This window comes from Mesorhizobium sp. 2RAF45 (genome assembly GCF_052115225.1).
Taxonomy (GTDB): Bacteria; Pseudomonadota; Alphaproteobacteria; order Rhizobiales; family Rhizobiaceae; genus Mesorhizobium; species Mesorhizobium jarvisii.
Genome location: NZ_JBFRGG010000010.1, coordinates 1 through 57,261 on the forward strand (window position 1 = coordinate 1; position 57,261 = coordinate 57,261).

The following is a 57,261-nucleotide window of genomic DNA, read 5'->3' on the forward strand; positions in this document are numbered from 1 at the left end:
ATCATCACCTGTGCCGTCACCGGCGGCATCCACACGCCGACCATGTCGGATGCGCTGCCTTTCACGCCGGACGACATTGCCCGCCAGTCGATCGAAGCGGCCGAGGCAGGTGCCTCGATCCTGCATCTGCACGCACGCGATCCGAAGGACGGCCGTCCAACGCCGGACCCGGCGGCGTTTCATGCAGTTCCTGCCGCGCATCAAGCAGGCGACCGACGCGGTCATCAACGTCACCACCGGCGGCGGCCTCAACATGAGCGTCGAGCAGCGGCTGGCCGCTCCTCTCTTGGCCAAGCCGGCGGTTGGCCGGCGCCACCACCCGTTTGGTCGTCGTGGGTCGAACTGCATCTCCAAGCACGAAAAGTCTTTCCAGGCAGCGCACGGCGCTGCCACTAGGTGACTCTCGGCTTCGGGCATACTACACAGGCTGATTGATCTGAAACGCAGTCGTGCGCGGATGTAAAGCGCGATAAACATGACATCGGGCCGCGGTCTAGAATGACGTGGAATTAGGCGCGTCCACTGCCCAACGACGCTTGATGACGGGGAGAATTCTATGCGAAACACCATGCTGGGTTTCGTGGCAGTTGCCCTGGCTGCGTGCCAATCGCCTCCTCCAGTGCCCCACCACACCGCTCTCGAGCCTGCGTCAGAGCCTGCTACCGTCCCTCCTCAACCCGTCTTGGATCCCGGCGTGGTTCCTCCTCGCTCGGCAATCATGGATCAATCCGTGACAATCACTCCCCCTGCAAAGGGCATTCCGACAAAGTACGCCGCATTTTCGGGTATGTGGGCTGGACGATTGGAGGGGACGTATGAAGCCAAAGTCGCGGTGCAGACGATTTCTCCAAATGGCGAAGTGACGGTCACCTTTGCATGGGGGAATCTGGGCGACAACAATCCAGGAGAGGCCGCCGGCGTCGGAAAAATCATAGGCAGGACATTGAAACTTGGGCGCCTACCGAACGGCGCGGACGTCAGTCTTGTGATGCTGTCGGATGACACCCTGGCCGGAACCTATACGCTTGCCGGCCAGACCTACACGGGGATGTTCATCAGGCAATGATAAAGCAATCATCTAACTGATCGCATTGATGGTGCATCGCCTTCAGGGTTCTGACTGGTGCTGCAATTCACTGTGTGGACATTGCAGTCGTGGCGACAGGACTGGCGCAAAGCGGCCGAGCGGCCAAAGGTAGGTCAGTCGGAGATCGGCGGCGGCAAGCGGGGCAGTGGATGGATACTCCAGGAAAGACACGTAACGGTACTTTTCAGTTTCTGGCGGCGAGGACATATCGGCACCTGAAGTCGACCGAAAAGCGCGATTGACTGCGACTGATGCTGAAATCTCAGAATATCGTTCATGGCGATTTGCCCTTTAAAATCAAAAAGCGTAACTTTTTGGCGGACCATGCATTCCTCGGCCGCTCTCGTGAAACTTAACGTGCTGGACAGGGGCAGAAAGTAGCGGACCTGCTGCATCTCCATGAACTTTCGCCCACTTTGGCGACGATTTTTGTCCCTTCAAAAAGCAGACATTGACATCAACAGCCATTGCGCCCCGGTCCAAGCCCCTCACTTTGAACCAACGACGATAGTGGGCCGACCGCCGCAGCCCTGGTCTGGGCTTCATCTTCTCTACTGCTTCACGGGAAGGCGTGGATTTTCCGGCGCGGCGCCGAGCTCCGACCGTGCCAGGCGCCTTGGCCTGATCCATTCGCCGCGCGCCTTTTCCGATAGGACCAATCCATGGCCTGGCCGATCGGGCGCGTAGGCGTAGCCGTCCCGGATTTCGATAGGCTGTTCCACCAGATGATCGAAGTTCTGAAATGAATATTCCAGCCATTCGACCTCGGGAAGCGCGGCCGCCATATGCACGCCGACCTCCAGGAACGTGTTGCCGATGCTGATCGGTATCCCGAGTTCGGCCGCCAGCCAGCCGATGCGCATGACATCCGTCACCTGGCCGTGGACATTCAGGATATCGGCCGCATGGGCTTCCAGGAGCAGCCGTTTGCCCTGGAGATCCAGATACTCGCCGCTGTTGATCTGGGTCCATGTGACGGCATGCCTGAGTGTTCTCAACCCTTCATGGTCGTGACGCAGGATTGGATCCTCGACCCACAGAAGTTCGTGGCCGGCCTCGCGGATCGCCACCAACTTCGTGAGCGCCTCCTTAGAGGTCCAGGCCTCGTTCGGATCGATCATGATTTTGGACCCGGCCGGGACACAAGCCTTCAACAGTTCCAAGCGCCTCAGGTCGCGATCGAAATCCTGGTGGCCGACCTTGATCTTGAAAGCCGAGTAGCCAATCGAAGCCGCGTGGGAGAACAGCGAGACGAAGGCCTCATCGTCGAGGTGAAAATCGAGACCGCTGGCATAGGCTTTCACCCGGTTGCGGCGACTTCCAAGCAAGACATGAAGGGGCAGGCCAGCTTCTTTGGCCGCAAGATCCCAAAGCGCTACCTGAATCGCTTCGTGAAAGGGCAGGGAGTAAGCCCGCTGATTGCCGCCGCGCGGGCGGTGCACACGGTGGACCAGGGCGATCGCCCTGTTTCCCTTCAGGCTCGGCCAAACCTCATGTTCGAAAACGCTCTCGATCTCTTGCTGATCAGGCAGTGGATTGAAGAGCGTCTGGATGAATCCCAGCCCCACCTCGCCACTCTCGGAAACGAGCTCCAGTGCGGCGACGTTGACATCGTCGGCCCGAACCTGGCTGTCCCCGATTACCCGGTCGCGGGCGAACTGAAATCGGGTTATACGAAAATGCGAAAGGCTCATCACAAGGGCTTTCTGATCGGTTACGATATCCAACTGATCTATCAGATGGTATCTTAGTACCGGACCAATGGAGGGGCCGCAAGTGGCGGGCAAGGCAAAAACGGACTCTTCTCCCCTCGTGGCGGCCGCCCGCATGAGCGATGTCGCCTATGAACGAATCCTTGAGGGCTTGTTCGACCGGCGCGTGCCGGCCGGGGCATTCATCTCGCAAAACGAATTGTCCGCGATCGTCGACGTGCCTGTTGCCCCGCTTCGCGACGCCCTGCGTGTTCTTGAGGCGGAAGGGATCCTGACCATCCACCCGCGCTCCGGCATCCAGTTCGTCAGGCCCGGCCTGGAGCTTACGCGTGCCACCTACCAGTTCCGCTCCATCGTCGAGCGCGCCGCGATCCGTGTCTTTGCGGAACAAGGCGATGAAGCCGTCATGAATGCCTTGGAAATCCGGCATTCCAGGCTGCTTCGACGCGTCGAGCGCGATGGTCTCGGAAAAGAACAACTGGAGGAGATGGACGCGCTGGAGGGAGAGTTGCACGGCGCGGTCATCGCCGCGCTGCGCAATCCGCTGATCGACAGCACCTACCGGCGCATGCACAATTATCTGCGTCTGCTGCGGCTCGACAGGAAGATCACGACACCCATCATGGTCCGGACGCTCAAGGAGCACCTCGATATCCTAGAGGCTTGCGGCACAAGGAATGCCGACGCCGCCGAGGCAAAACTGCAGGCGCATTTCCAGGCGGCGATGCAGCGAAGCCTGGGTCTCGTCTGACAGGTCAATCGTGATCCGTCGCTTAGTCCAGTTGCGCGCCGGGCGGTTGCATGGCGTGGGAAAGGATGCTACCCAAACTTCAACTGATCGATCAGATTGATGATCTGATATCTTGGAGGAGATAGGATGCAGTTGAACAAGAGGCAGTTTCTCATGGGTACGGCGGCCCTGGCGATGGCAGGGCATATCGGCGGCGCCCGTGCCGCGAGTGCCATCAGTTACTGGCACCATTTCACCAGCCAGTCGGAAATGGCCAGCCTGCTGAAGATCATCGCATTGTTTCAGGCGGCCAATGCCGATGTGGCGGTGACGCAGGAGAACATCCCGAACTCTGAATATATGGCAAAGGTCTCGTCGGCCGTGCTGGCCGGTGGCCGTCCGGATACCGCCATGGTGATCGCCGAGCGTTTCGCCGATCTCACCGCGATGGAGGGGTTGATTGATCTTACCGAGCGCGTGAACGGCTGGAAGGGCAAGGCCAATTTCCCCGAAAATCGCTGGACCGGGCTTTCCAGCAACGGCGCCATCTATGCGGTTCCCGCCTTCGCCTTCGTCGATTGGATGTACTACCGTGCCGACTATTTCGAGGAAGCCGGGTTGGCCGGGCCGCCCCGGAATTTCGACGAATTCCTGAGCGCTTGCCGCAAGCTGACCGACCCGTCGAAGGGTAGATATGCCTTTGGCATGCGCGCCGGCGCCGGCGGTTTCAAATATGTTATCGATGTCATGGAGGCGTTCGGCTCGCCGATCGTCAAGGATGGGCAGCCAGCCATCGACAGGGCAGCGGCGATCGAGGCGATAACGTTCTATTCCGATCTCTTCCTGAAGGAAAAGGTCGTGCCGCCGAGCGCGCCCAACGACAGCTACCGCCAGATCATGGAGGGCTTCCGCACCGGGCAGACGGCAATGGTGTGGCACCACACCGGTTCGCTGAATGAAATCTCGGCCGCGATGAAGCAGGGCAAACAATTCTCGACCGCACCCATGCCGGCGGGTCCGAAGGCGCATGTCGCTCGCGTTGCCTACGCCGGCAACGGCATCATGAAGGAAGACAATATAGAGGCTGCCTGGCGCTGGGTGAGTTTCTGGGGCGAGACCGATGCTGCCCTGGCCTTGCTCGAAGGCACGGGCTATTTCCCGGCCTCTGCCGCTGCCCTGCAAGATCCGCGGATCACCGGCAATCCAATCTATCACGCGGCGGTCGAAACGCTCGAGTTCGGACGTCTGCCGAACAATTTCGTGGGCGCGGCGGGCTGGTCCGAAAATGTCGTCAATCCCGCTTTCCAATCGGTGCTCACGGGCCAGTCGACACCGGAGCAGGCCGTGGACCGTATGATCCAGGGCCTCGAGGCCGCCCTTCGCTGATACATCCCTGCACGGCCGGCTCCGGCGTGCGGCCATACGTTGAACGCAACGGGACGATGCATTCGCATCGCGGATCCATGACATCAAGCTCAAGCGGATATCGGCCATTGCGGGCTCTCGGCGAATTGTCCGAGACCCGCTACTGGATGTATTTGTTGCTCCTTCCCAGCCTCGTCATGATCCTGCTGGTGATCGCCTATCCGACGCTTTACGGCATGGCCATCAGTTTTCGCGAGATGCGTCTGACGCGTCCCGGTCTGGGTGGCTGGGTCGGCTTCAAACATTATGCGGCAATGTGGTCCGATCCTGTCTTCTGGATCGCCCTGAAGAACACGGTCGTCTGGGTCACCGCGGCGGTCGTGCTGGAATTGGCGCTCGGCCTTCTCGCCGCGACCGCCCTCAACAGGGATTTGCCGGGCACGAAGATCTTCGCCGTGCTGATCCTGCTTCCCTATTTCCTGCCCAACGTCGTGGCGGGTCATATGTGGGCCTTGCTGCTCGATCCGAGGCTTGGGGTCATCAACGATCTTCTCGTCCGCGCGGGCGTCCTGCACACCTACAAGGCATGGTTCGCGGATCCCAATACCGCGCTTGCGGCGACCGTCCTTGTCGAGGCGTGGCACGGATTTCCATTCTTCGCGCTGCTGTTGCTCGCGGGCCTGAAGAGCATTCCCGAAGATCTCTACAAGGCAGCCGCGGTGGACGGCGCGGGCGTCCCGGCGCAGCTCAGGCTGATCACCTTGCCGATGCTCAAGACCGTGATTGCGGCGGCGGTGATCCTGCGCGTCATCGGGCTGGTCAATTCGCCCGATCTGCTCCTCATTCTCACCGGTGGCGGACCGGGAGATGCCACGCAGGTCCTGTCGCTATACGCCTTCCAGACCGCGTACAAGGAATTCAATTTCGGCTACGCATCCGCCCTGTCGGTGGTGATGTTCGTGATCCTGATGATCTTCGCGGCGGCATATATCCGCCTGTCCAGGATCACCAAGGGAGACGGCGATGATTGAAAGCAAGCGCCGCCGGCGGGTGATCGCCAACATCGCCACCTACTTGGTCCTCGCGACCCTGTCGATGTTCTGCATCGGTCCGATGATCTGGATGTTTCTGACATCGCTAAAATACGAGGCCGACATCGTCACCCAGACCATGCAGTACATACCGAGGCGCGTCACCTTCGACAATTATGTGGCGATCTGGACGCAGTCCGGCTTCCCGCGGCTGATAGCCAACAGCCTGGTCGTCACCTTCCTGACGGTGACGATCTGCGTCGCCACGGGCACGCTTGCCGCCTATGCATTTTCACGCTTCGCATTTCGCGGCCGAACGCAGCTCATGCTCGGCTATCTCGTCGTGCGCATGTTCCCCGCCGTGATGATGATCATTCCCCTTTATGTCGTCATGCGTGGCGTCGGCCTCGTCGACAGCCGTTTCGGACTTGCGCTTGCCTATACGAGTTTCCTTTTGCCGCTGTTCGTGTGGATGCTCAAAGGTTTCTTTGATTCCGCACCCAAGGAACTCGAGAGCGCGGCGCGCATCGACGGCTCGACAAGGCTTGGCGCCATGGTCCGCATCGTCATGCCGCTTGCGCGCAACGGTCTGGTGGCAAGTTCGGTGTTCATTGCCATCGCTGCCTGGAACGAGTTCTTGTTCGCCCTGATGCTGACGACAGGGCAGGGATCACGCACCTGGCCCGTGGGCCTGCAGTTGATGGTCGGCGAATTCCAGCTTCCATGGGGTGTGCTGGCGGCAGGCGGCATTCTCAGCATCCTGCCTGTCATCGTCCTCTTCGCCATCGTCCAGCGAACCATGGTTCAGGGGCTGACCGCGGGCGCCATCAAAGGTTAGGAGTATTCGCATGGCGACACTTTCCATCAAGGACGTGCGCAAGTCCTATGGCTCCGTAGAGGTCCTTCACGGGGTCGATATCGAGCTCGAGGACGGAGGCTTTCTGGTTCTGCTCGGGCCGTCGGGATGCGGCAAGTCGACCCTGCTCAACATGATTGCGGGCCTCGACGACACGTCCGGCGGCGACATCCTGATCGGCGGACGCTCGGTCGTGGATCTCGCGCCCAAGGACCGCAATATCGCGATGGTGTTCCAGTCCTATGCACTTTACCCGACCATGTCGGTGGAGCGAAATATCGGCTTCGGATTGGAAATGCGTGGCGTGGACGCCGATCAGCGCAAGCGCGCCGTCGACGACGCCGCGCGGCTGCTGCAGATTTCGCATCTGCTCGACCGACGCCCTGCCAATCTTTCGGGAGGACAGCGGCAGCGCGTTGCAATGGGGCGGGCGATCGTGCGCGACCCGGAGCTGTTCCTTTTTGACGAGCCGCTTTCCAATCTCGATGCAAAGCTTCGTGTGGAAATGCGCACGGAGATCAAGCGCCTGCACGAGCGTCTCGGCACGAGCATCGTCTATGTGACACATGATCAGATCGAGGCGATGACGCTGGCCACCAAGGTGGCGGTGATGAAGGGCGGCCATATCCAGCAGTTTGCCGATCCTCGCACCATCTATGAACGGCCCGCCAACGTGTTCGTCGCAAGTTTCATCGGATCGCCGGCGATGAACTTCCTGCCCGGGCGTCTGGTCTCGGACGCGAATGGCGTGCGTTTCGCGGCGAGCGGCGTGTCGGTCGCATTGCAGACCGGCAAGCGGCCGGTTGATTCAGAGCGCCCTGTGATCCTGGGCATAAGGCCTGAAGAACTGAAGGTGGCCGGGCGCGATGAAGCTTCGGTCACCGGGGTGATCGATGTCGTGGAGCCTACAGGGCCTGAAACCATGGTGACGGTGCAGGTTGGCGACCAGTCGATCATCGCCCGCCTGCCGCCGAGGTTTGCAGGCCGGCGAAACGAGCCGATATTCCTTGCCGTCGATCCGGCCAGCGCCAACCTGTTCGACCCCGGCAGCGAGCAGCGCATCGATATCTAGACTAGGGGACCGACACCACGGCGCTTCTGGCGCAACGCGGTTTCGGTCATCGGCCAAAGCATAGCCGAAGCCGGCATCGGTGCCGGCGAGATCGTTGCCATCGGCTGCAGCGGCCATGGGTGGCGGTTGCCGAGGCCTACGCGGGAGGGTATCGCCTTTATGGCGAGATCAACCAGGCGATGATTCCGATGTGGGAGCGCATCGCCGCACGGCAGGCACGCACGTGAGCGAAACTTCACCATCCCCTTTCGGCGATTACGACTACGTCATCGTCGGCGCCGGCTCCGCCGGCTGCGTGCTCGCCAACCGGCTCTCGGCCGATCCGCGCAACCGGGTGCTGCTGCTCGAAGCCGGCGGCAGCGACCGCTATCACTGGGTCGATATCCCGATCGGCTACCTCTTCTGCATGGGCAATCCGCGCACCGACTGGATGATGAAGACCGAACCGGAAGCCGGTCTCAACGGACGAAGCCTCAACTATCCGCGCGGCAAGGTGCTTGGTGGCTGTTCGTCGATCAACGGCATGATCTACATGCGTGGCCAGGCAGCCGACTATGACGGCTGGCGACAGGCCGGCAATGTCGGCTGGGGTTGGGACGATGTGCTGCCGTATTTCCGCAAGTCGGAAGACTATCACGGCGGCAAGAGCGCCATGCACGGCAGCGGCGGCGAGTGGCGGGTCGAACGGCAGCGTCTGTCCTGGCCGATCCTCGACGCGTTCCGGGAAGCCGCCGAGGAACTCGGCATTCCCCGCACCGAAGATTTCAACACCGGCACCAATGAAGGCTCGGGCTATTTCGAGGTCAACCAGCGGCAAGGGGTGCGCTGGAACACATCGAAGGCATTTTTGCGCGGCATTGCGGCGCGTCAGAATCTGCGCGTGGTGACGGGGGCTGAGACGGAACGGCTCGAATTCGACGGCCGACGCGTCACCGGACTGCTCTTCCGCCAAGGCGACCGCCTGCACAAGGTCAGCGCCGGACAGACGATCCTTGCTGCCGGTGCCATCAACTCGCCGAAGATCCTCGAACTGTCGGGGGTGGGGCGCCCTGACCTGCTTTCGAGCATTGGCGTGGATGTTCGACACGCCTTGCCGGGTGTTGGCGAAAATCTGCAGGACCATCTGCAGATACGCACGGTTTTCAAGGTCGCCAATGCCGCGACGCTCAACCAGCGCTATCACAATCTGATCAGCCGCGCGGCGATGGGTGTGGAATATGCGCTCAAACGCAGCGGGCCGTTGTCGATGGCGCCGAGCCAGCTCGGCATTTTTGCCAGGAGCGATCCGCGCCTCGCAACACCTGATCTGGAATATCATGTGCAACCGCTCAGCACAGACCGTCTGGGCGAGCCGCTGCATCGCTTTCCCGCGGTCACCGTGTCGGTCTGCAATCTGCGCCCGGAAAGCCGGGGTGCCGTGCATATGGCATCGTCCGATCCGCGCGAAGCGACGAAGATCCGGCCGAACTATCTCTCCACCACGGGAGACCGCAGCGTCGCGGTCGCATCGCTGCGCCATGTGCGCAGCCTGATGAAGGCACGGGCCGTGGCACGCTTCGCGCCCGAAGAGATGCTGCCCGGTACGCAATATGACAGCGACGAAGACCTTATCCGCAAGGCCGGGGATATCGGCACGACGATTTTCCACCCGGTCGGTACCTGCAAGATGGGTTCGGACTCGATGGCGGTGGTCGACGACCGGCTACGCGTTCACGGGCTTGCCGGACTGCGCGTGGTCGATGCCTCGATCATGCCGACAATCGTCTCGGGCAACACCAACTCTCCGGTCGTCATGATCGCCGAGAAGGCAGCGGAGATGATCCTGCTGGATCCGCGCTAATAATGTCGTGGCGATGTGCGTTGTCCTCGGATGCCGAAGCCGCCGCGACCCATGGCGGCCACCGCTTGGCGCGGGAGCTGGACGAACATGATATCGGCGATGCGCTGCCGTTCCGGCGGGAAATGACGGCTCTGGCGGCGGAATAGGCCGGAGCTGCTCTCGCGACCATGGTCCAAATCCATCAGGGTTGCCGCGGTCCCGGCCCATGCCGTAGACAGGCGGCCGTGAAGGACGTTGGCGGAGAAGAAACAAGATGTCGGACCGGATGAAGACCCTCTCCTCGGCCAAGTCGCATGGCGGCGTGCAGGGCGTCTATTCCCATGCTTCGGACGCCTGCTCTTGCGACATGATTTTCGCCGTCTTCGTGCCGCCGCAGGCGCGTGAGAAACCTTGCCCCGTCGTCTGGTACCTCTCCGGCCTCACCTGCACCCATGCCAATGTGATGGACAAGGGGGAATACCGGCGCATGGCCGCGGAGCTTGGCCTGATCGTCGTCTGTCCCGATACCAGCCCGCGCGGCGCCGATATTCCCGACGAGAAGGACAATTGGCAGTTCGGCAGCGGCGCCAGCTTCTACCTCGACGCCAAGCAGGCGCCCTACGCCACGAACTACCGCATGTATTCCTATGTCACCGAGGAATTGCCGGCGTTGATCGCGCAGGAGTTTCCAGCCGATATGACGCGCCAGGCGATCTTCGGCCATTCGATGGGCGGGCATGGCGCGCTGACGATCGCGCTCAAAAATCCCGAGCGCTTCAAAAGCTGCTCGGCCTTCGCGCCGATCGTGCAGCCAAGCACCGCCGGCTGGTCGCGGCCCGCCCTCGAAAAATACCTCGGCGCCGACGAGGCTTCATGGCGGGGCTACGATGCCACCTTGCTCATCGAGGATGGCCACCGTTTCCCCGAGCTTTTCGTCGATCAGGGGACGTCGGACGGCTTTCTCAAGGACGGGCTGAGGCCGTGGCTGCTGGAAGCGGCCTGCGCCAAGGCCGGCATTGCGCTGACCTTGCGCATGCAGGACGGCTACGACCATTCGTATTTCTTCATTTCGACATTCATGGACGACCATCTGAGATGGCACGCCGAAAGACTGGCTGACCCGGTTCGTGGCACCGGGTCACGCTGAAGCAACGGCATATCCCCGCGCGGGCTAATCCCGCAACAGGTCGAACATCAGCTTGAAGAAGCGGTCGGCATCGACTTCGTGAGCGATGCGCGCATTGTCCTTCTCGCCGCGCTCGCCCCAGAAATCGGCAACCGTCGCGCCGAAAGCATAGGTGCCGGACAGATCGACGCCGATGGCGATTTCAAGAGCAGCGTCCAGCATTTCGCCGACCGCATCCCGCTGCGCCGCATTGGCCAGCCGGACGATGTCGCGGCCGCCGTGGCCTTCCTCGCCTCGGACGAGGCAAGGCACGTCACCGGCGTCGACTGGCTGATCGACGGCGGCCAGACATTGCAGAGCTGGGCCAACGCGCCGGCCGGCGACGCGTTTCCGAAGTATCGCTAGTTAGGAGCAGCTTTTCCAACCTCACGAGCCGTCAGGTCGGTCGAACGCTTCGCGTCAGAGGCCGAACCGGTCCTTCAGCCGCCCCGACAGGATCGCGGCCTTCACCCCGAGCGGCCAGAGGCGGTGGAACCGGATTGGCTCGAGCGCCGATATCGGCATGGGAAACGGCGACGTCTCGCGGCCTTGCAGCCGTTGCGCCAGGGCAGCGCCCATCGCCGAGGCCATGGCGACGCCGCGACCGTTGTAGCCAAGGCATATCAGCACGCCGTCCTCCGGCTCGTGAATGTGCAGCAGATGGTCCTTGGTGATCGCGACCCGGCCGTTCCAGCCATGCGTCCAGCGTGCTCCGGAGAGCGCCGGCCACAGCCGCAGCGCATAGTCGGTGAGGTAGCGGATGGCGGCAGCATCGCCGATCGGCTTCATCGGTCCCCGGCCGCCCATGAGAAGACGGTTCTGCGCGTCGATGCGGTAGTACACGGTGATATTGCCGGCTTCGTAGACGACCGGCCTTTCAGGGAGAATTGCGGCCGCGGCTGCCGGCGCAAGCGGTTCGGTCGCCGCGATCGCGCTGAACACCGGAACAACCGACTGCTCCAGGCCCGGCCACAGGGCTCCGGTATAGCCGTTGGTTGCCACAAGCACCTTCTCGGCGCTGACCGAGCCGTTGGCGGTTTTGAAGACCCATCGTCCAGCCTCTCGCTTCAGCGAAAGCACTTCGCTGCCACCGAAAATCCGCGCGCCAGCGTTCCGCGCGGCGGCTGCCAGGCCGATCGTGTATTTCAGGGGATGGAGGTCGCCGCCGCGGGCGTCGAACATGCCGGCTATGTATCTGCCGGTACCGGTTCGTGTCGCCATCGCCTGTGCATCCAGCATGCTGACCGGCATGCCCCGCCGCTCGCATTGCGCGGCCGTGGTTCGCACCGCGGCTTCCGGCTTCGGCCGGATGGCCGCGCGGATCGTGCCATTCTGCCGGGCCTCGCAGGCGATCGACAGGCGCCGGATGAGGCCGAAGGTGAAATCCGGCGCGCCGTAGGAGAAATCGATCATCCGCGGCCCAAGGTCGGGGCCGAACATCGCCTCGATCGTGTCGGGATCGTATTTGAGGCCGGGATTGACCTGGCCGCCATTCCTGCCCGAAGCGCCCCAGCCCGGCTGGGCCGCTTCCAGCACGGCAACGTCGTCGCCCGCTTCCGCCAAATGCAAGGCGGTGGAAAGGCCGGTGAAGCCGCCGCCGACAATGGCGACCCTTGCCCGCTGCGCCCCGGCAAGGGCAGGGTAATTGCCGGTCCCTCCGGCCGTTTCGCGGTAGAGGCTTTTCGGTGGGTTGCTCTCAAGCATGCTGGGTATCGTCAAGGTGGCTGGAGAGGAACACGGGCCCGAGAGGCTGGATGGAAGCCGTTGGCCGAAAGCGATGCGCCACTTGCGAAAACTCCATATTGGGAACGGCAGACCGTCCAATATCGTGCCCGGTGCGCGCCAGGCAATTCAGCATGGCTTTCGGGAAATCACAACAACAGCGGCGACAGCGCCGCCATGAAGTGGTCGTTCTCCGCTGGCGAGCCGATGCTGACACGCACATAGCTGTCGAAATCTTGTTGCTTCCAGGGTTTGACGATGACGCCTTCGCGCAGCAGGCCCTCGGCGAAGGCGGAGGCATTTTGCCGGCAGTTGAAGAACAGGAAATTGCCGCGGGAAGGGGCGACGTCGAGGCCCATGTTCCGGAGGAAACTCTCGACCCGCGTTCTTTCCGCCTTGGCAAGCGCGACGACCCTTGCAAGGTGTTCCTCGTCCGCCAACGCCGCCAGCGCGGCGGCTTGTGCCATGCCATTGGCGTTGAATGGTGTGCGTACCCTGTCGAGCAGGGCGCGCAATTCCGGGTCGCCGGCGATGCCGAAGCCGATCCGCAATCCGGCGAGCCCGAACGCCTTGGAAAATGTCCGCAGCACGATCCAGGGTCGGTCGCGTTTGCGGAGGTAAGGCAGCGACGAGGCATAGTCGTCGCCTTCCGCATATTCGGCATAGGCTTCGTCGACGACGATCAGCGTCTCGTCGCCGGCCGCATCCAGAACCTTCGACAGGTCGCCGGCGGACAGCCAGCTGCCGACCGGGTTCATCGGGTTGGAGAACAGTAGCATGCGGGGCCGCTCGCGCACCGCCTCGATCAGGGCATCGACATTGATGGTGAGGTCGTTGTTGACGGTCACTCGTTTGACGCTCGCGCCCATCAGCGTCGCGTAGTCCTCGTGCAGCGGGAACGATGGATAGAGCGTGACGACGGTATCGCCGGGCCTCAGCACGGCACGGCTGATGACGGACAGAAGGTCCTCCGAGCCATTGCCGAGGATGATCTGGTCCTCGCCGAATCCATATCTGGCGGCGATCGCCTGGCGCAGTTCGCGCCCGGCCGGATCCGGATAGAGCCGGAACATCTCGGCGCCGGCCTGCACCATCGTGGCCAGCGTCGGGCTCGGGCCGAGGGGGTTTTCATTCGACCCCAGCTTGGCGATCCTGGCCGGAGCATATCGTTGCATGACTTCGGCGATGGTCAGTCCGGAATTGTAAGGCGACAAGCGCGTGACTTCGGTTCGGACCATGTCTGATGCTCTCGACACGAGCGGGCTCCTCTGCGGTCGGCCGACGGACCCCATCATCGACCGGGTTCTCAAACACTGGGTTTCGCCGCATCGTTCCCGGGGTGAGTCAGGTCATTGACAGGCGCACTGGTGCAGCGAATTTTTGCTAGAAGTAGCGCAGCCGAAATTGTTTGTATATGCTTGTATATGTAACTTGATCTGGTAGTCTCGCTATCGGAACGGAAGCGCGACACCGGCAAGGAGGATCACATGCGCAATGCTTCTCTGTTCGATCTCGCCGGCAGGAAAGCGCTTGTCACCGGCGCCAGCCGCGGAATCGGCCGCAGCATCGCCGAAGCGTTGAGCGCTGCCGGCGCCGACGTCGCGGTCACCGCGCGCAGCCTGGCGTCCCTCGATGAGGTCACGGCGGCGCTCCGCGCGGCCGGCGGGGTTGCGCATGCCGTCGCTCTCGACGTCACCGATGTCAACCGCTGCCGGACGGCCACCGCCGAGGCTGCGGGCCTGCTTGGCGGTCTCGACATCCTCGTCAACAATGCCGGAATGGAAGAGGTCAGGCCCTCTCTCGACGTCGACGAAGCGCTGTGGGACCGGATCATCGACACCAATCTCAAGGGGGCGTTCTTCTGCGCCCAGGCGGCCGCGCTGCAGATGCGGGATGCCGGGCATGGCGGCGCCATCATCAATCTCTGCTCACTGACATCAGAAGTCGGCATTCCCACCGCGGTGCCCTATGGTTCGTCGAAGTCGGGCCTGCTCGGCATGACCAGGGCGCTGGCGGCGGAGTGGGCGGGTCTCGGCATCAGGGTCAACGCCATCGCCCCGGGTTACTTCCGGACGGCGATGACCGATGTGTTCTACAGCAACGAGGCATGGCAGCAGTCCATGCTCGCCAAGATCCCGCAGCACCGTTTCGGCGATCTCGGCGACCTGCACGGCGTTGCCGTCTTCCTTGCCTCGGATGCGGCGGCCTACATAACCGGCCAGTCCATTCCGGTGGATGGCGGCTTCCTGGCATCGATTTGAGGCAGCGCTAAAGGTTCGAAATCAACGTCTTGCGCAACGTAACCGGCCGGCGCGTTGCGTTCCAACAAAGAGGAATATCCATGTCCGACGTCAGCTTCCACGATCTGTCATCGCTCGACGCCACCCAGCGGTCCAGCCTGCTGAAGCGCGCCGAGGCCGATCTGTCGGTCTTCGTCGAAAAGGTCCGCCCGATCATCCAGGCCGTCAAGGACGAGGGTGACGCCGCGCTGATCCGCTTCGCCAGGGAGCTCGACAAGGCCAATGTCGCCGAAGGCGGACTGCAGGTGTCGGAAGCCGAGTTCGATGCGGCCTTCGACAAGGTCGAGAAGGATGTCGTGGAAAGCATCGGCTTCGGCATAGACAACATCAGGCGTTTCCATGAGGAGCAGAAGCCGGAAACGATGTGGCTCAAGGAAGTTCGGCCGGGCGCCTATGCCGGCGACCGCTATACGCCGATCGCCTCAGTCGCGCTCTATGTGCCGCGCGGCAAGGGCGCCTTCCCGTCGGTGACGATGATGACATCAGTTCCGGCGGTCATTGCCGGTGTGCCGCAGATCGCCATCGTGACGCCAGCGACATCGGATGGTTCGGTGGATGCGGCGACCCTGGTCGCGGCTCATCTCGCCGGCGTGCAAACCGTCTACAAATGCGGCGGCGCCCATGCCGTCGCCGCCGTCGCCTACGGCACCGAGACGGTGAAGCCGGCGCTCAAGATCGTCGGCCCCGGCAGCCCATGGGTGGTGGCGGCGAAGAGCGTACTGTCCTCGGTCATTAACACAGGGCTTCCGGCCGGACCGTCGGAAGCCATCATCTTTGCCGATGACAGTATCGACGGCGGCCTTGCCGCGCTCGATCTGCTGATCGAGGCCGAGCACGGACCGGATTCCTCGGCCTATCTGGTGACGCACAGCCGCAAGGTCGCCGAGGTAGCGCTCGCTGCGCTCCCGCAACACTGGTCGCGGATGACCGAACAGCGTGTGGAATTCTCGCGCGCGGTGCTGACCGGCAAGCGCGGTGGCATCGTACTGACAGCGTCGCTGGAAGACAGTTACCGCTTCATCAACGACTATGCGCCCGAACATCTGGAAATCCTGTCGAAGGAGCCGTTCGCGCATCTCGGGCACATCACCGAGGCGGCCGAGATCCTCATGGGTCCGCACACGCCGGTGACGCTTGCCAACTTCGTCCTTGGGCCGAATGCCGTGCTGCCGACCAGCCGCTGGGCGCGGACCTATGGGCCGCTTTCGGTGACGGATTTCGTCAAGCGCTCGTCGGTCGGCTATGTCACCTCGGCCGCCTATCCGGAATTGGCGAAGCACGCCCGCAGGCTCGCCCGCTACGAGGGCTTCAGCTCGCACGAAAACGCCGTCTCGGAAATCCGCGACCGCTACCTCGCCGGCTGAACGGAGACGATCGCGATGAAGGCAGCACGGCTTTATGGACCCGGCGATCTGCGCGTGGAGCACATTGCCCCGCCAGGCATTCCGGATGCCGGCTGGGTGAAGCTCAGGGTCGATGCCGCCGGCATCTGCGGTTCGGACCTGCACAATTTCCGCACCGGCCAATGGATAAGCCGCTCGCCTTCGACGGCCGGCCACGAGCTGACCGGCACGGTGACAGCGCTCGGCGAGGGCGTCGACACCGTCGCCGTCGGCGACAGGGTGGTTGCCGATTCCCGCTTCTGGTGCGGGGAATGCGCGCAATGCCGCGCCGGCAGGCGCCATCTCTGCGCTTCGCTGGGCTTCGTCGGCGAAGTCTGCGACGGCGGCTTCGCCGAACAGGCGGTGTTGCCCGCACGCTTGCTGCATGTTGTCGATGCAGCACTTGACGAACGGGTTGCCGCGATGGCCGAGCCGCTCGCGGTGGCGCTGCACGCAGTACGGCGTCTGCCCAAGACGGCAGGTTCGGTGCTTGTCGTCGGCTGCGGGCCGATCGGCGGTCTCGCCGCGCTGCTGCTGTCTCGAAGCTTCGCCGGCACGGTGCTTGTTGCCGACCGCAACCAGGCCCGCTGCGCCCGCGTGGCGCGGGTGACCGGCGCAACAATCGTCGACCTCGACCGCGATGCCATTGCCGCCGCCACCGCCAATGCTCCGCTCCTGGCGGCCGTGGAGGCGACCGGCAGCATCGCCGCATTCACTCAGTTGCTCGGCGTTCTCGATTCCGGCAGCGCGGTGGCGATGGTCGGCATCTTCCACGGCCGTCTCGACATCGACCCCAACGTTCTGGTCGAACGCGAGATCGCGCTGCTGGGGTGCCATGCCTTCGCCGACGAACTGCCCGACGCCGTGCGGATGCTGGGTGAATTGAGCGAACCGTTGCTCGCCCTGATCGATCGCGAGATCGGTCTCGACGATATTCCGGCCACTTATGAGCGGCTGTTGGCGGGGCAAAGCGACGGCTTGAAAACAATCATCCGCATGCGGCAACCTGTTGAGCCGGCGTGATTTCCGATAAATTGCCGGAAAGGATTTTGAAATGATCGATTTGCCCGATACGGCGAGCCCCCTTTACGAGAAGGTGAAGGACTACATCCTGACCAACATCGGAACGGGCCGGTGGGGCAAGGATCGCAAGCTGCCGTCCGAGAATGAGCTGGTGGTTTCGCTTGGTGTCTCGCGCATGACGGTCCACCGGGCCTTGCGGGAACTGACCGCGGCGGGGTTCCTGATCCGGCTGCAAGGCGTCGGCACCTTCATCGCGCCGCCCCGGCCGCAATCGACGCTGATCGAGATCAACAACATCGCGGCCGAGATCGTCGAGCGTGGCAACAGGCATCGCTCCGAAGTCCTCGTGCTGGAAACCATCATGCCGACCAAGGAGCTCGCTTTGTCCTTCGAGTTCCCAAAGCGCGTCGCGATCTATCACTCGGTCGTCGTCAATTTCGAGAACGACTTGCCGGTGCAGTTGGAAGAGCGCTTCGTCAATCCGAGCCTGATCCCCGACTACGACAAGCAGGATTTTTCGAAGACGGCGACCTACGACTACCTCATGCAGAAAACCCCGGTGACCGAGGTCGAGCATATCATCTCGGCGATCCCGGCCGACGCCGAGACGGCGCGGCATCTCAATATCGATGTCGGCAGCTGCTGTCTGTTTTTGCACCGTCGCACATGGACGGGCGCGATCGTCGCCACCATCAGCAAGCTGACCTATGCCGGCAGCCGCTATTCGCTCGGCAGCCGCTATTCCCCTTCCAAGACCAACTGACGGCAGCAGGGCTACCGCAGTTCGCAGAGGTTTTCCATAGATGTATGTACATGTATTGATGAGCACGATTTCACTCTCGGCTGACGGCCTGACCCGAGGCGACGATCGATGACACAGACACCGAGCCGTACGGCGCGGATCCGCACGCTCGCGCAGCATGATGTCGGCGAGGCGCAACGCGCGCTGGCGGCGCTGCTGGGCGACCTGTTCGGGATGACCCCAAGCAATGTCCGCATCAATGTCGACAAATACAGCCTCAATTCGTTGAACGGCTTCTTCGACAGCGAGGGCCAGGCCTATTTCTTCAAGTTTCACCAGGAGGAACGCGAAGAGGGCATGACCGGCGAATACTACCGGGCCGAGATCCTGTCGCGTGCCGGCCTGCCGGTCGACCAGCCTGTCCATATGTCCGCTCAGCCCGGCGAGCAGATCCTTGTCTATCGGCGCCGCACGGATCCGAGATTCTCGGATGTCCTGTTCGCGCTGGATGTTGAGGACGATGCCGGCAAGCGGCGCGAGGCGGTTCTCGCCGAGCGCGACCTGTCCGCCAGGCTGCTCGAGGTCTATCTCGAGAAGCTGCATCCGGTGACTGTCGCCGAGGTCTCGGCGGAGCCGATCCACCGGCTGTTTTATGAGCGGCTGATCGACGCCGATACGCGGTCGTCGCCGGGCGGCCGGCTGGCGGATTTCTATGTCGGCAAGCCGTTTGTCTTTCCCGGCATGGAACTTGGCTGGGATCGGTTGTCCCGGCTGAAATTCGTCATCAACGGCCAGCTTTACACCAGCAGCATCGGCGAACTTTTCGACGTTGCTGCGGCGCGCTTGCGGCCGGACCGGCTAGCCGATGCCGGCGGCGTGGTCGCGCATGGCGACGCCCACAATGCCAATGTCTGGTACACGGAAGAAGCGGGGAGGGCGGAGCTGTCCTTCTTCGATCCTGCTTTTGCCGGCTCGCATATCCCGACGCTGCTGGCCGAGGTGAAGGCCACCTTCCACAACATCTTCGCCCATCCGTTCTGGCTCTACGATCCGGCCATCGCGACGGAGACTTTTCGCGCACGGGCGCGGCTGGAAGGAAATCTGCTCCATGTCGACACCGACTGGGATTTGAGCCCGGTTCGCCGCGACCTGCTGGAGGTCAAGGCCACCGCTTTGTGGCGACCCTTGCTGCTCGAGCTCAAGCGGCGCGGCATGCTGCCGGCGGATTGGCGGGCGGTCCTGCGCTCAGGGCTTTTCCTGTCGCCGACCCTGGTCATGAACCTGCGCGCCGGCGCGCGCAGCCACACGCCGGTGTCTTCTCTCATCGCCTTTTCAGTCGCGGCCATGGTCGGCAGCGAGCCCGATGCCGGGGCCGATCGGGTGACCGATTTCCTCGACTTGATCGATCCTGAAAGCGCGAGCGGATGCGCCTGATCCACGAGGGAAATTGAGCGGTGCCAACTTGTATATGCATGTATGTATTTTAGCCTTGACATCCGCTCCCGCTGACGCTGAAATATCCCTGCACTTCACCACGAAGTGGTGGGCAAGACGCCGAGGCACAGTGCCGCAAGAGCAGAAACCCGCAGTCTCACCAGACCGGATGCCTGGGAAAAAAGCGGTCTGATCATCAAGGGGAACTTGAGATGATGCGTAACCTAGCAGGACAATTTCGCGCGCTCATGATGGCCGCCGCCATCGGGCTCGCCGCCGCGCCAGTGGCCCACGCCGCCGATGCGGCCATTCCCACGACGCCAGAGGCAGGACCGTTCAAGATAGGCATCGAGCCCTGGCTCGGCTATGGCCAGTGGCACGTCGCCGACGCCAAGGGCCTGTTCAAGACGAATGGCTTGTCGGACGTCCAGATCGTCAACTTCGCCGAGGACAAGGATATCAACGCCGCTTTGGCCAGCGGCCAGCTCGACGCCGCCAATATCGCGACCCACACGGCGATGGGTATGGTGGCCGCCGGCCTGCCGGTGAAGATCGTGCTGCTGCTCGATGTCTCGATGACGGCCGACGCTATCATCGCCGGCAAGGACGTCACCTCCATCGCCGACCTCAAGGGCAAGCAGGTTGCTTTTGAAGAAGGCACGACCAGCGACATCCTGCTCAAATACGCGCTCGCCAAGAATGGCATGTCGATCGCCGACGTTCAGCCGGTTCCGATGCCTGCCTCCGACGCCGGCGGCGCCTTGATCGCCGGCCGCGTGCCGGTCGCTGTCACCTACGAGCCCTACCTCACCGTCGCCATGGCGCAGAACAAGGACGTCAAGCTGCTGTTTTCCGCCGGCGAGGACCCCGGCCTGATCAGCGACGTGCTGGTGGTGCGCGACGAGGTCATCAAGTCGCGGCCCGGCCAGGTGCTGGCCATGATCAAGAGCTGGGACGCCGCACTCAAGGATTACAATGCAGACACACCCGGCGGCCGCGCCATCATCGCCAAGGCGGTCGGTTCCGACGTCAAGGACCTCAACACCGCTTTCGACGGCGTGCGCTACTATTCGCTTGCCGAAAACAAGACGGCGCTGACCGGCGATTTCACCACCAAGACATTCGCCGACGTCGAAGCTGCCGCCAAGAACGCCAAGCTGCTCCAGGCCGACGTGACGCCCGAGCAGATGATCGACCCGTCCTTCGTCAAGGCGGCGCAATGATAGAGGCCGGATCGCGGTGGTAGCGCAGATGTCAGCGGATCCCCCCGCGAAAACCGGCCCGGCGCGCTCCGCGCCAAAGGCGGCCACGAAACAGGCGAGGCGCCGCCGGTCCTCCGGGATCGGCGCGCCCATCGCCAGGTCGCGTTTCCTGATGATCGCGGTGGCCGTCTTTGTCGGGCTTGGCCTCGCCTGGTGGGCGGCGACCGGGCTGGAATGGGTAAAGCCCATCTTCCTGCCGTCGCCCGGCAGTGTTGCGACCCAGATCGCCAAGCTCGCCGCTGACGGCACGCTGTGGCTGGACCTCACCGCCTCGGCGTATCGCATTTCCATCGGTTTCCTCATCGCCTCGGCACTGTCGATCCCGATCGGCGTGCTGATCGGCAGCTTCCGCTCCTGGGAGGCTGGTATCGAGCCGCTGGTGGATTTCATCCGCTACATGCCGGTTGTCGCTTTCGTGCCGCTCTCCATATTGTGGGCAGGTACCGGCGATACGCAGAAATTCCTGATCATCTTCATCGGCACTTTCTTCCAGCAGGTGCTGATGGTCATGGACAATGTGAAACGGGTTCCCGCCGATTTCATCGGCCTTGGCCGCACGCTCGGCCTGCCGGACCGCAAGATCCTGACGCGCATCGTCGTGCCCAGCGCCCTGCCGGGTATCTGGGATACGCTGCGCATCAGCCTCGGCTGGGCATGGACCTGGCTGGTGCTGGCCGAACTTGTCGCGGCGACATCAGGCCTCGGCTATCGCATTACCGTGTCGCAGCGCTATTTCCAGACCAACACCATCATTGGTTACATCCTGCTCCTCGGCGTGCTTGGTCTCATCACCGACCAGGTCATGAAGGCGCTGGAAAAGGTTCTGTTTCGCCAGGATGGCCATTCGCAATGAGGAACCGCCGATGACTGTTCCCAAATTGCGCATCGCCGGCCTCGACAAGAGCTTCGGCACGGGCGAGCGGCGCACTGAAGTGCTGCGCGACATCAATCTCGATCTCGCCGACAATGAGTTCGTCTCGCTCGTCGGCACGTCGGGGTGCGGCAAGAGCACGCTGCTGTCGATCGTTGCCGGACTGCAGGACTTCGACGCCGGCGATCTCAGCATCGATGGCGCGCCGATCCTGCAGCCGGGTCTCGACCGCGGCGTCGTCTTCCAGTCCTACACGCTGCTGCCCTGGCTGACGGCGCGGCAGAACATCGAGTTCGCCCTCAAGGCCGCCGGCTACGATCGCACGGCCTGCCGCGAGATTGCGCTTGAGCATCTCGACCTCGTCAAGCTGTCGCAAAGCGCCGACCGCTTTCCGTCCGAACTGTCGGGCGGCATGAAGCAGCGCGTCGCCATTGCGCGCGCGCTGTCCTATCGGCCGAAGATGCTGCTGATGGATGAACCGTTCGGCGCGCTCGATGCCTTGACCCGGCACCAGATGCAGGAACTGCTGACCCAGATTTGGGAGGAACACAAGCTGACCGTTCTCTTCGTCACGCATGATGTGGAGGAGGCGGTCTATCTGTCGGACCGCATCGTCGTCATGGGGATCGGGCCGGGACGCATCATGCAGACCTTCAACGTCGACATCGAGCGGCCGCGCCGGGAAGAGGTGATGGAGACCCCGGCCTTCATGGATCTGCAGCGCGGCGTGCACAAGGCGATCCGCGAGGCGTCAAGACGTCCTGAAATGGCGTAGCCCTCGAGCCCTCGCGGCTACCATGGCCCGACAAAGGTCAGAGCATTCCGAAGGGGCCATAATAGTAGGGGCGGTATGGGACACATAGGCCGAGCGCCAGCTGGACCGGTCCGCAATAATCGTAGTAGCCGCCATAATAGCCGCCTCGCCAGCCGCCGCCAGCCCAATGGCGGCCGTGTCCGCGGTGAAAGGCGTATCTATGCCCGCCACCGAAATGGCGGCCGCGGAAAGGCCCCATGGCATGACCGCCGCCATGGTGCCTGACGACCGCGGCGTCGGCCATGGTTGCAAATGAAGTCGTACCTGCCGCCAATGCCAGCGCAACGGAGCTTGCAAACACCAATTGCCTTTTCATGAGCGTTACTCCTGTTTTGTTGCGATATTGCGCATGGGAGAAAAACGGCCGCCTCACTGCACACGTTCCTTCACGAAATCGGGACGGAGAGTCGCTCTGCATGGTCAGCAATCAGGGGCCGTGGGGACCGCATAGGTCGAGTGTCCACGCGATGGTCCCGCAGAAGTCACCGGCGTAGCCATGGTAACTGCCGTAGCCATTGTAGTCGCTGTCCATCCGGCCATAGTTGCTGCCCCAATTGTCGCCAGTCCAATCGCGGCCAACCCAGCCGCCGTGGCTAGCGTGTCGGCCATGTGCGGCGTGCGCATGGCCGCCGTGCGCAACGGTGAGGTGGACAAAGTGGTGCCTGACGACGGCGGCGTCGGCGACGGTGGCAAACGCTATCGTGCTCGTGGCCAAGGTCAGCAGCATGGAACTGATGAATACGAGTCGCCTTTTCATGGAAATGTCTCCTTTCCGTTCCAAGGATATGGGGAAGAAAGCCGTCTCTCGCCGGACACGTTCCTTCACGAAATCGGGACGGATGCTTGCGGGACCGTGCAGTGTCTTCAGGCAATCTCGCGACACCATCGCCTCCTTGCCGACGTCCGGCCCACTCACGGCGCCGGTCAAGATTTGTTGACTTCCGGCAAGGTGGAAATCGCTACCCCTGACCTATTTGTCGGACCATAAGACGGCCGTGCGACCAGACTCCGGCTGGCTGGCACGTAGGGCAATCTTGCCTTTGAACTGGGATGCGCTGCTTTGGCTACAGAATATAAGCCGCTCGCATGACGGAATTTGCCGCAGCATTGGAACAGCCTCAATTCGCCACCGAGCGTGATCCGAGGCTGAGGCTGATCATTCCGATCATTGTCGCCATCGCCTTCCTGATGGAGCAGCTCGATTCCACCATCATCACCACCGCGATTCCGGCCATCGCGCACAGCCTCGACACGACGCCGGTCCGGCTGAACCTTGCGATCACCACCTACATTCTGACGCTCGCTGTGTTCATTCCCGTCAGCGGCTGGTTCGCCGACAGGTTCGGCGCGCGAATAGTGTTCGCGCTGGCGCTGTTCACCTTCACCCTTGGCTCGGCACTGTGCGGTGTGGCCAACAGTTTCGGCATGCTGCTGGCCATGCGTGCGCTGCAGGGGTTGGGCGGGGCCATGATGACGCCGGTCGGCCGGTTGATCCTGCTGCGCAGCTTTCCGCGCAGCGGGCTGATCACCGCCATGACCTACATGACCTTGCCCGCCATCATGGGGCCGGTCATCGGGCCGCTGCTCGGCGGCCTGCTGACCACCTACGCCTCGTGGCGCTGGATATTCTATGTCAACGTGCCGTTCGGCTGCCTCGGCATTCTGGCCGCGCTGCGCTTTGTCGACGATTTTCACGAGGAGGCGGTGCAGCGCTTCGACTTCGCAGGGTTCCTGATGGTGGGATGCGGGGTGGCACTGCTGCAATTCGGGCTGGAAAACATCGGCCGGCCGATCATTCCCGTTTCAGCCACAGTGCTGGTGCTGGCCGCTTCCGTCCTGCTGCTGCTCGCCTTCGGGCGCTATGCGCGCCGCGTCGCGGCGCCGGCCGTTGACCTGACGCTGTTTCGGTTTCGCTCCTTCTGGGTCGGCACGCTGGCCGGCGGCCTGTGCCGCGTCGGCCTCAACGGCGTGCCGTTCCTCCTGCCGCTGATGCTGCAGCTCGGCTTCGGCATGAGCCCGGTCACTTCGGGCTCGCTGACATTCGTGGGCAGCTTCGGCGCCTTGCTCATGCGGCCGCTGCTGTCGCCGCTGCTGCGGCGGTTCGGCTTCAGCTCCGTGCTGATCGGCAGCGCGGTCGTCGGCTCCGCCACCGTGGCGGGGTTCGCCCTGATGGGGCCTGATACGCCGCATTGGACGATCGGCGTCTACGTCTTCCTGTTCGGCATCGTCCGCTCGGCGCAGTTCATGACCTCCAACACCTTGTCCTACGCCGATCTGCCGGCGGACAAGCTCAGCCGCGCCACCAGCCTTGGTGGCGTGCTGCAGCAGCTCAGCGTTTCGCTTGGTGTCTCGATCGCCGCCATGCTGCTGGGCCTGATCGCGGGGGAGACCCATGTGCTTACGCCGGAGCGCTTTCACCAGGTGTTCCTGCTGACCGCGATCATCCCGTTGATCTCCATTCCCGGCTTTCTGTATCTGCGCGCCGAGGATGGCGTGCAGGTCAGCGGTCACATCAGGGGATCTCGCAGATAGGTTCTTTCAGGAGGGCAGCGGAGGTTCGAACCCGCCCGCACCACTCACGTCGCTTTGCCGAGCGCCGCGTCCATTCCCATTTCTTCTTCGGAAATGTCGTCGAACGAAGCGTAGTTCATGTTGTAGAGCCGGGCGTAGAGGCCCTTCCTCAGCATCAGCTGTTCGTGGTTGCCGCTTTCGACGATCTCGCCATTCTGCAGCACGATGATGCGGTCGGCGCCGCGGATGGTGGCGAGTCGATGGGCGATGACCAGCCCGGTGCGGCCCTCCAGCAGGGTGATCAGCGCCCTCTGGATCAGCATCTCGGTGTAGGAATCGATGCTGGCCGTGGCCTCGTCGAGCACCAGGATCTTGGCGTCAGCGACCAGCGCGCGCGCGAAACTGATGAGCTGGCGCTGGCCGAGCGAGAGGTTGCCGCCGCGCTGTTCGAGCTCGGTACCGTAGCCGCCGGGTAGTTGCTCGATGAAGTCGTGCGCGCCGACGGCCTGTGCCGCGCGAACCACTTCTTCGCGGCTGGCTGATGTCTTGTGGTAGCGGATGTTCTCCAGCACCGTGCCGGAGAACAGGAACGGCTCCTGCAGCACCATGGCCACTTGGTCGCCGAGTGAATCCTGCGTCAGGTCACGCACATCGTGACCGCCGACAAGGACTTGCCCCGACCAGACATCGTAGAAGCGGTGCACCAGCGCCATCGAACTCGACTTGCCCGATCCCGTCGGGCCGACAAGCGCGACGGTCTCGCCAGGATTGACGCGGAAGGAGATGTTCTTCAGCACCGGCTGGTTCGGCCGATAGCCGAAGGTGACGTTCCTGAACTCGACCGAGCCGTCCGTATCGCGCGACAAGGCCACCGCATTGTCCTTGTCGCTGACATCCACCGGCACGTCGAGCACTTCGGAGATGCGCTGGCCCGAAGCCATGGCGCGCTGCATGACGCTGTACTGCATGGTGAGCGAGCGGATCGGGTCGAAGAAGCGCTGGATGTAGAACAGGAACGCCACCATGACGCCGACATCGAGGCTGTGCGACAGCACCATAGAACCGCCGACGACAATGACCGTCGCCATGGCGATGCCAGTCAGCGTGTCGACGATCGGCACCATCACCTGCGCGTATCGAGCCGACCGCAGATGGGCGTTGAGGTTGGCCAGCACCTTTTCGTCATAGAGGTCGAAATTGACGTGCTGGCGTTCCAGGCTCTGCACGGTGCGCACGCCATGGATGCCTTCGGCGAGTGCCCCGTTGGCGATGGAATTGGTTTCGTGCGCCGCCATGAAGGCGACCTTGGCGCGCGGCAGCCAGAACAGCCGCACGATGAACAGCATCGGCATGGTCGACAGCGTCAGCAGTCCGAGCCGGAAATCGAGCCACAGCAGAACGGTGACGATACCGAACAGCAGCACGATGTCGCCCACCGACATCACCGATGTCTCGAGGAATTCCTGCATCGAATTGACGTCGCCCTGCAGGCGCGACATCAGCCGGCCGACCTCGGTCTTGTCCATGAAGCTGAGCGACACAAGCTGCAGATGGCTGAACATGGCGCGGCGCAGGTCGGAAAGCACGTTCTCCGCCACCTTGCCGACGACGCTTTCCTGCACATAACTGGCGGCATAGTTGATCAGGATGATCACGGTGAAGGTGACGATCGCGGAGATCATCACCGAGCGGTCGAGCCGGCCCGGAGCCATGCCGTGGTCGATGGCGTAACGGATGACCAGCGGGATCGCCAGCTGCGTCAGCGTGAACACCAGCACCGCCGCCACCGAGATGAAGATCCGGCCCTGATAGGGTCTCACGAAGCTCCAGATGCGTCTGACGATGCGCGGATCATAGGCCTTGCCGAAAACCTCTTCCTCGTCGCGATGCGAGCCGACGACGGCCTTGGTCGGCCGCCCGCTTTTGTCGTCCTTCTCGTCGTCGTCCTGCGTCGACATCATGCGGCTCCCTCGAGCCGGTCGTCGTCCGGCCGCAGCTGCAGGTCGTAAAGCGCGCGGTAGCGTCCGCCCAGCGCCAGCAGTTCCTCATGCGTGCCGCGCTCGACGATGCGGCCGCCCTCGACGAACAGGATCTGGTCGGCATGCATCAGCGAACTCAACCGGTGCGAGATGATCAGCGTCACGCGATCCTTGGCGAAGCGCTTCATCGCCGCGCGGATACGCTGCTCGGTGCCGGCATCGATTGCCGCGGTGGAATCGTCGAAGACCAGAACCGATGGCCGCAGCATCAGGCTGCGCGCAATGGTCAGGCGCTGCCGTTGGCCGCCGGAAAGCGAGGCGCCGCGCTCGCCGACGACCGTGGTGTAGCCGGCCGGAAGCCCGATAATATAGTTGTGCAACTGCGCATATTCGGCGGCCTGTCCGATGCGGGTCTCGCGCGCCCAGGGGTTGCCATAGGCGATGTTGTTCTCGATCGAGGTGGTGAACAGGAACGCATCCTGCTGCACCACGCCGACTACCTTGCGCAGCGATTGCAGCGTGACCTTGCTTATATCCTGGCCGTCGATGGTGATCGCGCCGGAGGTGACGTCGTAGAAGCGCGGGATCAAATGCGCGATGGTCGACTTGCCGCTGCCCGGCGGGCCGACAATGCCGACCGTCTCGCCAGGCTTCGCCTCGAAGGATATGCCGGACAGGGTCGGACGGCCGCCCGCGCCCTCATAGCGGAAGCCGACATCATCGAAGCGCAGCACGCCATCGGTGATGACGAGCTCCCTGGCGTCGGGCGCATCCTCGATGTCGAGTTCGGTGTCGAGCAGTTCGAACAGCCGCGTGCCGCAGGTCGAGGCGCGCGCGAAGGAATTGACCATCAGGCCAAGCTGGCGCACCGGCATTTGCAGGATGGTCATGAAGGTGAGGAACTGCGCCAGCGTACCGACGCTGATCTGGCCCGCGATCACCTTCTGGCCGCCAAACCACAGCACCAGCCCCATGGCGGCCAGGAAGGAAAAGTTCATGGCGCTGGTGTTGGCGACGCGGATGTCGACGCGCTGATTGGCCAGCTCCAGCGCGTCCTGCTTGGCGCGGTCGAATTTCTTGAGCTCATGGCGCTGCGCCGCGAAGGCACGCACGACACGGATGCCGCCAAGATTCTCGTCCATCACCCGGCTCAGCACCGACAGCCGCTCCTGCAGCGTCAGCCAGGTGCTGCGCAATCTGAGCTGTGTCACCGAGGAACGCCAGGCGACGAAAGGCACGAAGCTGAGGCTGAGCAGGCCGAGCACGAGATCGGTGCTGATCAGGAGATAGGCGCCGACGCCGATCAGCACGCCGAGCAGCACCACGCGCAGGATGCCTGTGGAAAAGAACATGCGCACGCCGTCGAGATCGAGCAGCCCGAGCGTGATCAGGTCGCCGGTATGGACCTTGTCGTGGAAGGAGAAGCTCAGCCGCTGGATCTTCTCGTAGAAGGCGAGCCGCAATTCATAGCCGGTCTGATGGCCGACGGCCTCGCCAAAATAGTTCTGCGCCATGGTGAAGAGGCCGCGCAGGATGCTGACGACCAGCAGGGTCAGCGCCGTGTGCCACAGTGCCTGTTCTGCCGCGGTGCCGGCGCCCGCGGCGATCACGCCTTGCGCCTGGTCGATGGCGCGTCCCAGCAGGCGTGGGATGAAAAGCTGCAGCGTCGCGGCGATGAAGGTCGAGACCAGCGTGATGGCGACCTGCCAGGGATGGCGCAGCGTCATGCGCACGATGCGCAGCAAGGTGCTGAGGCCCTTGCCCCAGGAGGCTTCCGCCACATGGGCAAACGATTTGCCGCGCTTCGCCGCGCCGCTGGTTGCATCCGTAGGCAAGGAAATATCCAGTCCAATCCGGACATTAGCCCGGACGCATGAAGCAGACTCAGTTCTGATGACGCAATGTTACGCGTGTCGGACTTGACCCTTCAAGGGGCCAATGGCGGCATCGCACTGTGCCTGACAGGCGGTGCCGCCATCGGTCGTCGCCGGGCGCTTGCGCCTTTGCCGCCAAAGTTCCTGTGAGGGTGTCGAGCCGACATTCGCTGGCATAAACAATTCATTGCATTGACGCGCAGATTCTCCAGCTCGACCCAGCCTTGACGGACTATCAGTTCTGTCACGCGTCGCCGACACGGAAGCAGCCAGGGCCGACGCCGCCGTGAAAAGCAAGAGGGCAGTCTTCCTTGACAAGTTTTCCCTTCACCGAAGCCATGCCGATCCAGTTTCAAGCACCGTTGCCGAAGGCTTCGGAGGTTGTGGTCATCGGTGGTGGCGTCATCGGCGTGACCACGGCCCTGTTCCTGGCGCGACGCAACATTTCGGTGACATTGCTGGAAAAGGGCCGCATCGCCGGCGAGCAATCGTCGCGGAACTGGGGCTGGATCCGGCAGCAGGGTCGCGATGCCGATGAACTGCCTGTTGTCATCGAAGCGCAACGCCTCTGGCGGCAACTGGCCGAGGAATGCGGCGAGGACATCGGACTGAAGCAGACGGGCGTTACCTACCTTGCGCGAACCGACAAGGAGATGGCCGGCTTCGCGAAATTCCTGAAGATCGCAGAGATACACGGCGTCGACACGCGTCTCCTCGACCAGGGTGAGACGGCCAGGCTGATCCCGGCCATGTCGCGCTCTTTCAAGGGCGCTATGACCACCCCATCCGACATGCGCGCCGAGCCCTGGGTCGCGGTTTCAGCGCTTGCCCGCCTGGCCGCCCGGGAGGGCGTCACCATCATCGAGAATTGTGCGGCGCGCATGCTCGACATATCGGCTGGACGCGTTAGCGGGGTCTGGACCGAGCAGGGCCGTATCGCCACCTCGAGCGCGGTCGTCGCGAGCGGTGCGTGGACGTCGCTCTTCCTGCGCGCCCACGGCGTCTCCATCCCGCAGCTGAGCGTCAGGGCGACCGTCGCCGCGACCGGACCGATGCCCGAAATCCATTCGGGCGCCGTGGCCGACGAACATATCGCATTCCGACGCAGGCAGGATGGCGGCTACACGCTGGCATCGGGAGGCACCAGTCAGCTGTATGTCGGGCCTGATGCCTTTCGTCATGCGACCAAATACGTTCCCGCTCTGATGGCAAATCCTTTTGGCACCTCCTACCTGCCGGCGCCGCCGCGCGGCTATCCGGACGGCTGGTCGACCCCACGCAGGTGGAACGCGGACGAGGAAAGCCCGTTCGAACGGATGCGCATCCTCAATCCCGCCCCCAAAGCCTCGGCATTGCGCGATATCGAGCGCGAATTCGCGGCACTTTTCACGCAGTTCAAGACGGTGCCGATCAAGGCGAGCTGGGCGGGCATGATCGATGCGATGCCGGATGTGGTGCCGGTCGTTGATCGTGCCGCCGAAATTCCGGGTCTCGTCATCGCCACCGGGATGAGCGGTCATGGCTTCGGCATCGGACCTGGCATGGGCCGCGTCGTGTCCGACCTCGTCCAGGGAAACGAGATCGGGCATGATCTTCACAGGTTCCGTCAATCGCGGTTCAGCGACGGCAGCCCGATCAAGCTAGGACCCAGTCTCTAGATAGGGCTGTCTGGCGTCGCGGGCCAAGAACGTCATCTATGCCTTCGGCCATGGCCATCAAGGCCTCATCGGCGGCGCCGTCACCGGCAAGATCGTGTCGCAACTCGCCGCCGGTTTGCCGCCGGCGATCGATCTGACGCCCTTCCGGGCGGATAGGTTCTGATTTCAGAGCGTGCTGCCGTACCGGCAGACCTTTCCGTTCTTGCATGGGGAAACGACGTGACCGCAAACACCAATACCCAGGCCGTAGAGCCGATCGATCCGCAGGGGATCTACACCGTGCTGATCTGTGATCTGGTCGGCCTGCGCTTCGGACCTGACGGCAAGCCTGATCCCAGCGACGTGCGCGCCCATATCGAAGCCAAGGGCGGCCGCTTCCATTTGTCCGCGCTTGGCGACAAATCGGGCCTCGAGCGGGGCCGGGTGCATTTCTTCTACCAGCCGGATCTCAGCACCCGCGAGGAGCTGGTCGAGGCCGCCGGCGACGGACGCTACGACGCCGTCATCGCCGCAGCGACCTTCCTGCCCGCAGAGACCGTCTTTGCGCTGGCCGGTGTGCGGATCGGCGCCGGCACCGGCAATATGGGTTCGCGCTCCTGGGGTGGCGGCAGCGGCGAGGGCGGCAGCGCGGTGCTGATGAACACGCCCGGCATCAACAGCCGCGCCACCGCACAGATGGTGATGAAGGCGATCCTGAAAGTGCTGCCGGATCTACCTGTCGGCTTGCTTCACGACCGGGTGGCACGCGGCAATTTCGACACTGGCAGGGAGTTGCGTGATTTCCCGACCGAAAAACTCGAAGGCAAGACGATCGCGATCATCGGCTACGGCAATATCGGCCGCGAGGTGGCCAAGCTCGCCCGTGCCTTCGGCATGCGCGTGGTGATCCATGCAAGGCCACGGCACCGCGACTGGGTAGAAGCCGAGGGCTTTGCCTTCGCGGCGGATCTTGCCGTCGCGGCTGAAGGTGCAGATGTGCTCAGCGTCCATGTCGGCCTAGGCAAGCAGGACGCGCAGACGGGCCGCTACGCCAATGCCGGGCTCATTGGCGCCGAGGTACTGTCCCGCATGAACAAGGGTGCGGTGCTGGTCAACTACGATCGCGGCGAGCTTGTCGACGTCGCAGCGCTTGGCGAGGCGCTGGACGCAGGGCGGGTGCGCCACGCCGCCATTGATGCCGATCTGTTCAGGGATGACTCGACTGGACGTCTTTCCGGCCCGATGCTGCCTTATCTCGACCTCGTCGAAAGGCACGGCGAAAAACTTGAACTTCTGCCGCATGCGGCAGCCGATACGGACCATCCGTCGCGCGTTGCCGGCGCCAAACAGGCTGTCGACCAGCTGTTCGATGTCATCTGCCGCAAATCTGTGACCAATGCCAAAGGCACCGTGCCGCCGGGTTATCTCTCGCTTGGGGCGACAACGCCCCCAGGCATCGGACCGGTGACGGCGGATCATTTTTTGAAATTGACTGCCAGCGACTGCTCCGAACTGGCGGATGTCTGTGATCGGCAAAGCCGGCTGTGGAAGGCTCTGTCGGATGCGCCGCCCACAGAGCGCGGCAAGATGGTCACTGAGCAGGGCGAAGAGCTTGTCCGGCTGATCGACCGCTTCTGCCTCCTGGCCGAGAAACTCAACCTCCGAGGCCCTTACCAATAGGCTCGACCTGCCGCAGCGGGTTATCACGGCAGCAGGTCCGAACGAGACACTCCGCCGCAATCTTCAATATCTAACCCACCGTAGGCTCGATCCGATATCGGTGTGGAACGCCTGTCGCTGCACGGTTGCGGATCTTGTCGGGCGCTTGACCTGCCAGTACTGCGACTTCATCGTCGCGCACCGGCGTGTAGAGCCGATAATATTGATGGCTATTCATGTTGAGCTCGGCTGGAACAACGTCGCTCACGTCCACCGCACTCACCTTGTCGCTGATGGTTGCCATGTTGTCAGGGCCTCCGGCGCCAAGCCGGGGGCCGTTGAATTCAATTCCAGCACTCAAGAAGGTCAGCACCCAATCCTCGTGGGTGTAGTAGACGGTAACGCCACGCCCGAGGTCGGGCAGCGCCTTCAGTTTGTCCTGCCGGTCGAACGCGTCGGAATCCTCGTCGGCTGCGGCGAGAATGATCTGATTGAAGATGGTCGGAAGATGCGTCGCCGGTACGGCCGGTTGGGTCTCGCCGGGTTTTGTATCTTGCGGTTGCGCCAGCAATGCCTGAACGCCAAAACGCAGCACATAGTTTCCCATACTGTGACAGAGCAGGTGAACAGTCGGACGCGGCGCGGTCGAGGAAAGCCCGGCAAGCTCCGTCGCTAGCCTGCGGATAACCCGGGCAAAGGCCGGACCGCTCTGTCGTGATGTTGCCCGGTCATGCTGGTAGCCGATCAATGTGCCGGCAGAGGGCCAACTAAAGACGATGATCTCGGCATGTATTCCGTAGAAGCTGAGGATCGTCGCCGCGCGTTCGACGCTGTCGGAAAAGGTGTTGAAGAAGCCGTGCGCGAACAAGATGATCGTCTTTGCCGAAACGAACGCCGGATGAAGCGCGGAAAACATCTGGTCGCTTCCACGAATTTGAGCCTTGCCCTTCTCGACGAGTATCTTCTCATCATACACACGCAGGGTGCCAGGCACGATCTTGCCCTGTTTGGGAGCTCCGGTGACTGTCACCTGGACCTCTCCGTAGCGAATATCGACGCCTTGAGCTTGGCTGAGATTGGGGCCGAAGCCGGTGATCCGCCCTTGGCTGTTCACGATGGGGTTCCGATTGCTGACGAAATGGACCTTGTAGGTGTTGGCCATGGGCTCCTCCCAGACAGGATCAGGGGTGTCAGGTCAGGCAAACGTTCGGCAATTCACTCCAGGGCGGCACATTCTTGTCTGCGAACCGCATACCCGGGCCTTGGCTCTCCTCGGATACTTTCGCAGTGCTTGCGCTAGCCAAGCGCAGGTTCCGTTATTTTACCTCATGGAAGAACGTATTTGTTATTTCTAATATGATCATGCCATATCGGCAAGCAATTTCGCGACATCTCTTCTTTAATGTCTTGATGCATTGCATGCGCCGCTTGTGACGCCGAAGATGAGTTTTGCAACGACCGACCACACCGATAGCCCTGGTGGGCGGACCGCGCGCGTTGGTTGCTTGACGCCTAGGATTCGCGCCGGAAGATCGGGATACCGATCGTGGCGGACCGGCCGTCGGCTCAGTACCGGGGACCGGCCACCATCCGCGCCATCCGCGTCATGTCGGTGCTCATCTCGCGGTCGTCATCGAGCGGGCTGACGAGCGCGCGCACGGCGGCGAAGGTGCGCCGCGGCCCTTCGCCCATGCTGTCGACGACACCGCGCAACTCCACACCCGTCGCAGCGAAGATCAGCTCCATCGCCACGAGATAGCGCATGCGCTCGATGATCTCGGCGGTCTTGGCCACCACCCTGGGCGCCATCGACGACTGATCCTCGATGCCGTCGGAAACGGCGAGCGGGCTGAGTGACATCGGGTTGGCCAGGTGCCGGATTTCGGCTTCCAGCGCGGACAAGGGCTTCTGCAGTTCCGCATAGCCCTGACGACTGCCGCCTCTCGCCGATAGGAAACGCGGCAGTTCGGCTGTTGTCGGCGACATCAGCTTCATGCAGCGGTTGGCGGTGCCAACCGCGCAATGCGCGAGTGCCTGGCCGAGCTGTTCCCAGGCGAGCGTCATTGCCGTCAGGTCGAAATTGCCGTTGGAAATCACCCGTTCGCCGTCGGCCAGGATCACCGGGTTGTCGCCCGAATGGGTCAGTTCGATCTCGGTAGCCAGCCGCGCCTGTTCGAACGCATTGAGCAGGCCGCCCCAGACCTGTGGCACGCAGCGATAGCTGAGCGGATCCTGCAAGCGCCGTGCCGCCTTGTCCTTCCACAAGCCGCTTCCCGCCAGCTCCGCGCGCAACCGTGCGCCGATCTCGCGCTGGCCGAAGGCCGGCCGCGCGGCGAGCGCTTGCTCGTCGATCGCGGTGAGGGAGGAGCGAAACGCCTCGTAGTTGAGCGCCACGGCGGCCAGCGCCCAGTCGATGAGATGGGCGACGTCTTCGAGGCACAGGCACGCCGTTCCGGTCGACAGGCTGTTGGCGACGATGATGGCGTGGCCGTCCTTCTCGCGCAGGTCCAGCGGATCGAGCCCGGCCAAGGCAAGCGCCTCGGCGGAGGGCATGATCCTGCCCTGGAATTCTGCCTCGCCATCGCCGCGCAGCGACCTTGCCATATGGCCGAGATGGGCAAGGTCGGCCGCGCCGATCGAGCCCCAGGTCGGGATCACCGGATGGACGCCGGCGTTGAGCGCCGCGACAAGGCCCGTGACCACGCGTTCGGAGGTTCCGGTGCCGCCGGCGGCCATGCCCGAGATGCGCGCGGTCATCATCGCTCGCACCGCTTCTGTCGGCAAGGCCGGCCCGATGCCCATGCTGTGGCTGAGCGGCACGCTGTGCTGGAAGGCGATCAGGTCCGCCTGTGCGAGCGGCGTGTCGACACAGGCGCCCAGGCCCGTGGTGACGCCGTACATCGGCTTGCCAAGCCCGGTCAGATGCTCGATCAGGGCGCGGCTCGCCCGGATGCGGCGCATCGCCTCTTCGCCCAGCATCAGCCGGGCGTTGCGGCGTGCGATCTCGGCGACGTCGGCCACGCCGAGCGGCCTGGCATCGAGCAATATCATTCGGCCTGTCATGTTTCGCCTGTATCCCGCGACCAGATGCCCGGACCAGTATGACTACGGGCGTCGCCGTTTGTGACGGCTCGCAGACACGACTGCAAGCCATTCCCATTGGGACAGCGGCAGAAGGTGGCTAGAGCGAGGGGCCAGGAAACTACGCCGGCCGTTCCGCCACGGCATCAGGTACCACCACCAGCTTGCCGACGAAATCCTTGGCGACGAAGTCGGCCTGTGCGCGGTGAAAATCGGTGAGCCTGTAGACGCCGCCGACCAGTGGCCGGATCTTTTTCGCTTCGATGTAGCTGACGATCCGGCGGAAATCCGCGCGCGTGCCCTGGCTCGAGCCATGCAGCTGCAATTGCTTGAGATACATGGTCCTGAGATCGAGCTGCACGACCGGCCCGGCGATCGCGCCGGCCGTGGTGTAGCGGCCTTCGGGCCGCAGAATACGCAGCAGGTCGTTGAAGATCGCGCCGCCGACAAGATCGGCGACCACGTCGATCGGCCGGCCGCCGGTCACTTCAGCCACGGCCCGTGGCAAGTCAGCGACGCCACGGGTGATGACGGCCTCGGCGCCGATGTCGAGCACCGCCTGTTCCTTGCCCTTGCCGACGACGGCGTAGGGAATGGCGCCGCGCGCCCGCGCCAATTGCACGATGCCGGAGCCAACGCCGCCCGAGGCACCGGTGACCAGCACGCGCTCGCCGGCTTTTAAGCCAGCGCGTTCCAGCATCTGTTCGCCGGTCAGGTAGGCGCAGCAGAAAGTGGCGAGTTCGATGTCGCTCATATCCGTGTCGACGACATGCGCATTCTCAGCAGGCACGGTCTGATACTCGGCGTAACCGCCGTCGCGGCCATGGCCCATATAGTCTATGTCGGCCAGTGAATCGTCGTCGCGGTTGTAGATGGAGAAATCGACCATCACCCGCTCACCGATGCGGTCCGGCGAAACGCCGTCGCCAACGGCAACGATGGTGCCAACCGTGTCGGTGCCCTGGATGCGCGGGAAAACAAGCGTGTTGCCCTGGCGCCGCCAGGTCGACACGGCGGCGGCATCCTCTTCGGTACCATAGGCACCCTGGCGCACCCAGACGTCGGTGTTGTTCATCCCGCAAGCGCCGACTTTCACCAGCACCTCACCCGGGATAGGCGCGGGCACCTTCACATCGGTGCGGTAGACGAGTTTTTCCGGTCCGCCGTGCCCGGTGAGCAGCACGGCGGCCATGGTGGCGGGGACGGTTCCGGTCATGGCATTCATCGTCGATCTCAAAGATTGGCAAACACGCTCTTCACCGCATCCGCCGTCTTCGAGACGACGATGTCGGCCTCCTCGCGGGTCAGGCAGAGCGGCGGTGCGAAGCCCAGAATATCGCCCTGCGGCATGGCGCGGCCTATGACGCCGCTGGCGGCAAGCGCTGTCGCCACTTGCGGCCCGATCTTCTGCGAAGCGTCGAAGAACACCCGGTCGTCCTTGTCGGCGACGAACTCGACCGCCGCCAGCATGCCATCGCCGCGTACGTCGCCGACATTTTTATGGCCGCCGACGGCCTTGGCGAGCTCGGCACGGAAATAGGCGCCGGTCTCGCGGGCATTCGTCACCAGATCCATCTCGTCGATCAGTTCGAGATTGGCGACACCGGCGGCAACGCAGATCGGATGCGCCGAATAGGTCCAGCCATGGCCGAGCGAACCGAGCTTGTCGGAACCGTCGACCAGCACCTGCCACATCTTGTCGGCGACGATGACGCCCGACAGCGGCGCATAGGCCGAGGTCAGGCCCTTGGCGATGGTGATCAAGTCCGGCTTGATGCCGTAGTGGTCGGAGCCGAACATGGTGCCCAGTCGGCCGAAGCCGGTCACCACCTCGTCGGCGACCAGCAGCACATCATACTTCCTAAGCACCGCCTGGATCTTTTCCCAGTAACCGGCAGGCGGGGGCACGATGCCACCGGTGCCGAGGATCGGCTCGCCGATGAAGGCGGCGACGGTTTCGGGGCCTTCGGCCAGGATCATCTCCTCGAGCTTGTCGGCGCAATGCTGCGAGAACTGCTCCTCGCTCATCGAGCGGTCGGCGCGGCGGAAATAATACGGCGCTTCGGTGTGCAGCACCGGCGCGCGCGGCAGGTCGAAGGCGTTGTGGAACAGGTCGAGCCCGGTCAGCGATCCGGTCATCACGCCCGAACCGTGATAGCCGCGCCAGCGCGAAATGATCTTCTTCTTTTCCGGCCGGCCCAGCACATTGTTGTAGTACCAGATCAGCTTGATGTTGGTTTCGTTGGCGTCCGAGCCGGAGAGGCCGAAATAGACCCTCGACATGCCCTTCGGCGCGCGGTCGATGATCATCTTGGCCAACGTGATCGAGGCCTCGGTGCCGTGGCCGACATAGGCATGATAGTAGGCGAGGTTCTTCGCCTGGGTGGCGATTGCATCGGCGATCTTCTGGCGGCCATAGCCGACATTGACGCAATAGAGGCCGGCAAAGGCATCGATACTCTTCCTGCCATTGTTGTCCCAGACGGTGACGCCTTCACCACCCGCCATGATGCGGGTCGGCGATTCACCGCGCGCGTGCGTGCCCATATGCGTCGAGGGATGGAAGAAGTGGTCGCGATCCCAGGCGTTGAGTTCGTTGGACTGGTCGAGCATTTTGGTCTCCTTGAGGGATGGCCGGACGGATTTATGCGACGTCCAGGCAGAGATATTTGAGATCGGTGAACGCTTCGAGCCCGTGGCGCGAACCCTCGCGGCCGATGCCGGACTGCTTGACGCCGCCGAAGGGAATTGGCGCGCCGGTGATCTTCACCCGGTTGATGGCGACCATGCCGTAGTCGAGCGCGCGGCCCACGCGCTGCTGGCGCGCGCCACTCTCGGTCACGACATAGGCGACCAGGCCATATTCGGTGGCATTGGCACGTTCGACAACCTCGTCCTCGCTGTCGAACGGCGTCACCGCGGCGACCGGCCCAAAAGTCTCTTCGCGCATGATCAGCGCCGCGTCGGAAACGTCGGCCAGCAGCGTCGGCTGGTAGAACAGCGGCCCGGCCTGATGTCGCTTGCCGCCGGCAAGGCAACGCGCGCCATGGGCGAGCGCATCGGCGACCTGCTCCTCGACTTTCTGGACGGCGCGCTCATGCATCAGCGGCCCGATGTCGGTCTTGTCGTCAAGGCCATTGCCGGTCCGCAGCGCCTCGATCCGCTTGGCGAAGGCAGCGTAGAAGCGATCGTGGATCGGCCGCTGGACGTAGATGCGGTTGGCGGCGAGGCAATCCTGGCCCGATGTGGCGAATTTAGCGTCGATGGCGATGCTGACCGCCTTGTCGAGATCCGCATCGGCAAACACGATGAGCGGAGCGTGGCCGCCAAGCTCCATCACCAGCCGCTTCATCGTCGGCGCGCTCTGCGCGGCAATCAGCCTGCCGATCTCAGTCGAGCCCGTAAAACTCATGGCGCGGACGCGTGCGTCTTCGCACATCCGCCCGACGATCGTCGCGGCCTTGCCGGTGACGATGTTGAAGACGCCGGCCGGCAGTCCCGCGCGCTCGCCAAGCTCGGCCAGCGCCAGCGCCGACAGCGGCGTTTCCGAGGACGGATGCGCGACAATGGTGCAGCCGGCGGCAAGGGCGGCGGCCGCCTTGCGGGTCAGCATGGCCGAGGGGAAATTCCACGGCGTGACGATGCCGACGACGCCGAGCGGCTCGCGCCGCACCATCATTTCCGCGTTCGCCAGATGGCTGGTGACGCTCTCGGCGTTGAGGCGCTTGGCTTCCTCCGCATACCACTCGACGAAAGTGGCGGCATAGTCGATTTCGCCGAGCGATTCCTGCAAGGGCTTGCCCTGTTCCAGGGTCATCAGCAATGCCAGGTCGTCTTTCGCGGCAATGATCAGCTCGAACCATTTTCGCAGGATTCTTGACCGCTCCTGCGGCAGCAGCGACCGCCAGGCCGGAAAAGCGCGCGCGGCGGCATCGATTGCTTTTGTCGTTTGCCGTGCATCCAGCGCCGCGACGAAAGCGACCGTGCTTCCCGTCGCCGGATCAGTGACCTCAAAGCTTTCGGCGGCCTCGCTCGCCGTCCAGTGGCCGTCGACATAGGCGAGTTCGCGCAGCAGACGGCGGTCGGCGAGGCGGTCGAGCGCCTCATGGCGATGCGAGCGGGCGAAATGCGCGGACATGGTCGAAGCCTCCCGGTTCGGTCTGATCCTGGGAGACTATCGGTCGTGGGCAGACAGAGAGGCTGTTTGGGTGTCCTGAAGTAGAGAGATTCTCTCTATTGTGAAGCCTCTGCAGACGATTTCTCCGGTACTACGGCAACACCGGCAGCAACTCGGTGATGGGAAGTGCGATCTCTTCCTTCACCGTCTTGGTGACGATGTAGGTGAAGTAGCGGTCGATGCCGATCTCGCGGTCGAGCAAGCCGTCGACAAGCCGCTGATAGGCGTCGATGTCGCGAGCCATCACCTTCAGCACATAGTCGACGCCGCCGCCCACCGACCAGCAGGCGACGATTTCGGGGATATCGCGGATGACGCGCTCGAAGCGGTCGAAATCGGCCTGGCGGTGGCTGGCCAACGTCACTTCCATCAGCACGGTGGCCACCGGCGCCACGACGCGCATGGCGATCCTTGCGTGATAGCCCGAGACGATGCCGGCCTTTTCCAGCTTGCGCAGCCGCATCCAGCACGGCGTCGGCGACAGCCCCACCTGCTCGGCCAGCGCCAGCTTGGTGATGCGCCCGTCGCGCTGGATGGCGTCGAGGATTTTGAGGTCGATCGCGTCGAGTTTCGCAGCAGTCATCAGCGCCCACTTTTTCGTCCACTGTACCATGATGGCGCATTATTTCGATTGTCAATTGCACTGATTTCGATCTCTAATAAGTCATGACATTGTGGCAACCCGATCCCGCGCTCATAAGGCGGCCAGCCTATCAATCGCTTGCCGACCAGTTCGCGCGCGCCATCCATGACGGACGTCTTGCCAATGGCGCGCGGCTGCCGACACATCGACGGCTGGCCGACGATCTCAAGCTGTCGGTGCAGACGGTCAGCCGCGCCTATGAGGAATTGATCCGGCGCGGCCTGATTTCCGGCGAGATCGGCCGCGGCAGCTTCGTCCAGACGCAGCGTCGCGAGCCGGAGCCGCCCTATCTGCCTGAGCGTCTCGGCGAGGTCATCGACCTCTCCATCCTGAAGCCGGTCTGCGAGCCGATGCATCTGGAGCGATTGAAGCAGGCGCTGGGTTGGCTCGCCGAAAACCTGCCGTCGAGTTCGGCGCTGTCCTTCCGGCCCAACATGGTGTTTCCGCGCCATCGTGCGGTGGCGGTCGAATGGCTGAAACTGTGCGGGCTCGACATTTCCGCCCAGAACATCAGCCTGACCAATGGCGCCACCGCCGGCATGACGGTGGCGCTGATGAGCGTGGCGCCGCCGGGATCGACCGTCGCCACCGAGGCGATCGGCCACCACACGCTGGTGCCGCTGGCGCGCTATCTCGGTTTCAACCTCGAAGGCCTGCCGATCGATGATAGCGGCCTGATCCCGGAGGCGCTGGACGAGGCCTGCCGTCTTTCCGACATCCGCGCGGTGTTCGTGCAGCCTTCGGTGATCAACCCGACGGCGACGCTGATGGATGCGCGGCGGCGTGAAGAAATCGCCGCCGTCGCGCGCAAGCACGACATCGCCATCATCGAGAATGACGTGCTGGGGCCGCTGGTCGAGGACCGGCCGCCGCCGGTCGCCGCTTACGCGCCGGAGCGCACGCTCTACGTCACCTCTTTCACCAAGATCACCGTGCCCGGCCTGCGCATCGGCTATCTCGCCGCGCCTGACCGTTATGTCGCCGCCGTCGCCAACCGGCATCTGGTGTCGAACTGGATGGCGACGCCGCTGGTGGCCGAGATCGCCACCAAATGGGTGACCGACGGCACGGCGATGGAACTGGTGCGCTGGCAGCGCGCCGCGTTACGGCGGCGCCAGGATATCGCCGCCGAGGTGCTTGCCGGGATCGACTATCGCGCCCGGCGCGACGGGCTGCATATCTGGCTGCAGCTGCCCGACGACCGTGCCGAAGAGGGCTTTGTCGCCCAGGCCCGGCTGCAGGGCGTGGCGATCGCGCCGGGAACATCCTTCCGCATTTCCGACGCGCCCTGGCATCCGGCGGTGCGCATCTCGCTGGGCTCGACCACCGAAGGGGAACTGCGCGCCGGCCTCGGCGTTGTCACCAAGCTCTTGCTTGGCGATCCGGAGCATCTGCTGTTGGCAATCTAGCGAGTGCGCCGCTCTTCGGCACCGATTGCTCAACAATTGTGCGGAATGGGAAATATTGTCATGATATTATTTTCCCAATTGACATGATTTGGCGCGTTCCGCATCGTTAAGGGCACAGGCTTCTCCAGCACGGGGAAATTCATTTGTCCGCACCCATCATCAAGGTCGATGCCATTTCGAAGAGCTTCGGTGCCTTCAAGGTGCTGGACGGCTTGTCGATGCAGGTCATGCCGCGCGAGAAGCTGGCGCTGATCGGTCCGTCCGGCTCGGGCAAGACGACGATCCTGCGCATCCTGATGACGCTGGAGCGCATCGATGGCGGCCACATCCAGATCGAGGGCGAGCAGCTCTACCACATGGAGCGCAACGGCCAGCTGCTGCCGGCCGACGAGCGGCATCTGGCGCGGATGCGCCAGAAGATCGGCATGGTGTTCCAGCTGTTCAACCTGTTTCCGCACAAGAGCGTCATCGACAATGTGACGCTGGCGCCGATGCTGACCAAGGGAACGCCCCGCGCCGCCGCCGAAAAGCGGGCGATGGAACTGCTCGACATGGTCGGCATGGCCGACAAGGCCAAGGCGATGCCGGCGCAACTGTCGGGCGGCCAGAAGCAGCGCGTGGCGATCGCCCGGGCGCTCGCTCTGCAGCCGAAGATCATGCTGTTCGACGAGGTGACGTCGGCGCTCGACCCGGAACTGGTCGAGGAGGTGCTCAACGTTCTGTGGCGGCTCTGCGCCGAGACCGACATGACCATGCTGCTGGTCACCCACGAGATGGGGTTTGCCCATGACTTCGCCGACCGGGTGCTGTTCTTCGATCGCGGCAAGATCGTCGAGGAAGGCAAGCCCGACGAGATTTTCCGCCATCCCAAACAGGAGCGCACGCAAGGCTTCCTGAAGAAGATCATCGCGGCCGGACATCGCGTCTGACCGTCATGCCCGAGGCGACAACGCCGTCCTCAAGGGACGGAAAGCCGCCCCAAACAAACCAAGACAAGAAACAGGAGTTGGGAACAATGAAGAAACTTGGCATTCTGGCCGGCGTCGCCGGCCTTGCACTGACGGCGGTGCTGGCCGCCTCGATCCCGGGTTCGGCCGACGACAGCAAGCTCGAGCAGTTGAAGTCACAGGGCTTTGCCCGTGTCGCCATCGCCAATGAGCCGCCCTACACGGCGGTCGCGGCCGACGGCAAGGTTTCTGGCGCGGCGCCCGACGTGGCGCGCGAGATCTTCAAACGCCTCGGCGTTGGCGACATCGTCGCCTCGATCTCGGAATATGGCGCCATGATCCCCGGCCTGAAGGCCGGCCGCTTCGACGTCGTCACCGCCGGCCTGTTCATGAAGCCGGAGCGTTGCGCCGCGGTCGCCTATTCCGAACCGGTGCTGTGTGACGCCGAGGCGATGCTGGTGAAGAAGGGCAATCCGAAAGCCTTCAAGAGCTACGAGGACGTCGCCAAGGACACATCGGCCACGATCGGCGCGCCCGGCGGTGGCACCGAGGAGAAGCTGGCGCTTAACGCCGGCGTGCCGCGCGAACGCGTCATCGTCGTGCCGGACGGCCAGAGCGGCCTGAAGATGGTGCAGGACGGCCGCATCGACGCCTATTCGCTGCCGGTTCTGTCGATCAACGATCTGATGAAGAAGGCCAACGACCCGAACCTCGAAGTCATCGCCCCGGTGCAGGGTGCCCCGGTCTATTGCGACGGCGCCGCCTTCAAGAAGGGCGACGAGGCGCTGCGCGATGCCTATGACGTCGAGCTCGCCAAGATGAAGAAGTCGGGCGAATTCGCCAAGATCATCGAGCCCTACGGTTTCTCGGCCGCCGCCGCGATGTCGACGACGCGCGACAAGCTCTGCTCGGCGAAGTAGGCGCCTCTTCTTCCTTCTTCCCGTTTCACGGGGAGAAGGTGTCACGAAGTGACGGATGAGGGGCGGCGCCAAGTTTGGAGAAGCTGGAGCCGCCCCTCATCTGCCTGCCGGCTTTCGTCGCTCGAAAAGCCAAGCAATTGGCTTTTCGCCCGCTACGCGGACCGCTCCTCAACTCGCCGTGAACGGGGAGAAGGGGCTAAAATGGAACGTTGGAACCTAGATGACCCAGTGGTCCGGCTATCTCGGCCTGATATTGCAGGGAGCGCTTGTCACCATCGAGCTGACGCTGATGGGGTCGGTGCTTGCCCTGATCATGGCCTTTCTGGCCGGCATGGGACGGCTGTCGCGCTTCTTCGCACTGAGGGCGCTCGCCACCGCTTATATCGAATTCTTCCGCGGCACCTCGATCTTCGTGCAGCTGTTCTTCGCCTATTTCGTGCTGCCGCTGATTGGTCTCGAATTGACCCCGCTGCAGGCCGGCGTGCTGGCGCTGGGCCTGAACGTCGGCGCCTATGCCGCCGAAGTGGTGCGCGGCGCCGTTCAGTCGATCGGCCGCGAACAGCATGAGGCCTGCATCGCGCTCAATCTCGGCCGCTGGCAAGGCCTGCGCCATGTCATCCTGCCGCAGGCCTTTCTAGTGATGCTGCCGACCTTCGGAAACAACGCCATCGAACTGCTCAAGGCCACCTCCGTGGTCTCGCTGATCTCGCTCGCCGACCTGACCTTCCAGGCGCAGGTGGTGCGCGCCCAGACCGGCAACACGATGCTGCCTTTCGCCACCATCCTGGTCATCTACTTCGTCCTTGCACTGCTCATTTCTTGGGGCGTGCGCTCGCTGGAACGCCGCATGGCGCGCGGCCTCGATGGGGTGCGCGTCTGATGGAGTGGGACTGGGATTTCGTATGGCAGATCATGCCGACGCTGATCCAGGGGGTGAAGATCACCATCCTGGCGACGCTGCTCGGCTCGGTGCTGGCGGCGATCGTCGGGCTGGGGATCGCGCTTGCGCGCCGCTCGCCCAACAAGGCGTTGTCGCGTACTGTCGGCTGGGCGGCCGAGTTCATCCGCGGCACACCGCTTCTGGTGCAGCTCTATTTCATCTTCTACGTGCTGCCCGACATCGGCATCCTGCTGCCGCCGCTGGTCGCTGGTGTCATCGGGCTCGGGCTGCACTACGGAACCTACACGGCGGAGGTCTACCGCGCCGGCATCGACAATGTACCGCGTGGCCAGTGGGAGGCCGCCAAGGCCTGCAATCTCAGCGCCCGGCAAACCTGGACGCACATCATCATCCCTCAGGCCATCCCGCCGATGATCCCGGCACTGGCCAATTATTTCATTGCCATGTTCAAGGAGACGCCGTTGCTCTCGGCGATCACCGTGCTGGAGCTGATGAACCAGGCCAAAAGCGTCGCCAACACCTATTATCGTTACATCGAGCCGATCACGCTGGTCGGCGCCTTCTTCCTCGCCATCAGCCTTTGTTCGGTCGTGCTGCTGCGCTGGCTGGAACGCCGTTACGGCAAGATCGAGAGGTAGCCGATGAAACCCTTGCCCGAGATCAAGGTCTATCCCAGTCGGCCATCACTCGATGAGCGTCCGCTCGACAAGCGCGTCGGCCTGATCATCCTGGCCACGGATCACACCAGCGAACCGGATTTTCGCCGCATGGTGGCGAGCGAACGCATCGGCGTCTATGTCGCGCGCATTCCCTATGCCAATCCGACGACGCCGGAAAATCTGCGCAAGATGCAGCCGGCGCTGACGGCGGGTGCTGCCCTGATCCTGCCCGACGAGAAGCTCGAGGCCGTCTGCTACTCCTGTACGTCGGCCTCGGTGGTGATCGGCGATGCCGAGATCGAGACGGCGATCCAGGCGGCCAAGCCTGGCGTTCCCGTGGTCACCCCGCCAATGGCCGGCATGCGCGGGCTGAATGCCTTCGGCGTGCGCCGGATCAGCATTCTGACCCCCTACACGGTCGAAACCTCCAGGCCGATGGCGGCCTATTTCGCGGCGCGTGGTTTCGAGATCGCCAGCTTCACCTGTCTCGGTTTCGAGGACGATCGCGAGATGGCGCGCATCCCGCCGACAGCCCTTGTCGATCTCGCGCGCCAGGCGACCCACCCGCAGGCCGATGCCCTGTTTGTGTCCTGTACAGCGCTGCGCGGCGCGCTTGCGGTCACCGGCATGGAACAGGCCATCGGCCGTCCCGTTGTTACCAGCAATCAGGCGACCGCCTGGAACTGCTTGCGCCTTTGCGGCGACGAGACAGCCCATCCTGAATTCGGCCGTCTGATGACGCTGCCGTTGCCGCGCGATTGATGATCATGAGACAGGTTACGCTTGAGCATATTCGAGCCGCGCGTGAGCGTATTGCCGGCAAGGTCGAGCGTACGCCGACCGTGCTTTCTTCGAGTCTTTCCGAACAGCTGGGCGCACAGGTTCACCTCAAGCTCGAACACCGGCAGACCACCGGCAGCTTCAAATTGCGCGGCGCTTCGAATGCCATCGCTTCGCTCCGTGCTGACGAAAAGGCGCGCGGTGTTGTCGCGGCCTCGACCGGCAATCACGGTCGCGCGCTGGCGCATGCGGCGAAGCTCGAAGGCATGCGCGCGGTGATCTGCATGTCGCGGCTGGTGCCGCAGAACAAGCTGGACGAAATCCGTCGGCTCGGCGCCGAGGTGCGCATTGTCGGCAACAGCCAGGACGACGCCCAGCAGGAGGTCGAGCGGCTGGTGGCGGAGGAGGGGCTGGTGATGCTGCCGCCCTTCGACCATCCCGCCATCATCGCCGGGCAAGGCACGCTCGGGCTGGAGATGATCGAGCAGGTCCCGGAGGCCGGTCTCGTGCTGGTGCAGCTTTCCGGCGGCGGCTTGGCCTCAGGCGTGGCCGCAGCCGTCAAGGGTGTCAGCCCCGGCACGAAAGTCATCGGCGTTTCGATGGCGCGGGGTGCTGCGATGAAAGCGAGCCTCGATGCCGGCCGGCCTGTCCTGGTGGAGGAACTGCCGACGCTGGCGGATTCGCTTGGTGGTGGTATCGGCCTCGACAATAGGCTGACCTTCGCCATGTGCCGGGACCTGCTCGACGAAATCATCCTGCTCGGCGAGGACGAGATCGCCGCCGGCGTCCGCCACGCCTATGCGCAGGAGCGCGAGATCGTCGAGGGCGCCGGCGCGGTCGGCATCGCAGCGCTGCTCGCCGGCAAGGTCAAGGCGAAAGGGCAGGTGGTCGTACTTCTCTCGGGCCGGAACATCGACATGAACGCGCACCGCAGGATCGTCTGCGGCGAGGCAATCGGGGAGCGCGCCGCATGAGCCGTATGATGATTCTGACCGAAGCAGAACTGCGCAAGATCGTAACGCTCGATCTCGACGCGGTCGCTTGCATCGAGAACGCTTTTCGCGCGCTCGCCACTCTGCCCGTGGCGATGCCGCCGATCCTGCGGCTCGACATTCCCGAGCGTCGCGGCGAGGTCGACGTGAAGTCCGCTTATGTGCCCGGTATCGACGGCTTCGCCGTGAAGATCAGCTCCGGCTTCTTCGACAATCCAAAGCTCGGCCTGCCGAGCGGTGGCGGCATGATGGTGCTGCTTTCGGCAAAGACCGGTGTGGTCGAGGCGCTGCTGCTCGACAATGGCTACCTGACCGATGTCCGCACCGCTGCAGCAGGCGCGGCCGCGGCGAAGCATCTGTCGCGCGAGGACGCCACCGTGGCAGCAATCTTCGGCGCCGGTTTGCAGGCAGGTCTGCAACTGGAAGCACTGCGCCTTGTCAGGCCGATCGCCGAAGCCCGCATCTGGGCGCGCGACGCCGCCAAGGCCGAAGCCACCGCTGCCCGCTTGCGCGAAAGACTGGGTATTGTCGTGCGCGCCGAGCCCGATGCAGCAAATGCCGTTGCCGGCGCCGACATCATCGTCACCACCACGCCGTCGACGGAGCCGCTGATCAAGGCAGGCTTCATTTCGGCCGGCCAGCACATCACCGCCATGGGCTCGGACGCCGAACACAAGAACGAGGTCGCGCCGGCCATCCTGCGCATGGCCGATCTCTACGTCGCCGACAGCGCGCGCCAGACGCGGCGTCTGGGCGAACTGCATCATGCCATCGCGGCAGGGGTGATGGCCGCCGATGAAGAAGTGACCGAACTCGGCCAGATCATCGCCGGCGAACGACACGGGAGACGTTCGGCCAGCGATATCACCATCGCCGATCTGACCGGCACCGGCGTGCAGGACACCGCGATCGCCACGCTCGCCCGCGACCGCGCGCGGGCGGCTAATGCCGGAACCATTTTTGAAAGCTGATGCTGGCCGCAAAGCATGATCCGGAAAAGTGGGAACCGGTTTTCCGATCAGATCATGCTCAAGCAAAATTCCTGGAGCCGGGTTCACCGAAGTTGAAACGGGCTCCAGGGCCTAACAAACGAGGACCAAGAACAATGCAACCGAACCTGAAATTCTCGCGCGGCGAATTTGCGGATCGCCTCGCCAAGACGCGGCGAGCCATGGAGGCCAAGGGCGTCGATCTCCTCATCGTCAGCGACCCTTCCAACATGGCCTGGCTGACCGGTTATGACGGCTGGTCCTTCTACGTGCACCAGGCGGTCATCGTGCCGCCGTCGGGCGAGCCCGTCTGGTACGGCCGCGGCCAGGACGCCAACGGTGCCAGGCGCACCGCCTATCTCGCGCAGGACAACATCGTCGGCTACGCCGACCACTATGTGCAGTCTACGGAACGCCATCCGATGGACTTCTTGTCCAGCATGCTCGTCGATCGCGGCTGGGGCAAGCTCACCATCGGCGTCGAGATGGACAATTACTGGTTCTCGGCCGCCGCCTTCGCCTCGTTGCAGAAACATCTGCCCAATGCCCGCTTCGTCGACGCCACCGCGCTGGTCAACTGGCAGCGCGCGGTGAAGAGCCCGACCGAGATCGACTACATGCGCAAGGCCGCCCGCATCGTCGAAGCCATGCACCAGCGCATTTTCGACAGAATAGAGATCGGCATGCGCAAATGCGATCTCGTCGCAGAGATCTATGATGCCGGCACGCGCGGCGTTGACGGTATTGGCGGCGACTATCCGGCGATCGTGCCGCTGCTGCCGTCCGGCGTGGACGCCTCGGCGCCGCATCTGACTTGGGACGACCAGCCGATGAAGCGGGGCGAGGGCACCTTCTTCGAGATCGCCGGCTGCTACAACCGCTACCATTGTCCGCTGTCGCGCACCGTCTTCCTCGGCAAGCCGACGCAGGAATTCCTCGATGCCGAGAAGGCGACGCTGGAAGGCATGGAGGCGGGCCTTGCCGCCGCAAAGCCCGGCAACGCCTGCGAGGACATCGCCAATGCCTTCTTCGCCGTGCTGAAAAGGTATGGCATCGTCAAGGACAACCGCACCGGCTACTCGATCGGTCTGTCCTATCCGCCGGACTGGGGCGAACGCACCATGAGCCTGCGCCCCGGCGACCGCACCGAACTCAAGCCCGGCATGACCTTCCATTTCATGACCGGCCTGTGGCTGGAAACGATGGGGCTGGAGATCACCGAGTCCATCTTGATTACCGAAACTGGTGTAGAGTGCCTGGCCAATGTTCCGCGCAAACTGGTGGTGAAGAATTGAGCCAGATGTCCAGCCTCCGCCCGTCACCGATCACACCGACCGTCGATTTCGGTCGTGACGGCGTCCAGCACGGTTTCCTGCGCCTGCCATACAGTCGCGACGACTCGGCTTGGGGCTCGGTGATGATTCCGATGTGCGTCGTCCGCAACGGCAAGGGACCGACGGCGCTGCTGTCCGGCGGCAATCATGGCGACGAGTATGAAGGGCCGTTGGCGCTCTACGATCTCGCCCGCACGCTCGACCCGAAGCAAGTCAGCGGCACGGTGATCATCGTGCCGGCGATGAACTATCCGGCCTTCCGCGCCGGCACGCGGACCTCGCCAATCGACAAGGGCAACATGAACCGCAGCTTCCCCGGCCGGCCGGACGGCACGGTGACCGAGAAGATCGCCGACTATTTCCAGCGCGAGTTGCTGCCCCGCGCCGACATCGTCTTCGACTTCCACTCCGGGGGAAAGACGCTGGATTTCGTGCCGTTCTGCGCGGCCCACACTCTGCCCGACAAGGCACTGGAGCAGAAAGCCTTCGATGCGGTGGCGGCATTTTCGGCGCCCTTCTCGATGCGCATGATCGAGATCGACTCGGTCGGCATGTACGACACGGCGGCCGAGGAGATGGGCAAGGTCTTCGTCAGCACCGAGCTTGGCGGCGGTGGCACCTCGCGCGCTCAAACGGTGCGGATTGCACGGCGTGGCATTCTCAATGTGCTGCGTCATGCGGGCATTGTTGCTGGGGCGGTCGAGAAGGGCAGAACTCAATGGCTGGATATGCCGTCTGGCGATTGCTTCTCCTTCGCCGAGGAGGACGGCATGATCGAAACCATGGTCGATCTCGGCGAGCCCGTTGAAGAGGGCGCGGTGCTGGCACGGATCCATTCGGTTGGCCGCACGGGCATTGCCCCGCAGGAGATCCGGGCAAAAATGTCGGGCATGCTGGCGGCGCGGCATTTTCCCGGCCTGGTCAAGGCCGGTGACTGCGCGGCGGTGGTCGCTGTGGAGGTCGATTGATCGAAGGCGGCTGCGTCCCGCACGTGCCACGCGGTTTCTGGCGGTTGCGGCTGGCTGCGCCGGACTTTCTCCATTGGATGGAAGTGTAAATTAACGAGAGGCGGGCAAACTAGGCATTGGCAAGCGGGCCCTCGCTCTGCTGCCATCGTTGCGGGCATTGGGACCGCGCGACATGGCGATGATCGTTGAACGCCCGGGCGCCTGGTCTGAATCATGAGATCTTCGACTGGAGAACACTATCCGGCGCTGGACCATGTTCGTGGCCTAGCGGCTTTCCTGGTCTTCACCTGGCATTTCCTCCACCAGTCTCCAGAGGGGCCGGTGCCCTATGGTTTTGTACCTGCCGTGCCCATTTTCAGCCTGCTGGATGAGGGGGTCACCGGCGTTTCATTGTTCATGACGCTCTCCGGCTACCTGTTCGCCAAGCTTCTTGATGGGAAACAGGTCAGCTATCTGCCCTTCTTCGCCAACCGGGCGCTGAGGCTGCTTCCGCTCCTGCTGGCCGTGATAGCCATCGAGGCTTGCCGCGTATCTATGGCGGGCCAGCCCCTGGGCGGCTATTTCACCGACGTCGGGAAGGGGGTGATCTTTCCAACCCTCCCGAACGGCGGCTGGTCGATAACCGTGGAAGCCCACTTCTACATCCTGCTGCCGTTCCTGCTGATGGCGTCCAGACGCTTCCTGTTCGCTCCCTTGCTGTTCATCGCGGCGGCCATTTTGCTGAGGTGCGCACTTTACGTGCACCTCGGCGAGGTACAGTCGGCGGCGGCCTGGACCATCATTGGCCATGCCGATCAGTTCCTGGCCGGCATCCTTGCCTTCCATCTCCGCGCCCATGCGAAGGACCGGCACTGGCTCGCGCTGGCCGTTCTGCTGGCCTTTTCGGGGTTCTTCTGGTGGTTCGATGCCGCGGGAGGGTTTTACCAGCTTGAGCGGTATCCCTCGCCGCATTGGATATGGATCATCCTGCCGACGGTGGAGGCGGCGGCCTATTCGTTTGGGATCGCCTATTACGACACCAGCTTTCCAAGGCAGCGAACAGGCTTGCTGTTCAACATCCTGGAGAAGGCTGGGGCCTACAGCTATTCGATCTATCTCCTGCACCTGTTCTTCGTCATGCAGTTGGCGGCGTTCATCAACGCGAACATCATGGGCATAAGCAATTTCTACATTGCCTGCCTCTGGTCCTTGCTGTGCTTTCTGGCGACGATCCCGATCGGCTATCTCAGCTACACCTGCATCGAAGCGCCATTTCTGCGCCTGCGCATACGGTATGCGGAGCCGGCTGTTGCCGATCCGGTCCTGTTCAAGGATCGGCCGGCCACGGCAGCATAGGCGAACTGCCTGCGCCGGGCAGCGCCCTGCACGAATATTCGACAGAGACCATCGGCTCGGCGCATCTCGCTATCAGCGCTGTCCAGTCTTCAGCGGCGTGTGCCGTACCGTACACGAGGATACTCATATCCAGTTCGCTGGTTTTCCACTACTCTGGAGTCCGCGTGTCAGGGAGCATCGATTGCGTGGGAGGCCGCAGACAGTGGCGGAGCAGGTCGCCAACGTCCTGCGCGAAGCCATTGCCAGCGGAACGCTGAAGGCCGGCACCGCGTTACGCGGCGGCCTGTCGCGAAAATCCTAGTCGGGATGGTCCTGCTGCTCGGGGCTCAAGCGCATCACCGCGCGACCGGTTCGTAAGAACCACGCTGTTCTTCAGCTCTGCGGCGGCTTGCGTTCGACGATGTAGATATGATCGGCCGCCAGCACGACCTCGCCGCGCTGGTTGATCACCTCGCAGCGTTCGATCACGCGTCCCGAGCCCGGCCGCTTGGGATCGTCTTCCTTGGCCGTAATGGTGGTGCGCGTGCGGATCGTGTCGCCGATGAACACCGGCTTGATGAAGCGCAGCCGGTCATAGCCATAGGAGAAGGCGACGGGGTTGACGATGCTTGCCGTCAGCCCGATGCCGACCGAGAACACCAGCGTACCATGCGCGATGCGCTGGCCGAACGGCGTCGTCTTCATGTACTCGGCGTCCATGTGGTGCGGGAAGAAATCGCCGGTGTGGCCGGCATGGACGATGAAGTCGGTCTCGGTGATGGTGCGGCCGCTGGTTAGCCGCGAAGAGCCGATTTCATAATCTTCGAAATATTGGATCTGTTCCATCAGGGTCTTTCCGCGATCGGCGTCGCCGGCGCCGCGCTCGATCTATAGGCGGCTTCCACCAGCGCCATGGTGCTCCAGGCGTCCTCGACCGAGCTGACCAGTTCGTCGTCTTCTCCTGATGCGAAGCGCTGGACGTTGGCCATGCGCCCGACGAAGGCGTCGGGGAACCACTCGCCGGCAAGCGGTACCGCGATCCAGTCCGTTGCGCCCTTCGGATGGATTTCCAGAATGTCCGGTTCGCCCCGGGGATAGTCGAGGTTCAGGCCGAGCTTGAGATAGGCCGCCCCCTCGGTGCCGCAGATGCGGAATTCGCAGGCCTGGTGGCGGCGGCCGAACTTGTGGTCGTGGTTGATCGACAGCGCGCAGCGCATGGTGTCGCCATAGTCGAGAATGGCGCTGGTGCGCGTCTGCGCCACCTTGTGGTTGGGATGGCCGAGCGTCTTGGCGTGGACGCCTTTGGGATCGCCGAGCAATTGCCGGATGAGATCGAGATAGTGGATCGAGTGCATGGCGATCTCGACGCGCGGCGCCTTGAGCAGGAACTCCCACAACTCCCACGGTGTCGCCAGCGCCAGCCAGGCATCGAAGTCGACGACTTCGCCGAGCCAGCCCCTGGCGATAGCGTCCTTGAGCGCCAGCATCATCGGCGCGAAGCGCAGCTGAAAGTTCACGGCCGCCTTGAGGTTCTTGGCACGGCAGATTTCGAGGATTTCGGTTGCCTCGCCGAGATAGTTGCCCATCGGCTTCTGGATCAATGCGACCGCAGCGTCGGGCAGGGCTTTCAGGATCTCGGCGTGCCGTCCCGGCGGGGTCGCCAGATCGAAGATCGCATCCGGGACGGATGCGGCTTCGTCGACCGAACGGAACGCCGTCATGCCCCATTTGTCGGCCAGGGTTTTCGCCTTGGCCTGGTCGGGATCATAGAGGCCGGCAATCGGAAAGCCGGCTTTGCGATAGGCGGGAAAATGCGCGTCCCCGACGATCGATCCGGCACCGAAAGTGACGATCGGGCGAGGCTTCGAGGGTGTTGGCCAGGACTGGACGAGTAAGGCAGGGTCGAAACCGCCCTCAGTCATAGTGGAAGACCTCGTCCGTGCTGGCCCACCATTCGCCCTCCTTGCGGGTCGTGAGCGGCTCCTGGCATGGTATGCAGACCGACCACCATTCCTGCGTCTTCGGGTCGGCGGCCATCTTGGCCATGTCGGCCGCATAATCGGTGCCGTGATATTCGAAATAGGAGAACAGCAGATTCTCCGGCCGCTTCAGATAGATCGAATAATTCTTGATGTTGCAGGCCGAGATCATGGTCAGCACGTCGGGCCAGACGGCGGCATGCAGGCGGACATACTCCTCGACCTTTTCGGGCTTCAACCCCAGCACCATGCCCATTCGCTGCATATCCGACTCCTACTTCGTGATCGCCGTAGTGAATTCGGCGATGCTCATGGCCTTGACCGCGTCCCAATCCCAGTCGATGCCGATGCCGGGTTCGTCGGGCGCCAGCGCATGCCCATCCTCGATGCGCATATGCTTGCCGGTCAACTGGTCGAGTTGCGGAATGTACTCGACATACCTGCCGTTCTGAACCGCGCAGGTCAAGCTGACATGCAGCTCCATTAGGAAATGCGGGCAGACCGGAATGTCGAAGGCCTCCGCCGCATGGGCGATCTTGAGCCATGGCGTGATGCCGCCGATGCGGCCGACATCGACCTGCACGATCGAGCAGGCGCCTTTCTGCATGTATTCGCGAAAATGGCGGATCGAATAGAGCGATTCGCCAATGGCAATTGGCGTCGGCGTCGAGTTGGACAACCTGATATGGCCGTCAATGTCGTCGGCCGGCAGCGGCTCCTCGATCCAGGCGAGGTCGAGTTCGCGCAGCCGCGCCGCGCGCCGGATCGCCTCGTCGACCGAAAACCCCTGATTGGCGTCGGTCATGATCTCGTAGCCGTCGCCCACGGCCTTGCGCACCGCCGACAGGCGGGCGAGATCCTCCGACCCGTGCGGCCTGCCGATCTTCACTTTCGAGCCACGAAATCCCTTCGCCTTGGCAGCCAGCGCGTCGTCGACAAGTGCTGCGGTCTCGATGTGCAGCCAGCCGCCCTCGGTGGTGTAGAGCGGGCAGCGGTCCTTGGCGCCGCCGGCGAGTTTCCACAGCGGCAGGTTCTGCTTCTTCGCCCTCAGATCCCAGAGCGCCGTATCGATCGCCGCAATGGCGATGGAGGTGATCGCACCGATGGTCGTCGCATGGGTGGCGAATTCGAGATCGTGCCAGATCGCCTCGATCATGTCGGGGTCGCGGCCGATCAGGCGTGGCGCCAGGTGGTCGGACAAGAGCCGCATCACCGAGGAACCGCCGGTGCCGATCGTGTAGCTGTAGCCGGTGCCGACCGCGCCGTCGGAATCGGTGATGGTGACGATCGGCGTTTCCTGGCTGACGAAACTCTGGATGGCGTCCGTGCGCTTGACCTTGGGCACAAGGTCCACCATCCGCAGTTCGATTTTCTCGATTCTAGCCATCGGTCAGCTCCGCAATGTCTTTCCGGCCTCGGCGGTGAACAGATGCGCCTGCGACAGGTCGAGGCTCATCGCCACCCGCTCGCCGGAGCGCAACGGGCGCGGGTTCAGCATGCGCGAAACCCAGTCGGTGCCGTTGAACTCGACGAACACCAGCGTCTCGTTGCCGAGCGGTTCGGTGACGGTGATCGGCAGGTCGATCTGATGGACGTCGGCCGCACCGCCGGAGCTGATGCCATGGCCGGTCGGATAGATGTCGTCTGGCCGCAGGCCGAACACGACCTTGTCGCCGGTCGCGACATTGGCCTTGAATTGGGCGGGTAGCGGCAGCTTTTCGCCGCTGGCGAAAACCAGTTGGCCGTCATCGACCGTCGCCTCGTGCAAATTCATCGGCGGCGAACCGATGAAGCCGGCGACGAAGCGTGTCGCCGGGCGGCGGAAGACCTCGTCTGGCGTGCCGACCTGTTCGATATGGCCGTCGCGCATGATGACGATGCGGTCGGCCAGCGTCATTGCCTCGACCTGGTCGTGGGTGACGTAGATCACTGTCGACTGCACCTTGGCATGCAGCTTCTTGATCTCGGTGCGCATCTGCGTCCTGAGCTTGGCGTCGAGGTTGGAAAGCGGCTCGTCGAACAGGAAGACGTCAGGGTCGCGCACGATAGCGCGGCCCATGGCGACACGCTGGCGCTGGCCGCCCGACAGTTGCGACGGGCGGCGGTCGAGCAGCGTGTCGAGGCCCAGGATGGCCGAGGCCTCGGCGACACGGCGCTCCATGTCCTCCTTGGCCGCACCGGCGATCTTCAAGGAGAAGCCAAGGTTTTCGCGCACGGTCATATGCGGATAGAGCGCATAGGACTGGAACACCATCGAGATGTTGCGCGAGCGCGGCGGCAGATCGTTGACGATCCGCCCGCCGATCTCGATCGAGCCGGCGCTGATCTCTTCCAGTCCGGCGATCATGCGCAAAGTCGTCGACTTGCCGCAGCCTGACGGGCCGACCAGCGCGATGAATTCGCGGTCGGCAATATCGAGATCGATGCCATGCACGATCCCGATATTGCCGTAGCGCTTGGTCAGTTTTTTCAGGGAAACTGTTGCCATGGGATCAGCCTTTCACCGCGCCGGAGGTCAGGCCGCCGACAAGGTGTTTCTGGACGATATAGGTGAGGGTGAGTGCGGGAATGATCATCACCACGGCCAGCGCGCACATGCCGCGCCAGTCGATGGTGAATTCGGCCGTGTAGTCGAGCAGGCCGACCGGCAGCGTCTTGGCGCTCACCGAGCGGGTCAGTTGCGAGGCCAGCGCGAACTCGTTCCAGCAGGTCAGGAAGGCAAAGATGGCGGCAGACGCAATGCCCGGCCCGGCGAGCGGGAACTCGACCTGCCAGAAGGCCTGCCAGCGCGTGCAGCCATCGATTTGTGCTGCCTCCGCGAGGTCTTTCGGCACCTGGCGGAAGAAGCCGTCGATCAGCCAGATGGTGAACGGCACGTTGAGCGCGACATAGGCGAGGATCAGCCCGAAATGCGTGTCGATGATGCCGAGCCGCACATAGAGGAAGAACAGCGGCAGCGACAGTGCGATGCCGGGCACCGTGCGCGTCAGCATCAGGCCAAGGAAGACGCTGGATTTGCCGCGGAAGCGGTAGCGCGCGAAGGCATAGCCGCCGGCCATGCCGATGGCCACCGCAATGATCGTCGAGGTCACCGAGATGATCAGCGAGTTGCGGAAATATTCGATGACCGGGATGCCGCCTTTGCCGATGCCCGAGAACATTGCGATGTAAGCGTCGAACGAGATCTCCTGCGGGATCCACACCGGCGGCTTGGCCATGATCTCGACGGTTGGCCGCAGCGACGATAGCACGATCCAGAGGCCGGGCAGGCAGATGGTCAGCATCGCCAGGAACAGGCCGATGCGATGGACGACACCTAGCAGCCGTCGCTTCAGGCGGGCGGAAGAATTCTCGTCCATCACCACTCCGCGCCGATCTGCGTGCGCGCCGCGGCGAGCTTGTTGAAGAAATAGACGGTGAAGGCAATCGACAGCAGGATCGAGAAATAGGCCATGGCGTTGGCCATGCCCATGCGGCCGTCGCTGTAGGCGGTGCGTGCCACCAGCGTCCACAACAGCTCGGTGCGGCCCGCCGGTCCGCCATCGGTCATGATCTTGACGATGTCATAGGCGCGCGCGACGTCGAGCGAACGGATGGTCATGGCGATATAGGCGAAAGGCATGACGAACGGCCACGTCACATAGCGGAAGGTCTGCCAGGGCGTGCAGCCATCGACCCGCGCGGCCTCGATCGGCTCCTTGGGCATGGCGAGCAGGCCGGCGAGGATCAGGATGGCGAAGATCGCGGTCGACGACCAGATCTCGGCGATCGAGATGGCGATGAAGGCGAGATGGCCCTCGATCAGCCACGGAATGGCGTCCTGCGTGATGCCGAGCGACTGCAGGGCGTTGTTCACCAGGCCGATATTGTCGTTGAACATGAACTTGAACTGGAAGCCGACGAGGATCGGCGAGAACATCATCGGAAACATCATCAGCGTGCGCAGGATGCGCTGGCCGCGCGTCGCCTTCTCGACCAGCATGGCGAGGCCGAGGCCGAGCAGCATTTCGAGATTGAGCGCGATCGTCAGCAGCAGTACCGTGCGCCCGAACGCCCACCAGAAATCGGTGTTGGCCAGGATCGAGAGATAGTTCCGGAAGCCGACGAAGACGAAGAATGTT

Annotated in this window: 52 protein-coding genes and 2 pseudogenes (1 of these 54 only partly in view); 33 read left to right on the forward strand and 21 right to left on the reverse strand. The window is 63.3% G+C overall.

Features of this window, described 5'->3' with window-relative positions; translation table 11 throughout:
• Positions 1-298 (forward strand): annotated as a pseudogene (locus AB4Z43_RS22925) (3-keto-5-aminohexanoate cleavage protein); the annotation flags it as partial.
• Positions 299-730: 432 nt separating this feature from the next.
• Positions 731-1,066, forward strand: a complete 336-nt coding sequence (locus AB4Z43_RS22930) for a hypothetical protein (RefSeq protein ID WP_223217776.1) — start codon at positions 731-733, stop codon at positions 1,064-1,066.
• 572 nt (positions 1,067-1,638) lie between these two features.
• On the opposite strand, the gene AB4Z43_RS22935 is transcribed toward AB4Z43_RS22930, so the two are convergent.
• A complete protein-coding gene (locus AB4Z43_RS22935; RefSeq protein ID WP_027046557.1) occupies positions 1,639-2,781 on the reverse strand; it encodes a mandelate racemase/muconate lactonizing enzyme family protein in 1,143 nt (380 codons plus the stop codon).
• Positions 2,782-2,914: 133 nt separating this feature from the next.
• Between AB4Z43_RS22935 and AB4Z43_RS22940 the strand changes: the two genes are divergently transcribed.
• From AB4Z43_RS22940 to fghA, 8 genes are all read left to right on the forward strand, one after another.
• Entirely contained in the window at positions 2,915-3,550 is a 636-nt protein-coding gene (locus tag AB4Z43_RS22940) for a GntR family transcriptional regulator (protein ID WP_244966414.1), read from the forward strand.
• A 126-nt stretch (positions 3,551-3,676) separates the two neighbouring features.
• A complete protein-coding gene (locus AB4Z43_RS22945) occupies positions 3,677-4,915 on the forward strand; it encodes an ABC transporter substrate-binding protein (protein WP_441939017.1) in 1,239 nt (412 codons plus the stop codon).
• A gap of 107 nt (positions 4,916-5,022) precedes the next feature.
• The gene (locus AB4Z43_RS22950; protein ID WP_244748251.1) at positions 5,023-5,925 is read left to right on the forward strand and encodes a carbohydrate ABC transporter permease; all 903 of its coding nucleotides are present in this window, start codon (positions 5,023-5,025) and stop codon (positions 5,923-5,925) included.
• The gene (locus AB4Z43_RS22955) at positions 5,918-6,763 is read left to right on the forward strand and encodes a carbohydrate ABC transporter permease (protein ID WP_019856663.1); all 846 of its coding nucleotides are present in this window, start codon (positions 5,918-5,920) and stop codon (positions 6,761-6,763) included. Before AB4Z43_RS22950 ends, AB4Z43_RS22955 begins: the two co-directional genes overlap by 8 nt.
• A gap of 10 nt (positions 6,764-6,773) precedes the next feature.
• Positions 6,774-7,853 carry an ABC transporter ATP-binding protein gene (locus tag AB4Z43_RS22960; RefSeq protein ID WP_240564869.1) on the forward strand — a complete coding sequence of 360 codons (1,080 nt, stop codon included), beginning with the start codon at positions 6,774-6,776 and terminating at the stop codon, positions 7,851-7,853.
• A gap of 223 nt (positions 7,854-8,076) precedes the next feature.
• A complete protein-coding gene (locus AB4Z43_RS22965; protein ID WP_441939018.1) occupies positions 8,077-9,693 on the forward strand; it encodes a GMC family oxidoreductase in 1,617 nt (538 codons plus the stop codon).
• Between the two features lie 20 nt (positions 9,694-9,713).
• The gene (locus tag AB4Z43_RS22970) at positions 9,714-9,839 is read left to right on the forward strand and encodes a hypothetical protein (protein ID WP_019856667.1); all 126 of its coding nucleotides are present in this window, start codon (positions 9,714-9,716) and stop codon (positions 9,837-9,839) included.
• 107 nt (positions 9,840-9,946) lie between these two features.
• A complete protein-coding gene (fghA, locus tag AB4Z43_RS22975) occupies positions 9,947-10,819 on the forward strand; it encodes an S-formylglutathione hydrolase (protein ID WP_441939019.1) in 873 nt (290 codons plus the stop codon).
• A 24-nt stretch (positions 10,820-10,843) separates the two neighbouring features.
• Here fghA and AB4Z43_RS22980 read toward each other — a convergent pair whose 3' ends face one another.
• Positions 10,844-11,020: a hypothetical protein gene (locus tag AB4Z43_RS22980; RefSeq protein ID WP_223217961.1), complete on the reverse strand. Its 177-nt coding sequence runs from the start codon at positions 11,018-11,020 to the stop codon at positions 10,844-10,846.
• Here AB4Z43_RS22980 and AB4Z43_RS22985 point away from each other — a divergent pair.
• Positions 11,006-11,203, forward strand: a pseudogene (locus tag AB4Z43_RS22985) (SDR family oxidoreductase); the annotation flags it as partial. The gene AB4Z43_RS22980 and the pseudogene AB4Z43_RS22985 sit on opposite strands and share 15 nt — an antisense overlap.
• A 54-nt stretch (positions 11,204-11,257) precedes the next feature.
• Here AB4Z43_RS22985 and AB4Z43_RS22990 read toward each other — a convergent pair.
• Complete coding sequence (locus tag AB4Z43_RS22990) at positions 11,258-12,541, reverse strand: NAD(P)/FAD-dependent oxidoreductase (protein WP_064983399.1); 1,284 nt, start codon at positions 12,539-12,541, stop codon at positions 11,258-11,260.
• 167 nt (positions 12,542-12,708) lie between these two features.
• On the reverse strand, positions 12,709-13,851 hold the full coding sequence (locus tag AB4Z43_RS22995; protein WP_171880422.1) for a histidinol-phosphate transaminase: 1,143 nt from the start codon (positions 13,849-13,851) through the stop codon (positions 12,709-12,711).
• 195 nt (positions 13,852-14,046) lie between these two features.
• On the opposite strand from AB4Z43_RS22995, the gene AB4Z43_RS23000 reads away from it, so the two are divergent.
• The 8 genes from AB4Z43_RS23000 to AB4Z43_RS23035 all read left to right on the forward strand — a co-directional run bounded on the left by AB4Z43_RS23000 (position 14,047) and on the right by AB4Z43_RS23035 (position 22,348).
• Positions 14,047-14,820, forward strand: a complete 774-nt coding sequence (locus tag AB4Z43_RS23000) for an SDR family NAD(P)-dependent oxidoreductase (protein WP_064983398.1) — start codon at positions 14,047-14,049, stop codon at positions 14,818-14,820.
• A gap of 80 nt (positions 14,821-14,900) precedes the next feature.
• On the forward strand, positions 14,901-16,223 hold the full coding sequence (hisD, locus tag AB4Z43_RS23005) for a histidinol dehydrogenase (RefSeq protein ID WP_441939020.1): 1,323 nt from the start codon (positions 14,901-14,903) through the stop codon (positions 16,221-16,223).
• A 15-nt stretch (positions 16,224-16,238) separates the two neighbouring features.
• Positions 16,239-17,264, forward strand: coding sequence for a zinc-dependent alcohol dehydrogenase (locus AB4Z43_RS23010; RefSeq protein ID WP_064983395.1), 1,026 nt, complete (start codon positions 16,239-16,241; stop codon positions 17,262-17,264).
• A 31-nt stretch (positions 17,265-17,295) separates the two neighbouring features.
• Positions 17,296-18,027: a histidine utilization repressor gene (gene hutC / locus AB4Z43_RS23015; protein WP_019856675.1), complete on the forward strand. Its 732-nt coding sequence runs from the start codon at positions 17,296-17,298 to the stop codon at positions 18,025-18,027.
• 108 nt (positions 18,028-18,135) lie between these two features.
• Positions 18,136-19,440 (forward strand): hypothetical protein, encoded by a 1,305-nt coding sequence (locus AB4Z43_RS23020; protein ID WP_441939021.1) that lies wholly within the window; start codon positions 18,136-18,138, stop codon positions 19,438-19,440.
• A 215-nt stretch (positions 19,441-19,655) separates the two neighbouring features.
• Complete coding sequence (locus tag AB4Z43_RS23025) at positions 19,656-20,663, forward strand: ABC transporter substrate-binding protein (protein WP_027046561.1); 1,008 nt, start codon at positions 19,656-19,658, stop codon at positions 20,661-20,663.
• Positions 20,664-20,691: 28 nt separating this feature from the next.
• Positions 20,692-21,555, forward strand: coding sequence for an ABC transporter permease (locus AB4Z43_RS23030; protein WP_019856678.1), 864 nt, complete (start codon positions 20,692-20,694; stop codon positions 21,553-21,555).
• Between the two features lie 10 nt (positions 21,556-21,565).
• Positions 21,566-22,348 carry an ABC transporter ATP-binding protein gene (locus tag AB4Z43_RS23035; RefSeq protein WP_064983595.1) on the forward strand — a complete coding sequence of 261 codons (783 nt, stop codon included), beginning with the start codon at positions 21,566-21,568 and terminating at the stop codon, positions 22,346-22,348.
• Between the two features lie 37 nt (positions 22,349-22,385).
• Here the strand turns inward: AB4Z43_RS23035 and AB4Z43_RS23040 are convergent, their stop codons facing one another.
• Together AB4Z43_RS23040 and AB4Z43_RS23045 are read right to left on the reverse strand one after the other, a co-directional pair.
• A complete protein-coding gene (locus AB4Z43_RS23040) occupies positions 22,386-22,703 on the reverse strand; it encodes a sulfur globule protein precursor (RefSeq protein WP_148307351.1) in 318 nt (105 codons plus the stop codon).
• 111 nt (positions 22,704-22,814) lie between these two features.
• Entirely contained in the window at positions 22,815-23,315 is a 501-nt protein-coding gene (locus tag AB4Z43_RS23045) for a hypothetical protein (RefSeq protein WP_441939022.1), read from the reverse strand.
• A 158-nt stretch (positions 23,316-23,473) separates the two neighbouring features.
• On the opposite strand from AB4Z43_RS23045, the gene AB4Z43_RS23050 reads away from it, so the two are divergent.
• Positions 23,474-24,919 (forward strand): DHA2 family efflux MFS transporter permease subunit, encoded by a 1,446-nt coding sequence (locus AB4Z43_RS23050; protein ID WP_441939023.1) that lies wholly within the window; start codon positions 23,474-23,476, stop codon positions 24,917-24,919.
• A gap of 44 nt (positions 24,920-24,963) precedes the next feature.
• Here AB4Z43_RS23050 and AB4Z43_RS23055 read toward each other — a convergent pair whose 3' ends face one another.
• Positions 24,964-26,856: an ABC transporter ATP-binding protein gene (locus AB4Z43_RS23055; protein ID WP_441939024.1), complete on the reverse strand. Its 1,893-nt coding sequence runs from the start codon at positions 26,854-26,856 to the stop codon at positions 24,964-24,966.
• Complete coding sequence (locus AB4Z43_RS23060; protein WP_064983385.1) at positions 26,856-28,712, reverse strand: ABC transporter ATP-binding protein; 1,857 nt, start codon at positions 28,710-28,712, stop codon at positions 26,856-26,858. Before AB4Z43_RS23060 ends, AB4Z43_RS23055 begins: the two co-directional genes overlap by 1 nt.
• 350 nt (positions 28,713-29,062) lie before the next feature.
• On the opposite strand from AB4Z43_RS23060, the gene AB4Z43_RS23065 reads away from it, so the two are divergent.
• Together AB4Z43_RS23065 and AB4Z43_RS23070 are read left to right on the forward strand one after the other, a co-directional pair.
• Positions 29,063-30,409 carry an NAD(P)/FAD-dependent oxidoreductase gene (locus AB4Z43_RS23065; protein ID WP_441939025.1) on the forward strand — a complete coding sequence of 449 codons (1,347 nt, stop codon included), beginning with the start codon at positions 29,063-29,065 and terminating at the stop codon, positions 30,407-30,409.
• Positions 30,410-30,628: 219 nt separating this feature from the next.
• The gene (locus tag AB4Z43_RS23070; RefSeq protein ID WP_441939026.1) at positions 30,629-32,068 is read left to right on the forward strand and encodes an NAD(P)-dependent oxidoreductase; all 1,440 of its coding nucleotides are present in this window, start codon (positions 30,629-30,631) and stop codon (positions 32,066-32,068) included.
• A 70-nt stretch (positions 32,069-32,138) separates the two neighbouring features.
• On the opposite strand, the gene AB4Z43_RS23075 is transcribed toward AB4Z43_RS23070, so the two are convergent.
• The 6 genes from AB4Z43_RS23075 to AB4Z43_RS23100 all read right to left on the reverse strand — a co-directional run bounded on the left by AB4Z43_RS23075 (position 32,139) and on the right by AB4Z43_RS23100 (position 39,888).
• A complete protein-coding gene (locus AB4Z43_RS23075; RefSeq protein ID WP_019856686.1) occupies positions 32,139-33,209 on the reverse strand; it encodes an alpha/beta hydrolase in 1,071 nt (356 codons plus the stop codon).
• Between the two features lie 404 nt (positions 33,210-33,613).
• On the reverse strand, positions 33,614-35,110 hold the full coding sequence (locus tag AB4Z43_RS23080) for an HAL/PAL/TAL family ammonia-lyase (RefSeq protein WP_019856687.1): 1,497 nt from the start codon (positions 35,108-35,110) through the stop codon (positions 33,614-33,616).
• 139 nt (positions 35,111-35,249) lie between these two features.
• Complete coding sequence (locus AB4Z43_RS23085) at positions 35,250-36,353, reverse strand: alcohol dehydrogenase family protein (RefSeq protein ID WP_441939027.1); 1,104 nt, start codon at positions 36,351-36,353, stop codon at positions 35,250-35,252.
• 8 nt (positions 36,354-36,361) lie between these two features.
• Positions 36,362-37,741 (reverse strand): aspartate aminotransferase family protein, encoded by a 1,380-nt coding sequence (locus AB4Z43_RS23090; protein WP_038645089.1) that lies wholly within the window; start codon positions 37,739-37,741, stop codon positions 36,362-36,364.
• Positions 37,742-37,772: 31 nt separating this feature from the next.
• The gene (locus AB4Z43_RS23095) at positions 37,773-39,266 is read right to left on the reverse strand and encodes an NAD-dependent succinate-semialdehyde dehydrogenase (protein ID WP_441939028.1); all 1,494 of its coding nucleotides are present in this window, start codon (positions 39,264-39,266) and stop codon (positions 37,773-37,775) included.
• Between the two features lie 130 nt (positions 39,267-39,396).
• Positions 39,397-39,888, reverse strand: a complete 492-nt coding sequence (locus tag AB4Z43_RS23100) for an Lrp/AsnC family transcriptional regulator (RefSeq protein ID WP_064983372.1) — start codon at positions 39,886-39,888, stop codon at positions 39,397-39,399.
• Between the two features lie 83 nt (positions 39,889-39,971).
• Here AB4Z43_RS23100 and ehuR point away from each other — a divergent pair, with 83 nt between their 5' ends.
• The 11 genes from ehuR (at position 39,972) to AB4Z43_RS23155 (ending at position 51,182) form a co-directional block, all read left to right on the forward strand.
• Complete coding sequence (ehuR, locus tag AB4Z43_RS23105) at positions 39,972-41,357, forward strand: MocR-like ectoine utilization transcription factor EhuR (RefSeq protein WP_019856692.1); 1,386 nt, start codon at positions 39,972-39,974, stop codon at positions 41,355-41,357.
• A 143-nt stretch (positions 41,358-41,500) separates the two neighbouring features.
• Positions 41,501-42,286 (forward strand): ectoine/hydroxyectoine ABC transporter ATP-binding protein EhuA, encoded by a 786-nt coding sequence (ehuA, locus tag AB4Z43_RS23110; RefSeq protein WP_019856693.1) that lies wholly within the window; start codon positions 41,501-41,503, stop codon positions 42,284-42,286.
• Positions 42,287-42,372: 86 nt separating this feature from the next.
• Positions 42,373-43,224, forward strand: coding sequence for an ectoine/hydroxyectoine ABC transporter substrate-binding protein EhuB (gene ehuB / locus AB4Z43_RS23115; RefSeq protein ID WP_027046565.1), 852 nt, complete (start codon positions 42,373-42,375; stop codon positions 43,222-43,224).
• A gap of 220 nt (positions 43,225-43,444) precedes the next feature.
• On the forward strand, positions 43,445-44,104 hold the full coding sequence (gene ehuC, locus AB4Z43_RS23120; protein ID WP_441939029.1) for an ectoine/hydroxyectoine ABC transporter permease subunit EhuC: 660 nt from the start codon (positions 43,445-43,447) through the stop codon (positions 44,102-44,104).
• Positions 44,104-44,763, forward strand: coding sequence for an ectoine/hydroxyectoine ABC transporter permease subunit EhuD (gene ehuD, locus AB4Z43_RS23125; RefSeq protein WP_038645094.1), 660 nt, complete (start codon positions 44,104-44,106; stop codon positions 44,761-44,763). Before ehuC ends, ehuD begins: the two co-directional genes overlap by 1 nt.
• A gap of 3 nt (positions 44,764-44,766) precedes the next feature.
• Positions 44,767-45,546 carry an ectoine utilization protein EutA gene (gene eutA / locus AB4Z43_RS23130; RefSeq protein WP_441939030.1) on the forward strand — a complete coding sequence of 260 codons (780 nt, stop codon included), beginning with the start codon at positions 44,767-44,769 and terminating at the stop codon, positions 45,544-45,546.
• 5 nt (positions 45,547-45,551) lie between these two features.
• Positions 45,552-46,538: a hydroxyectoine utilization dehydratase EutB gene (eutB, locus tag AB4Z43_RS23135; protein ID WP_038652265.1), complete on the forward strand. Its 987-nt coding sequence runs from the start codon at positions 45,552-45,554 to the stop codon at positions 46,536-46,538.
• Positions 46,535-47,527 carry a cyclodeaminase gene (locus tag AB4Z43_RS23140; protein WP_441939031.1) on the forward strand — a complete coding sequence of 331 codons (993 nt, stop codon included), beginning with the start codon at positions 46,535-46,537 and terminating at the stop codon, positions 47,525-47,527. The genes eutB and AB4Z43_RS23140 overlap by 4 nt, the downstream gene beginning before the upstream one ends.
• A 134-nt stretch (positions 47,528-47,661) precedes the next feature.
• Positions 47,662-48,840, forward strand: a complete 1,179-nt coding sequence (doeA, locus tag AB4Z43_RS23145) for an ectoine hydrolase DoeA (protein ID WP_038645100.1) — start codon at positions 47,662-47,664, stop codon at positions 48,838-48,840.
• 5 nt (positions 48,841-48,845) lie between these two features.
• Entirely contained in the window at positions 48,846-49,847 is a 1,002-nt protein-coding gene (gene doeB / locus AB4Z43_RS23150) for a N(2)-acetyl-L-2,4-diaminobutanoate deacetylase DoeB (RefSeq protein WP_027046568.1), read from the forward strand.
• 213 nt (positions 49,848-50,060) lie between these two features.
• Positions 50,061-51,182, forward strand: a complete 1,122-nt coding sequence (locus AB4Z43_RS23155) for an acyltransferase family protein (protein ID WP_441939032.1) — start codon at positions 50,061-50,063, stop codon at positions 51,180-51,182.
• Between the two features lie 372 nt (positions 51,183-51,554).
• Here AB4Z43_RS23155 and AB4Z43_RS23160 read toward each other — a convergent pair whose 3' ends face one another.
• The 7 genes in view from AB4Z43_RS23160 to AB4Z43_RS23190 are tightly spaced (at most 9 nt apart) and all read right to left on the reverse strand, a layout consistent with a single transcriptional unit that may run on beyond the window.
• Entirely contained in the window at positions 51,555-52,010 is a 456-nt protein-coding gene (locus AB4Z43_RS23160; protein WP_441939090.1) for a MaoC/PaaZ C-terminal domain-containing protein, read from the reverse strand.
• Positions 52,007-53,083 (reverse strand): Gfo/Idh/MocA family protein, encoded by a 1,077-nt coding sequence (locus tag AB4Z43_RS23165; RefSeq protein WP_064983361.1) that lies wholly within the window; start codon positions 53,081-53,083, stop codon positions 52,007-52,009. The genes AB4Z43_RS23160 and AB4Z43_RS23165 overlap by 4 nt, the downstream gene beginning before the upstream one ends.
• On the reverse strand, positions 53,076-53,405 hold the full coding sequence (locus tag AB4Z43_RS23170) for an L-rhamnose mutarotase (protein ID WP_019856705.1): 330 nt from the start codon (positions 53,403-53,405) through the stop codon (positions 53,076-53,078). The genes AB4Z43_RS23165 and AB4Z43_RS23170 overlap by 8 nt, the downstream gene beginning before the upstream one ends.
• A 9-nt stretch (positions 53,406-53,414) precedes the next feature.
• Positions 53,415-54,527, reverse strand: coding sequence for a mandelate racemase/muconate lactonizing enzyme family protein (locus AB4Z43_RS23175; protein WP_019856706.1), 1,113 nt, complete (start codon positions 54,525-54,527; stop codon positions 53,415-53,417).
• Positions 54,528-54,530: 3 nt separating this feature from the next.
• Positions 54,531-55,628 (reverse strand): ABC transporter ATP-binding protein, encoded by a 1,098-nt coding sequence (locus AB4Z43_RS23180; protein WP_441939033.1) that lies wholly within the window; start codon positions 55,626-55,628, stop codon positions 54,531-54,533.
• 4 nt (positions 55,629-55,632) lie between these two features.
• The gene (locus AB4Z43_RS23185; protein ID WP_019856708.1) at positions 55,633-56,499 is read right to left on the reverse strand and encodes a carbohydrate ABC transporter permease; all 867 of its coding nucleotides are present in this window, start codon (positions 56,497-56,499) and stop codon (positions 55,633-55,635) included.
• Positions 56,499-57,261, reverse strand: partial view of a carbohydrate ABC transporter permease gene (locus tag AB4Z43_RS23190; RefSeq protein WP_027046570.1) — the 3' portion only. The gene runs 134 nt beyond the window's last position; only the last 763 of its 897 coding nucleotides appear in the window; the start codon falls outside the window, past its right edge; its stop codon occupies positions 56,499-56,501. The genes AB4Z43_RS23185 and AB4Z43_RS23190 overlap by 1 nt, the downstream gene beginning before the upstream one ends.

Bases quoted from the DNA above. Each gene is read 5' to 3' on its own strand.
- AB4Z43_RS22935 (WP_027046557.1), bottom strand. From the start codon at position 2,781: ATGAGCCTTTCGCATTTTCGTATAACCCGATTTCAGTTCGCCCGCGAC.
- AB4Z43_RS22940 (WP_244966414.1), top strand. From the start codon at position 2,915: ATGAGCGATGTCGCCTATGAACGAATCCTTGAGGGCTTGTTCGACCGG.
- AB4Z43_RS22945 (WP_441939017.1), top strand. From the start codon at position 3,677: ATGCAGTTGAACAAGAGGCAGTTTCTCATGGGTACGGCGGCCCTGGCG.
- AB4Z43_RS22955 (WP_019856663.1), top strand. From the start codon at position 5,918: ATGATTGAAAGCAAGCGCCGCCGGCGGGTGATCGCCAACATCGCCACC.
- AB4Z43_RS22960 (WP_240564869.1), top strand. From the start codon at position 6,774: ATGGCGACACTTTCCATCAAGGACGTGCGCAAGTCCTATGGCTCCGTA.
- fghA (WP_441939019.1), top strand. From the start codon at position 9,947: ATGTCGGACCGGATGAAGACCCTCTCCTCGGCCAAGTCGCATGGCGGC.
- AB4Z43_RS22980 (WP_223217961.1), bottom strand. From the start codon at position 11,020: ATGCTGGACGCTGCTCTTGAAATCGCCATCGGCGTCGATCTGTCCGGC.
- AB4Z43_RS22990 (WP_064983399.1), bottom strand. From the start codon at position 12,541: ATGCTTGAGAGCAACCCACCGAAAAGCCTCTACCGCGAAACGGCCGGA.
- AB4Z43_RS22995 (WP_171880422.1), bottom strand. From the start codon at position 13,851: ATGGGGTCCGTCGGCCGACCGCAGAGGAGCCCGCTCGTGTCGAGAGCA.
- AB4Z43_RS23000 (WP_064983398.1), top strand. From the start codon at position 14,047: ATGCGCAATGCTTCTCTGTTCGATCTCGCCGGCAGGAAAGCGCTTGTC.
- hisD (WP_441939020.1), top strand. From the start codon at position 14,901: ATGTCCGACGTCAGCTTCCACGATCTGTCATCGCTCGACGCCACCCAG.
- AB4Z43_RS23010 (WP_064983395.1), top strand. From the start codon at position 16,239: ATGAAGGCAGCACGGCTTTATGGACCCGGCGATCTGCGCGTGGAGCAC.
- hutC (WP_019856675.1), top strand. From the start codon at position 17,296: ATGATCGATTTGCCCGATACGGCGAGCCCCCTTTACGAGAAGGTGAAG.
- AB4Z43_RS23020 (WP_441939021.1), top strand. From the start codon at position 18,136: ATGACACAGACACCGAGCCGTACGGCGCGGATCCGCACGCTCGCGCAG.
- AB4Z43_RS23025 (WP_027046561.1), top strand. From the start codon at position 19,656: ATGCGTAACCTAGCAGGACAATTTCGCGCGCTCATGATGGCCGCCGCC.
- AB4Z43_RS23030 (WP_019856678.1), top strand. From the start codon at position 20,692: ATGTCAGCGGATCCCCCCGCGAAAACCGGCCCGGCGCGCTCCGCGCCA.
- AB4Z43_RS23035 (WP_064983595.1), top strand. From the start codon at position 21,566: ATGACTGTTCCCAAATTGCGCATCGCCGGCCTCGACAAGAGCTTCGGC.
- AB4Z43_RS23040 (WP_148307351.1), bottom strand. From the start codon at position 22,703: ATGAAAAGGCAATTGGTGTTTGCAAGCTCCGTTGCGCTGGCATTGGCG.
- AB4Z43_RS23050 (WP_441939023.1), top strand. From the start codon at position 23,474: ATGACGGAATTTGCCGCAGCATTGGAACAGCCTCAATTCGCCACCGAG.
- AB4Z43_RS23055 (WP_441939024.1), bottom strand. From the start codon at position 26,856: ATGTCGACGCAGGACGACGACGAGAAGGACGACAAAAGCGGGCGGCCG.
- AB4Z43_RS23075 (WP_019856686.1), bottom strand. From the start codon at position 33,209: ATGGCCAACACCTACAAGGTCCATTTCGTCAGCAATCGGAACCCCATC.
- AB4Z43_RS23080 (WP_019856687.1), bottom strand. From the start codon at position 35,110: ATGACAGGCCGAATGATATTGCTCGATGCCAGGCCGCTCGGCGTGGCC.
- AB4Z43_RS23085 (WP_441939027.1), bottom strand. From the start codon at position 36,353: ATGAATGCCATGACCGGAACCGTCCCCGCCACCATGGCCGCCGTGCTG.
- AB4Z43_RS23090 (WP_038645089.1), bottom strand. From the start codon at position 37,741: ATGCTCGACCAGTCCAACGAACTCAACGCCTGGGATCGCGACCACTTC.
- AB4Z43_RS23095 (WP_441939028.1), bottom strand. From the start codon at position 39,266: ATGTCCGCGCATTTCGCCCGCTCGCATCGCCATGAGGCGCTCGACCGC.
- AB4Z43_RS23100 (WP_064983372.1), bottom strand. From the start codon at position 39,888: ATGACTGCTGCGAAACTCGACGCGATCGACCTCAAAATCCTCGACGCC.
- ehuR (WP_019856692.1), top strand. From the start codon at position 39,972: ATGACATTGTGGCAACCCGATCCCGCGCTCATAAGGCGGCCAGCCTAT.
- ehuB (WP_027046565.1), top strand. From the start codon at position 42,373: ATGAAGAAACTTGGCATTCTGGCCGGCGTCGCCGGCCTTGCACTGACG.
- ehuC (WP_441939029.1), top strand. From the start codon at position 43,445: ATGACCCAGTGGTCCGGCTATCTCGGCCTGATATTGCAGGGAGCGCTT.
- ehuD (WP_038645094.1), top strand. From the start codon at position 44,104: ATGGAGTGGGACTGGGATTTCGTATGGCAGATCATGCCGACGCTGATC.
- eutA (WP_441939030.1), top strand. From the start codon at position 44,767: ATGAAACCCTTGCCCGAGATCAAGGTCTATCCCAGTCGGCCATCACTC.
- eutB (WP_038652265.1), top strand. From the start codon at position 45,552: ATGAGACAGGTTACGCTTGAGCATATTCGAGCCGCGCGTGAGCGTATT.
- AB4Z43_RS23140 (WP_441939031.1), top strand. From the start codon at position 46,535: ATGAGCCGTATGATGATTCTGACCGAAGCAGAACTGCGCAAGATCGTA.
- doeA (WP_038645100.1), top strand. From the start codon at position 47,662: ATGCAACCGAACCTGAAATTCTCGCGCGGCGAATTTGCGGATCGCCTC.
- doeB (WP_027046568.1), top strand. From the start codon at position 48,846: ATGTCCAGCCTCCGCCCGTCACCGATCACACCGACCGTCGATTTCGGT.
- AB4Z43_RS23155 (WP_441939032.1), top strand. From the start codon at position 50,061: ATGAGATCTTCGACTGGAGAACACTATCCGGCGCTGGACCATGTTCGT.
- AB4Z43_RS23165 (WP_064983361.1), bottom strand. From the start codon at position 53,083: ATGACTGAGGGCGGTTTCGACCCTGCCTTACTCGTCCAGTCCTGGCCA.
- AB4Z43_RS23170 (WP_019856705.1), bottom strand. From the start codon at position 53,405: ATGCAGCGAATGGGCATGGTGCTGGGGTTGAAGCCCGAAAAGGTCGAG.
- AB4Z43_RS23175 (WP_019856706.1), bottom strand. From the start codon at position 54,527: ATGGCTAGAATCGAGAAAATCGAACTGCGGATGGTGGACCTTGTGCCC.
- AB4Z43_RS23180 (WP_441939033.1), bottom strand. From the start codon at position 55,628: ATGGCAACAGTTTCCCTGAAAAAACTGACCAAGCGCTACGGCAATATC.
- AB4Z43_RS23185 (WP_019856708.1), bottom strand. From the start codon at position 56,499: ATGGACGAGAATTCTTCCGCCCGCCTGAAGCGACGGCTGCTAGGTGTC.